General features: G+C 44.4%; 40 protein-coding genes and 1 rRNA gene (1 of these 41 running past the window's edge). 38 read left to right on the top strand and 3 right to left on the bottom strand.

Annotated features, from left to right (window positions below; genetic code table 11):
* From uvrB to galU, 6 genes are all read left to right on the top strand, one after another.
* Positions 1-155, top strand: the 3' end of a protein-coding gene (uvrB, locus tag KB559_RS14195) for an excinuclease ABC subunit UvrB (RefSeq protein ID WP_211022588.1). Its footprint begins 1,840 nt before the window's first position; only the last 155 of its 1,995 coding nucleotides appear in the window; its start codon lies beyond the left edge, outside the window; its stop codon occupies positions 153-155.
* 20 nt (positions 156-175) lie between these two features.
* A complete protein-coding gene (gene uvrA / locus KB559_RS14190; protein WP_211022587.1) occupies positions 176-3,034 on the top strand; it encodes an excinuclease ABC subunit UvrA in 2,859 nt (952 codons plus the stop codon).
* A 483-nt stretch (positions 3,035-3,517) separates the two neighbouring features.
* The gene (locus tag KB559_RS14185) at positions 3,518-3,724 is read left to right on the top strand and encodes a DUF2759 family protein (protein ID WP_211022586.1); all 207 of its coding nucleotides are present in this window, start codon (positions 3,518-3,520) and stop codon (positions 3,722-3,724) included.
* A 238-nt stretch (positions 3,725-3,962) separates the two neighbouring features.
* Complete coding sequence (locus KB559_RS14180) at positions 3,963-6,515, top strand: U32 family peptidase (RefSeq protein ID WP_211022585.1); 2,553 nt, start codon at positions 3,963-3,965, stop codon at positions 6,513-6,515.
* A 318-nt stretch (positions 6,516-6,833) separates the two neighbouring features.
* Positions 6,834-7,031, top strand: coding sequence for a hypothetical protein (locus KB559_RS14175; protein ID WP_244861697.1), 198 nt, complete (start codon positions 6,834-6,836; stop codon positions 7,029-7,031).
* A gap of 170 nt (positions 7,032-7,201) precedes the next feature.
* The gene (gene galU / locus KB559_RS14170; protein ID WP_211022583.1) at positions 7,202-8,086 is read left to right on the top strand and encodes a UTP--glucose-1-phosphate uridylyltransferase GalU; all 885 of its coding nucleotides are present in this window, start codon (positions 7,202-7,204) and stop codon (positions 8,084-8,086) included.
* A 31-nt stretch (positions 8,087-8,117) separates the two neighbouring features.
* Here galU and KB559_RS14165 read toward each other — a convergent pair whose 3' ends face one another.
* A complete protein-coding gene (locus tag KB559_RS14165; RefSeq protein WP_211022582.1) occupies positions 8,118-10,574 on the bottom strand; it encodes an O-antigen ligase family protein in 2,457 nt (818 codons plus the stop codon).
* 211 nt (positions 10,575-10,785) lie between these two features.
* Between KB559_RS14165 and KB559_RS14160 the strand changes: the two genes are divergently transcribed.
* The 25 genes from KB559_RS14160 (at position 10,786) to KB559_RS14040 (ending at position 39,225) form a co-directional block, all read left to right on the top strand.
* Positions 10,786-11,970, top strand: a complete 1,185-nt coding sequence (locus KB559_RS14160; RefSeq protein ID WP_247681832.1) for a glycosyltransferase family 4 protein — start codon at positions 10,786-10,788, stop codon at positions 11,968-11,970.
* Entirely contained in the window at positions 11,967-13,043 is a 1,077-nt protein-coding gene (locus KB559_RS14155) for a mannose-1-phosphate guanylyltransferase (protein WP_211022581.1), read from the top strand. Before KB559_RS14160 ends, KB559_RS14155 begins: the two co-directional genes overlap by 4 nt.
* 36 nt (positions 13,044-13,079) lie before the next feature.
* Positions 13,080-14,045, top strand: a complete 966-nt coding sequence (gmd, locus tag KB559_RS14150; RefSeq protein WP_211022580.1) for a GDP-mannose 4,6-dehydratase — start codon at positions 13,080-13,082, stop codon at positions 14,043-14,045.
* 13 nt (positions 14,046-14,058) lie between these two features.
* Positions 14,059-15,018, top strand: a complete 960-nt coding sequence (locus KB559_RS14145; protein WP_211022579.1) for a GDP-mannose 4,6-dehydratase — start codon at positions 14,059-14,061, stop codon at positions 15,016-15,018.
* Positions 15,019-15,035: 17 nt separating this feature from the next.
* Positions 15,036-15,785, top strand: a complete 750-nt coding sequence (locus tag KB559_RS14140; RefSeq protein WP_211022578.1) for an ABC transporter permease — start codon at positions 15,036-15,038, stop codon at positions 15,783-15,785.
* Positions 15,786-15,799: 14 nt separating this feature from the next.
* Positions 15,800-16,534 (top strand): hypothetical protein, encoded by a 735-nt coding sequence (locus tag KB559_RS14135; RefSeq protein WP_211022577.1) that lies wholly within the window; start codon positions 15,800-15,802, stop codon positions 16,532-16,534.
* On the top strand, positions 16,521-18,149 hold the full coding sequence (locus tag KB559_RS14130) for an ABC transporter ATP-binding protein (RefSeq protein ID WP_211022576.1): 1,629 nt from the start codon (positions 16,521-16,523) through the stop codon (positions 18,147-18,149). Before KB559_RS14135 ends, KB559_RS14130 begins: the two co-directional genes overlap by 14 nt.
* Positions 18,136-19,965, top strand: a complete 1,830-nt coding sequence (locus tag KB559_RS14125) for a methyltransferase domain-containing protein (RefSeq protein ID WP_211022575.1) — start codon at positions 18,136-18,138, stop codon at positions 19,963-19,965. The genes KB559_RS14130 and KB559_RS14125 overlap by 14 nt, the downstream gene beginning before the upstream one ends.
* Positions 19,966-21,009: a glycosyltransferase family 4 protein gene (locus KB559_RS14120; RefSeq protein ID WP_211022574.1), complete on the top strand. Its 1,044-nt coding sequence runs from the start codon at positions 19,966-19,968 to the stop codon at positions 21,007-21,009.
* An 11-nt stretch (positions 21,010-21,020) separates the two neighbouring features.
* Positions 21,021-22,379 carry a glycosyltransferase family 4 protein gene (locus KB559_RS14115; protein ID WP_211022573.1) on the top strand — a complete coding sequence of 453 codons (1,359 nt, stop codon included), beginning with the start codon at positions 21,021-21,023 and terminating at the stop codon, positions 22,377-22,379.
* A gap of 10 nt (positions 22,380-22,389) precedes the next feature.
* Entirely contained in the window at positions 22,390-25,122 is a 2,733-nt protein-coding gene (locus tag KB559_RS14110; protein WP_211022572.1) for a YfhO family protein, read from the top strand.
* 2 nt (positions 25,123-25,124) lie between these two features.
* A complete protein-coding gene (locus KB559_RS25595; protein WP_211022571.1) occupies positions 25,125-25,526 on the top strand; it encodes a GtrA family protein in 402 nt (133 codons plus the stop codon).
* Entirely contained in the window at positions 25,441-27,069 is a 1,629-nt protein-coding gene (gene rfbH, locus KB559_RS14100) for a lipopolysaccharide biosynthesis protein RfbH (RefSeq protein ID WP_247681831.1), read from the top strand. Before KB559_RS25595 ends, rfbH begins: the two co-directional genes overlap by 86 nt.
* A gap of 16 nt (positions 27,070-27,085) precedes the next feature.
* A complete protein-coding gene (gene rfbF, locus KB559_RS14095) occupies positions 27,086-27,889 on the top strand; it encodes a glucose-1-phosphate cytidylyltransferase (protein WP_211022570.1) in 804 nt (267 codons plus the stop codon).
* Complete coding sequence (rfbG, locus tag KB559_RS14090) at positions 27,879-28,952, top strand: CDP-glucose 4,6-dehydratase (protein ID WP_211022569.1); 1,074 nt, start codon at positions 27,879-27,881, stop codon at positions 28,950-28,952. Before rfbF ends, rfbG begins: the two co-directional genes overlap by 11 nt.
* A gap of 17 nt (positions 28,953-28,969) precedes the next feature.
* Positions 28,970-29,854, top strand: coding sequence for an NAD-dependent epimerase/dehydratase family protein (locus tag KB559_RS14085; RefSeq protein WP_211022568.1), 885 nt, complete (start codon positions 28,970-28,972; stop codon positions 29,852-29,854).
* 36 nt (positions 29,855-29,890) lie between these two features.
* Positions 29,891-30,835 carry a glycosyltransferase family 2 protein gene (locus KB559_RS14080; RefSeq protein ID WP_211022567.1) on the top strand — a complete coding sequence of 315 codons (945 nt, stop codon included), beginning with the start codon at positions 29,891-29,893 and terminating at the stop codon, positions 30,833-30,835.
* A gap of 527 nt (positions 30,836-31,362) precedes the next feature.
* Positions 31,363-32,106, top strand: a complete 744-nt coding sequence (locus KB559_RS14075) for a sugar phosphate nucleotidyltransferase (protein WP_211022566.1) — start codon at positions 31,363-31,365, stop codon at positions 32,104-32,106.
* A 17-nt stretch (positions 32,107-32,123) separates the two neighbouring features.
* Complete coding sequence (gene rfbC, locus KB559_RS14070) at positions 32,124-32,690, top strand: dTDP-4-dehydrorhamnose 3,5-epimerase (RefSeq protein WP_211022565.1); 567 nt, start codon at positions 32,124-32,126, stop codon at positions 32,688-32,690.
* On the top strand, positions 32,687-33,709 hold the full coding sequence (gene rfbB / locus KB559_RS14065; protein ID WP_211022564.1) for a dTDP-glucose 4,6-dehydratase: 1,023 nt from the start codon (positions 32,687-32,689) through the stop codon (positions 33,707-33,709). The genes rfbC and rfbB overlap by 4 nt, the downstream gene beginning before the upstream one ends.
* Positions 33,706-34,578 carry a dTDP-4-dehydrorhamnose reductase gene (gene rfbD, locus KB559_RS14060; protein ID WP_211022563.1) on the top strand — a complete coding sequence of 291 codons (873 nt, stop codon included), beginning with the start codon at positions 33,706-33,708 and terminating at the stop codon, positions 34,576-34,578. Before rfbB ends, rfbD begins: the two co-directional genes overlap by 4 nt.
* Before the next feature lie 103 nt (positions 34,579-34,681).
* A complete protein-coding gene (locus KB559_RS14055) occupies positions 34,682-35,641 on the top strand; it encodes a glycosyltransferase family 2 protein (RefSeq protein ID WP_348772923.1) in 960 nt (319 codons plus the stop codon).
* 176 nt (positions 35,642-35,817) lie between these two features.
* Positions 35,818-36,741: a glycosyltransferase family 2 protein gene (locus tag KB559_RS14050; protein WP_211022562.1), complete on the top strand. Its 924-nt coding sequence runs from the start codon at positions 35,818-35,820 to the stop codon at positions 36,739-36,741.
* A gap of 69 nt (positions 36,742-36,810) precedes the next feature.
* Positions 36,811-38,304, top strand: a complete 1,494-nt coding sequence (locus KB559_RS14045) for a sugar transferase (protein ID WP_211022561.1) — start codon at positions 36,811-36,813, stop codon at positions 38,302-38,304.
* Between the two features lie 42 nt (positions 38,305-38,346).
* On the top strand, positions 38,347-39,225 hold the full coding sequence (locus KB559_RS14040) for a phosphatidylinositol-specific phospholipase C/glycerophosphodiester phosphodiesterase family protein (RefSeq protein ID WP_211022560.1): 879 nt from the start codon (positions 38,347-38,349) through the stop codon (positions 39,223-39,225).
* 72 nt (positions 39,226-39,297) lie between these two features.
* Here the strand turns inward: KB559_RS14040 and KB559_RS14035 are convergent, their stop codons facing one another.
* Positions 39,298-44,793 (bottom strand): endo-1,4-beta-xylanase, encoded by a 5,496-nt coding sequence (locus KB559_RS14035; RefSeq protein WP_211022559.1) that lies wholly within the window; start codon positions 44,791-44,793, stop codon positions 39,298-39,300.
* A gap of 76 nt (positions 44,794-44,869) precedes the next feature.
* Positions 44,870-45,397 carry a carbohydrate binding domain-containing protein gene (locus KB559_RS14030; RefSeq protein ID WP_211022558.1) on the bottom strand — a complete coding sequence of 176 codons (528 nt, stop codon included), beginning with the start codon at positions 45,395-45,397 and terminating at the stop codon, positions 44,870-44,872.
* A gap of 475 nt (positions 45,398-45,872) precedes the next feature.
* Between KB559_RS14030 and pcrB the strand changes: the two genes are divergently transcribed.
* The 7 genes from pcrB to KB559_RS13995 all read left to right on the top strand — a co-directional run.
* Positions 45,873-46,604 (top strand): heptaprenylglyceryl phosphate synthase, encoded by a 732-nt coding sequence (pcrB, locus tag KB559_RS14025; RefSeq protein ID WP_211022557.1) that lies wholly within the window; start codon positions 45,873-45,875, stop codon positions 46,602-46,604.
* Positions 46,605-47,095: 491 nt separating this feature from the next.
* Positions 47,096-49,480: a DNA helicase PcrA gene (gene pcrA / locus KB559_RS14020; RefSeq protein WP_211022556.1), complete on the top strand. Its 2,385-nt coding sequence runs from the start codon at positions 47,096-47,098 to the stop codon at positions 49,478-49,480.
* A 271-nt stretch (positions 49,481-49,751) separates the two neighbouring features.
* Positions 49,752-51,767 (top strand): NAD-dependent DNA ligase LigA, encoded by a 2,016-nt coding sequence (gene ligA, locus KB559_RS14015; RefSeq protein WP_211022555.1) that lies wholly within the window; start codon positions 49,752-49,754, stop codon positions 51,765-51,767.
* Positions 51,768-52,009: 242 nt separating this feature from the next.
* The gene (locus tag KB559_RS14010) at positions 52,010-53,389 is read left to right on the top strand and encodes a radical SAM/SPASM domain-containing protein (protein WP_211022754.1); all 1,380 of its coding nucleotides are present in this window, start codon (positions 52,010-52,012) and stop codon (positions 53,387-53,389) included.
* Between the two features lie 325 nt (positions 53,390-53,714).
* Entirely contained in the window at positions 53,715-55,169 is a 1,455-nt protein-coding gene (locus KB559_RS14005) for an ABC transporter substrate-binding protein (RefSeq protein WP_211022554.1), read from the top strand.
* Positions 55,170-55,215: 46 nt separating this feature from the next.
* On the top strand, positions 55,216-56,700 hold the full coding sequence (locus KB559_RS14000; RefSeq protein ID WP_247681829.1) for an ABC transporter substrate-binding protein: 1,485 nt from the start codon (positions 55,216-55,218) through the stop codon (positions 56,698-56,700).
* A 360-nt stretch (positions 56,701-57,060) separates the two neighbouring features.
* A 16S ribosomal RNA gene (locus tag KB559_RS13995) occupies positions 57,061-57,671 on the top strand; the annotation flags it as partial.

Raw genomic sequence — 57,671 nt, 5'->3', positions numbered from 1 at the left:
ATCTGTCGGATGCCGCCAAGGGCAAGATGTCCAAGCGCGACCGCGAAGCGATGATCGGACGATTGGAAAAAGAAATGAAAGAAGCCGCCAAAAACCTGCAGTTTGAAAGAGCCGCGGAGCTGCGCGATGCCATTATGGAACTGCGGGCGGAATAAGAGTTGGGAGATGAAAGCAATTGGCTAATGAGAATATCGTCATTAAAGGCGCCAGAGCGCACAATTTAAAAAATGTGAACATTACGATTCCTCGCGACAAATTCGTCGTCCTGACCGGGCTCAGCGGGTCAGGCAAATCGTCGCTCGCATTCGATACCATTTACGCGGAAGGACAACGCCGGTATGTGGAATCTTTATCAGCATACGCCCGTCAGTTTTTAGGACAGATGGAGAAGCCGGATGTGGATTCCATCGAGGGGCTTTCGCCAGCGATCTCGATTGACCAGAAGACGACAAGCCGTAACCCGCGTTCCACGGTAGGAACGGTAACGGAGATATATGATTATCTGCGTCTGTTGTTTTCAAGAGTGGGTCATCCTCATTGTCCGGAACACGGGATCGAGATTACATCCCAGACAGTAGAGCAGATGGTAGACCGGATCATGCAGTATCCAGAGAAGACGAGACTCCAGATATTGGCGCCGGTGGTGTCCGGGAAAAAGGGAGAGCACAAGAGCCTGTTCACCGAAATCGCCAAGCAGGGATTTGTCCGCGTACGCGTAAACGGAGAACAGCGCGATCTGTCGGAGAATATCGAACTTGAAAAAAACAAAAAGCATTCGATCGAGGTCGTCGTCGACCGGATCATCATTAAAGAGGATGTACGAAGCCGGTTGGCTGATTCCATAGAAACATCGCTCAAAATGTCGGGAGGCCAGTTGCTGGTCGACATTATGGGACAGGAGGAGCTGCGATTCAGCTCCAATTTTGCCTGCCCGATCTGCGGCTTCAGCATTGAGGAATTATCGCCGCGGATGTTCTCGTTTAACAGTCCGTTCGGGGCTTGCCCGGATTGCGACGGTCTCGGTGTGAAGATGATCATCGATCCGGATCTGCTTGTTCCCGATACCTCCAAAAGCATTGAGCAAGGCGCCTTTGAAGCATGGGCAGGCAGTACCTCCAACTACTATCCGCAATTTTTGCGGTCGGTTTGCGAGCATTTTAATATTCCGCAGGATGTTCCCGTATCTGAACTAACCAAGGATCAGATGGACAAGCTGCTCTATGGTACAGGCACGACTAAGGTTCGCTTCCGCTATCAAAACGATTTCGGGATGAGCAAAGATGCTTACGTAACCTTCGAAGGTATTGTGCACAATCTGGAGCGGCGTTATCGGGATACCAGCTCGGAAGGAATTCGCGAATTCATTGAAGAATTCATGGGTTCCAAGCCATGCGGCACCTGCAAAGGACACCGCCTGAAGAAGGAGACTCTTGCGGTAACGATTAACGGCGAGAATATGGCATTTGTTACTTCGCTGTCGATCGGGGAAGCCATGAAGTTCTTTAATGGGCTCGTTCTTAGTGAGAAGGAAACGGCGATCGCTCATATGATCCTGAAGGAAATCAATAGCCGTCTAGGCTTCCTTGTCAATGTCGGGCTCGATTATTTGACCTTGAGCCGTGCAGCCGGAACGCTGTCCGGTGGGGAGGCCCAGCGTATTCGTCTGGCAACCCAAATCGGATCCAGTCTGATGGGCGTGCTGTATATTCTTGACGAGCCGAGCATCGGCTTGCATCAGCGGGATAATGATCGTTTGATCTCTACCCTTGGGCAGATGCGGGATCTCGGCAACACCCTGATCGTGGTAGAGCACGATGAAGACACGATGTTGGCAGCAGACTATATTATTGATATCGGACCGGGTGCCGGAATCCATGGCGGACAGGTAGTCTCACAGGGAACGCCTCAGGAGGTTATGGATGATCCGAACTCGTTGACCGGGAAGTATCTGAGCGGCAAGAAATTTATTGAGGTGCCCGAGAAGCGCCGGAAGACAGATGGCCGGTGGCTGGAGATCAAAGGCGCGAAAGAGAACAATCTGAAAAATATAAACGTGAAATTTCCGCTTGGCGTATTTGCAGCGGTAACGGGCGTCTCCGGTTCTGGGAAATCGACCCTGGTCAATGAGATTCTGTATAAGACCTTGGCGCGCGACCTGAATCGGGCACGTGTTCGTCCGGGTCAATATAAGGAGATCAAAGGCTTGGAGCATGTCGATAAAGTAGTAGACATCGACCAATCTCCTATCGGCCGTACGCCGCGCTCGAATCCGGCTACCTATACCGGCGTGTTTGACGATATCCGCGATTTGTTCTCGCAGACGAACGAGGCGAAGATTCGTGGCTATAAGAAAGGCCGCTTCAGCTTCAACATTAAGGGCGGACGTTGCGAGGCCTGCCGGGGCGACGGGATCATCAAGATCGAGATGCACTTCTTGCCCGATGTCTACGTGCCTTGTGAAGTCTGCAAAGGTAAACGGTATAACCGAGAGACTTTGGAAGTGAAATACAAGAACAAGAGTATTGCGGACGTCTTGGAGATGACTGTAGAGGATGCGACGCAATTCTTCGAGAACATTCCGAAAATTCACCGCAAGCTGCAAACGCTGCTCGATGTAGGCTTGGGCTATATCGATTTGGGGCAGCCGGCAACTACGTTATCCGGGGGAGAAGCACAGCGCGTGAAGCTCGCTTCCGAGCTGTACCGGCGGAGTACAGGCAAGACGATCTATATCCTGGATGAACCGACGACTGGTCTCCATGTGGATGACATCGACCGTCTGCTGTCGGTGCTGCATCGCCTGGTTGATTCCGGGGAGACGGTGCTCGTCATCGAGCACAATCTGGATGTCATCAAGACGGCCGATTATTTGATCGACCTCGGTCCGGAAGGCGGCAGCGGCGGGGGAACGATTATCGCTACAGGGACGCCGGAAGAGATTGCAAAGGTGGAACAATCCTACACTGGCCGTTACCTCGCTCCGGTTTTGGAGCGGGATACGAAACGAACGGAAGAATTAAAGGCACGCGCTTAAGTTTAGGAAGACTGGGTGGCCCGCGACAATGCTTGATTATCGAAGCATTGACTGCGGGTCATTTTTATTTTGACGGGAATGGATTTGGGTATATTCGTTAAGGATAAGATTAAAGCGGGAGATTGAGGGAGAACAGGTACAGGTTAGAATATAGGTAAGGAACGTTTGCAATAAAACAGGATTGTCGTATGGCGCTAGATATGGGGGATTAGACCTTGGTGAGGTATAGGATGTCCTATTGTCCACTTTTAGGTGGACATTTTAGGGATTTGTGCGCGCTAGGGAGACGGAATATGAATGTTCATGAAGTACCCGAATAGGGAAGAGAGTCTGATTTTCTAAAGTTGTTAATGATATGACTTTTTTATCAATTAAGATGATAAATGCAACATTTTTTTGACTTTTCTCTTGCATCCGTCTTGAGGAGAAGATAACATATAAGAAGGTGGAAATTTCCGTGAATTTTACTGAGGAGGGCTTGCCATGTTACTCGCAGAAGCGGGAGCCGTAACGACGACATTTAACGGTTTTGATATTTTTATGATTTTGTTCACCATTGTTATCCTGATTGGGGTATTAAGACTGCTGAAAGAGTCCAAGAAGAATTTGTTTGCGATCGGATTTGGCATCCTCAGCTTGCTGATTTTTTTGGCGTCCGATGCAATCATGATCAAATCCTGGTTCAGTTAGTCTAAGCCTAGGGTGCGAGCAGAAACAAGGGGTACAGGAAAGACACTTTGTTCCGGTTGGAGGGATGGGGTGTCTTTTTGCGTGTGCCAAAGGTTCCCGTTGCCGGGTGGGTAGAGACTTCAGGCGATGTCTGCTAAAATAAATAAGTTATCGGAGTTTTAAATTTTATGCATGTCGTATAGATAAACAAATTCGATGGAACGCAGTAATAAATGGCGGGACATCCGGGAGGATATAAATGAGCAACACAACATTAACAAGACAAGACGTGGAGCTGTTGGCTCCGGCGGGCGATTGGGATTGCATGCGGGCCGCGGTGGCTAACGGAGCCGATGCGATATTTTTTGGCGTGGAGAAGTTCAATGCCCGGGCACGGGCGAACAATTTTCGTATGGACGAGCTTTCCGAAATCATGGCGTTTTTACACAGTTATGGGGTTAAGGGATTCCTGACCTTCAATATTCTGGTGTTTGAAAATGAATTGGCGGATGCGCAGGAGTTGATCGAGGCCTGTATCGAAGCTGGAGTCGACGCGGTAATTGTTCAGGATTTGGGCTTGGTAAGGATGATCCGAGAGCTGTCGCCGGACTTCCCGATTCATGGCTCAACGCAAATGACGATTACTTCGCCGGAAGCGGTGGAATTCACGAAGCCTTGGAATATGGAACGTGTGGTCCTTGGGCGTGAAAACAATCTGAAGCAGATCAAGATGATCGGGGATCAGGCGAAGCTGCCGATGGAGGTTTTTGTGCATGGGGCGCTTTGCGTATCCTATTCCGGACAGTGCCTGACTTCGGAAATGTGGGGCGGACGGTCGGCCAACCGCGGCGAATGCGCTCAAGCCTGCCGTTTGCCTTACGACTTGATGGTCGACGGGGAGCAAAAACCGATGGGCGATGTCACTTATCTGTTGTCGCCTAAAGATTTGGCGGCGATCGACATTATGCCTGAATTGATCGAAGCAGGGGTGACTTCGTTTAAAATTGAGGGTCGATTGAAGAGCCCTGAATATGTAGCCAATGTGGTGAGCAAATACCGGAAGGCGATTGACCGGTATTTTGAGGGGGATGCTACGCGTCCATCCAAAGAGGAAATCCGTGAGCTGCAGCAAAGTTTTTCGCGCGGGTTCACGCACGGCTTCCTGGAAGGGACAAACAATAAGCAATTGGTTGACGGCACGTTTCCTAAGAGCCGCGGGGTATACCTCGGCCGGGTGGAGCAGGTGCTCCGCGACGGCGTCGTTTGTAAGCTGGAAGCGCCGCTGAAGCGCGGCGACGGGATTGTGTTTGACGCCGGCGATCCGACGAAGAAGGAAGAGGGCGGGCGAGTCTATGATTTGCGCCGCAAGGGCGTGAAGCTGGAGGGAGAGGCTGGCGAGACATGGATCGTCGACATCGTTCCCGGGCGCAATGACGTGGATTTGCGCCGGGTGCATGTGGGCGACCGGATCTGGAAGACGAGCGATCCGGCACTGGACAAACGGCTCCGCCAAACGTTCGAGACCGACAAGCCGTACCGGGTATTCCCGGTACATGTGCGGGCGGTCGGCCACGCCGGCGGGCCGCTGACTACCTTCTGGACCGATGTCCAGAAGGGGACGACCGTGCGTGTCGACTCGGAGCTGGAGCTCGAGATCGCGCAAAAACGGCCGATGGACGGGGCGCTGCTCGAAGAGCAGTTCGGCCGTCTCGGCGGCACGGTGTTCCAGCTCGAGCGGCTGGACACGGAGCTGCATGGCGACGTGATCCTCCCCATGCGAGAGCTGAACGGCATTCGCCGGCGCGCAGTGGAACTGCTAGCCGGCGAGCGGCCGAAGCCGCCCGTGTACACGCGGGCGGCGGCAGCTGCGGCAGTGCCCGGCGCCATGGGCGCGGGCGAAGCCGTGGGGGTGGGCGCCCCCGCCGTTGGCGGGGCGCCGGTGCCCCGCGGTGAGGCGAAGCTCACCGCGTTGTGCCGCAGCCTGCCGCAGGTGGAGGCTGCGCTGGAAGCTGGCGTCGAAATGATCTACGCCGACTTCGAGTTTATCAAGCAGTTCCCGGCAGCGGTGGAAGCCGTCCGGGCAGCCGGCAAGCAGATTGCGCTAGCGACGCCGCGCATCCATATGCCGGGCGAGAACGGCTACCATAACAACATCCTGCGCCTCCAGCCCGACGCGGTGCTGGTGCGCAACACCGGTGCGCTGTATTTCTACCTGCGCCACCGCATGGAAAACCCGTCCGCCTCGCATCCGCGGCTGATTGGCGATTTCTCGCTGAACATCGCCAACCACAAAACGGTGGAGCTGTTTCTCGAGGCGGGCTGTGACCTCGTCACGCCGTCCTACGACCTGAACATCCAGCAGATGGTCGATCTGCTGCGTCAAAGCCGGACGGCCAACCTGGAAATCGTCATCCATCAGCATCTGCCGATGTTCCATACCGAGCACTGCGTGTACTGCACCTTCCTGAGCGAAGGTACGGACTACACCAACTGCGGACGTCCTTGCGAGGAGCACCGCGCTTCGCTTCAGGACCGGATCGGCATGAGCCACCCAGTCCGTGTCGACGAAGGCTGCCGGAATACGGTCTACAACGCCATCGAGCAGTCCGGCGCGGAATACCTGAGCAACTTCATGGAGCTTGGCGTAGCGAATTACCGAGTAGAGTTCCTGGAGGAGACTCCCGAACAGGTTCACGAGGTCATTGATCTGTACAACCGGGCCCTTCGCGGCGAAATCAGCGGCACTCAAGTCTGGAAAACGCTGAAAGCGACAAACCAGCTCGGAGTAACACGCGGACAACTCGTCAAATAGCTTAATAATGCAAATTGTGAATAAGAGAAAAACGGCCTTATGTGCTAACGTCACAGGGGCCGTTTTTCTGTTTTTTAGATGTATACACCTCATGATCACTGTACGAGGACACATGTGTTTTATATGGAGACATGCCTTGAATCCAAGCTATATAAGGGTTTCTAATTGTCAAAACTCTGTGAACGAACGCAAAAATCCCGTGATAAACGATATTTATCAGTAAGCAAAAAATAGATGATGTGGTATAATGAAAGCGTAAACAATTTGAATGGATAATGTAATAAAGTCTAAAGTCCATTTATCAGGAGGGTGAAAGTGATGTTTGAAGGATTCCTCGAAATGCAATCGGTGGTAACTAAAGTTCATGGACGGCTGGAAATCGGCGGCGATCAAGAGTACCGGAGAATTGAATACGGAACCGAGCGCCATCTCCATACTCCGGAGCCAGGAAGCCGCAACCGCTGCGAGGAAGCACCCCAGCCTATCCTAACACGCTTGAAATTTTGGACGCACTAACTTATTGATGATGCAGAAGCCTCTTACGGAAATGGGTTCCGTGAGGGGCTTTTTTTATTGGAGAAACTCAATTGGATAGAGTGTAAAGTTCTCTCTAACCTGTCTTTTTTTGACGCTAGTTATGTTATAATTGCACCATCTTGATGTTAAGGGAAAGGAAGATTTAAGCGATGAAGATCCGGAAAGCGATTATTCCCGCAGCAGGGCTTGGTACCCGTTTCCTGCCCGCCACGAAGGCGATGCCGAAGGAAATGCTCCCGATCGTGGATAAGCCGACGATCCAATATATCGTGGAGGAAGCCGTGGCTTCCGGGATCGAAGACATCATTATTGTGACCGGGAAAGGAAAGCGCGCGATCGAGGACCATTTTGACAACTCGTTTGAACTGGAGCAAAATTTGTCCGATAAAGGCAAATGGGATCTGCTGAACGAGGTTCGCAAGTCCTCGGAAATGGCCGATATTCACTACATCCGGCAAAAAGAACCAAAGGGCCTGGGACACGCGATCTGGTGCGCCCGCAAGTTCATCGGCAACGAGCCGTTCGCCGTCCTGCTGGGTGATGACATCGTGGAATCGGAAGTCCCTTGCCTGAAGCAGATGATCGACGTATACAACTTCCAAAAGGCTTCTGTCGTCGGGGTACAGCCGGTTCCGTGGGAAGAAGTTTCCCGTTATGGCATCGTAGACGGAAACGAAATCGGGGACCGCGTCTATCAGGCCAAGCAATTGGTAGAGAAGCCTCCAGCCGATAAAGCACCATCCAATCTAGCAATCATGGGCCGTTACATTTTAACGCCGGCTATTTTCGACATTCTGGACGGACAGCATGAGGGGGTTGGCGGAGAAATTCAACTAACGGACGCCATTTCCCGTTTAAGAGAGACGGAGCGCATTGTAGCGTATCACTTTGACGGCTTGCGGCATGACGTCGGCGAGAAACTGGGCTTCATTCAAACGTCGATTCATTATGCACTGCAGAATAAGGAGCTACGCGAAGGATTGCTGGAGTATATGAAATCGAAGATTGAGAATCAAAAAATCGGCCTCTCCTAAGGAGAAGCCGATTTTTTGATTTAGGTGCTTTTTAAAAGTTAAGCTCAGCAAGCTGTGTAATAGAATCCTTTTCTTGAGGATCCAGTTGGATCAATTGATCGTATACCGCCTGATCTGTGCTTCCGGTCTTCTGTAGAGCTGCCAGGTACCAGCGGGCTATTTCCCGGTTGGTCGGATCATTCAAATCCTGGCTGATGCCTTGCTTGAAAATCTCGGCTGCCTCGGCAGGCTTGTTCATCATGTACTGCATTTTTCCGGCGTTAAGCGCCATAGCTGGAGTTACAGCAAACGGATTCCCTTGGAACTGCCCCTTAGGCAGGTTCTTCAAGTGCTCTACGCCGCGGACCACATGATTATAGGCTTGGAGGCCCGTAGCGAAGTATTTATCTTTTTGATCGACAGCTTGGCTGCCAAGCGCCTGATAACCCAATTCAAAGGATTGGACGATGAGTCTCTCATACCAATCCTGATCATACGTATACCGGTCGGCATTGTCCTTCAGGACATTGTAGGCTTTATCCGCCTCTCCTTTTAGCTGGTACAAGGCAATGAGTTGGTTATACATGTTTTTGTTATAAGCATCCTGTTTGAGCGCGTCCGTAAGCAGCTTCAAGTCTTGATTATAGAATGCTTCTTCTTGGCTTTGTTCATAGGCCGCCTTCAGAAGAACATTGTAATTCAGCACGGCATCGGGCTGGTTACTGCGTTTTTTTAGCGCATCCACAAATGGAGCCTGAATTTCTTCAAAATTGGGGCTGTTTGCCATTAAGCTTCTGCCTTTTTCAATGGCATTATTGGCTTGAATATACCGGATAGATGTAAAGATCAGCACCAGAGCTCCGACAACCAGTACAGCGCTGTATAGAGTACGGAATCCGGACGACATCCACGCAAATCGTTTTACTGGCTTAGTATCCATCGCAGCAGCCATCCCGCCCAATCCCAGAAAGACTAGCATGCCGATAAATACGTAACTCATATTAAAGTCCATTAAACTGTGAATCAGTATGGAAAGCACAATAATAAAGTAAATGAAATAATCGTTGCGCTTGGTCTCGTCGGAATGAATATATCCGCGAATATATTTGTAGAAAATGAAAGCAAGGAATGCGACTAGCACTATAAAGCCTAATACTCCGACTTCAACCAGATACTGCATGATGAAGCTGTGAGCCTGACGGCTGGTGTACGGGTTGTTTTGATACTTTTCATAAAAGGAAGCCCAAGCTCCGCCACCTGCACCAATGACAGGGTAATCTTTGACAACCTTAACGGCATCTTTGTAGAACGTTAAACGTTCGAGTAAACTGTGCTGCTGTAAATTGATATTTTCCAAGCGGTTGCCTATATTTCCTGGAAGAACATTCTTGAGACTAGTCCCGAGAAGTAGGAAGGCCAAAACCACAACGGCTACGACCGAAACGAGCGGCAGCCACAGGCTTGCCAATTTTTTAGCGGCCCAGCGATCAGTACGTTGCTCCAGCCATGGAGCCAAGTATCTTTGAATGATCCAGGCTAACAAGGCCACGACGAGGGAGGCGCCGAGTACATACCCCCAGCCTTTGGCGGGGTTGTTGATTTGCCCCATGTGGAACTGCTGCCCCAGGTCGGTAACAGGTTTAGCAATCACCAAAGTTGCTACGGCAGCAATGAGACAATACAATATCCAAAGTATCTGCTTGGCTGGTTTTAAAAATAAAAGAAGAATGATAAAAACAACCGGCAGGAACATCAATCCACCGCGAGACAGCGTCAGCAGAATCGATACAACTATTGGAACGAGCATAAACCCATGGATTGCGTGACTGTACCATCTTTTTGAACGTGTGATTGCAAATACGGCTACAAAAAAGAAAGCCATCAGGAACGCCGCATACGTATTCGGATATTGGAACACCGAGGCCAGACGCGGACCGATAGCATCTACCCAAACGGCTTGATTATATTGGCCATTAATGACCGTTCCCGTAAACCAGCCGACCATCGCGGAGACGGTCTTGCCTTGGCCGAGCCAATTCAACAACCCGAATAATACAATTATGTAGGCAACTGTAATTATTGTAGTTTCTAGGATGCTATTAGCCCTTTTGTTTTGCAGCAAATAGAGGCCGATGATGAATAACATCGCGTAGAGACATTGAATCAATATCGCATTCATGGCGTAATAATGACTCGCTGCTGAGATCAGCGCCAAAACATAAGTGACTGGAATCAAAACAACCCATACGGCGGTCCAGTCTCTTTGATCCTCTAATTTAACCTTTTTAAAAAACGCCGCCACCCAGGCAATCGACAAAAGACTTCCGATTAATACCGCCCAAAATATCGGTTTCTCAAAGTTCAAGACAAGTCCATTAAACAACCCGGCCTGGAACGGAGCCCATACCAGGAACAAAATCAACCCAACCATCAACACCCACAACGCCGCAGGCAAATTTTCCCCATTTCTCGACGTTGCGGCTTTTTTCCCGTATACTGGATTCGACACGTATTTATCTCCTTTGCTAATAGATACGTTAGTATTTTAGCATAAGGAAAAGGTTCGGGGCTAGATTTCCATCATTCCGTTTAACGTCCAAGATTTGGTGGTGTGCGAAATTAAGAACTTGATTTATAGAATTACATATAAGCTGGCAGTTAAAATAAAGCCTCTTATTACCAGCATAGTTCCTCCCACTGTCAGGCAAAAAGTTAAGAGGATGTTGCTCAAGAAAGCTTTTCCTATCGAAAGGGCTACTTCAACTCAATCTTATGTTACTGGTACAAGGGGCGTTAATCTCTTAGGTTATTCAAGAGCTGAAATGGGAATTGGCGAATCTTGCAGAATTGCAGCCAATAACCTGGAAGCTGCTCATATTCCGTTCGGAATCCTTAATTTCACGGGAACCAATAGCGCTAGAATGGAAGACTTGTCATGGGTTCACAAAGAAATTACTGGACCAAACTATAATATAAACTTGCTTCATGTAAATGCCGAGCAAATGACAGAAATTTATGCGCAATATGGGAACACACTATTCCAAAATAGATATACAATAGGTTATTGGCACTGGGAACTACCTGACTTTCCGGATGAATGGTTGGAGGGATTTAGTTTGGTGGACGAAGTGTGGGTTCCGTCGACATTTGTCGCAGATTCCATCGCTTTAAAGAGTCCGGTTCCGGTGGTGAAAATTCCGCACTCTATCGATGTGAAAATAAAGGATCCACGGAATAGAACCTATTTTCACCTGCCTGAGGATGCATTTCTATTTCTTTCTATGTACGATGTAAAGAGTTATCAGGAGCGAAAGAATCCGAAAGCTGTGGTAGAGGCATTTAAAGCGGCCTTTAGACCGGATGATGCAAGTGTCGGACTTGTCTTGAAGGTGAATAGTTATAGAAGCGGGACGGCTGAACTTAGAGCACTTGACTCCCTTATAGAGGATTATCAAAATATCTATTTAATTACGGACACGATAAGCCGTAATGATATAAATGCATTGCTGAATGTAACAGATTGCTTTGTGTCGTTGCACCGGAGTGAAGGGTTCGGCTTGGGATTGGCGGAAGCGATGTTTCTCGGAAAGCCGGTCATTGGCACAAACTGGTCGTCAAATACTGATTTTATGAATACAAGCAATTCCTGTCCGGTTGATTATAGGCTTATCCAGGTGGGGGATGACTTCGGTCCGTACAAAGCATATCAGCATTGGGCAGATCCAGATATTGAGCAAGCTGCGTTATATATGAAAAGATTAACTGCGGACAAGGAATTCTATCACCGAATTGCCCTTGCCGGTCAAAGAAACATCAAAGAGAACTTTTCGCCGGAATCTGTCGGAAAGCTGATTCAACAACGATTGCAATATATTGAATTATGGAAATTTGGAGGAAGACAATGACTATAACTTGTGTGATCATGGCAGGAGGAAAAGGAGAACGGTTCTGGCCTAAGAGTAGAACAAACCTCCCTAAGCAATTCCTGAACATCTCAGGAAACAAGTCAATGATTCAACAATCCATAGCCCGTTTGGAGAAGCTAATAGATATTAGCCAGATATTTATTGTAACTAATGGGCTATACGCTGAATTAATTAAGGCCCAAATTCCGCATTTACCACATGAGAATATTATTATCGAACCTGTTGGGAGAAACACGGCACCTTGTATCGGTTTAGCTTCCATATTAATTGAAGAACGATTCCCCGACAGTACCATGATTGTATTACCCTCGGACCATATCATTGAAAATGAAGAGGGCTTTATAAAGATTTTGGAAACGGCAGTGGAAGTAGCGCAAGATAATCAAAGCCTAGTTACACTGGGAATTCAACCTGGATACCCGGAAACGGGATACGGATATATCGAAAGTACAGACCAAAAGCAAGTAGTTAATGAGCTAGAGGTCCTTAAGGTAAATAAATTCGTTGAGAAGCCGGATCAAGCTGCCGCGGAGTCCTATTTACAGGCCGGTAACTACTACTGGAATAGCGGGATTTTCGTTTGGAGAACGGAAGTGATCCGTAAATATATCCAGCAGTTAATGCCGGAAATGCATGATATACTGGAAACGATGCGCGCTGCCTTCGGTAACGCAAATTTTGCTGAAGTTATTAAGGATGAATTCATTAAGATGCCTGACCAATCGATTGACTATGGAATTATGGAGAAAGTCGACAATATTTATGTCATCCCTTGTATTTTTGGTTGGGACGATGTCGGCAGTTGGACTGCTTTGGAACGAATTAATGATCTAGATGAGAATGGAAATGTGATCAAAGGGAATATTTTGAACTTGGATACCAAAAGATGCATTATAGAAAGTAATGGAAAACTAATAGCTACTTTAGGCATCGAGGATCTGATTATTGTCGATACCGAAGATGTTACCTTGATATGCAGCAAGGATAAAGCTCAAGAAGTGAAGATGCTGCTCAAGGAATTGAGAATGCAGAAACTGGAGCAGTACCTATAATAAATCTAAGTAGAAGAGAATTGGAGAGATTTGAACATGGCAAAAAGCGCACTGGTAACCGGGATTACAGGACAAGACGGTTCTTACTTGGCAGAACTTTTGTTGGAAAAAGGCTATAAGGTTTATGGTCTTCGTCGTAGAACCAGCACACCGATGATGGAAAATATTGAACACATCAAGAATGAGATTGAATTTATTGAAGGTGACTTGTTAGATCAAGGGTCGCTTATTAATGCGGTTCGAAAATCGAATCCGGATGAAGTTTATAATCTGGCTGCACAATCTTTTGTGGCCACATCCTGGGAACAACCTGTTTTGACTGGTCAGGCGACTGCAATCGGAGTCACAAATATGCTGGAGGCTGTTCGCTTAACGAAACCTGAGGCCAGATTCTATCAAGCTTCCAGTAGTGAAATGTTCGGTAAAGTTGTCGAAACACCGCAGAAGGAAACGACCCCTTTTTATCCGCGTAGCCCTTATGGTGTCGCCAAGGTTTACGGCCACTGGATTACCGTGAACTATCGGGAAAGTTATGACATGTACGCGTGTTCCGGAATCTTGTTTAACCATGAATCGCCGCGTCGCGGAGTCGAATTTGTTACCCGTAAAGTAACGGATGCGGTAGCGAGAATCAAAATGGGACTTCAAAGCGAACTACGCATGGGTAATTTGGATGCCAAAAGAGATTGGGGTTTTGCTGGCGATTATGTTAAAGCCATGTGGCTAATGTTGCAGCAAGACACACCGGATGATTATGTCATTTCAACAGGAGAAACACATACTGTTCATGAGCTAGTTGAAATTGCTTTTGGACATGCAGGGCTGAATTGGAGAGATTATGTTGTTATCGATCCTAAATTTGTTCGCCCGGCTGAGGTTGATTTATTACTTGGGGATAGCTCGAAAGCACAGGAGAAGCTTGGGTGGAAATTGGAAGTTGGTTTTGAAGAATTGGTGAAAATGATGGTGGATAGTGATTTAAAGAAGCTAAACCAAAAGTAAAGGGAAATATACCGTGAAAACTGCTCTGATTACTGGTGTGAATGGATTTGCTGGACGACATTTGGCTCAATTGTTAAAGAGTCAGCGTATTAAAGTTTACGGGACAACAAGAATGACCCCTATAAGCTTTTCCGAGAATTCCATTGATGAATTAATTGTCTCCGATATGGGTAGCAAAGAAGAATGTGTTCAAGTATTAACGACGGCAAAGCCGGACGTTATATTTCACTTGGCTGCTCAGAGCAATGTTAAGGAAGCTTGGGGACAGCCGAGTGACACTTTTTTCTCGAATACGGTTAAAACGATGTACTTATTTGAAGCTGCTAAACAAGTATCCCGTGATATCCGCATTTTAAGCATAGGTTCATCCGAGGAGTATGGTTATTCGAAGCAGATGGAGTTTCCCATAACAGAGGATAGTATGCTTAATCCTACTAATCCGTATGGCGTATCCAAGATGAGTGCGGGGTTAATGGCCAAGCAATTTTTTGAAGGTTTTGGCATGGATATCATTCATGTTAGACCCTTTAATCATATTGGACCAGGCCAGAAAAAGGGATTTGTTGTACCGGATTTCGCTCATCAAATTGTGAATATTGAAAAAGGCAGGCAGAAGCCGGTTATTTCAGTCGGGAATCTTTCCTCTTTAAGAGATTTCACGGATGTAAGAGATATAGTCAATGGATATAGATTAATTGCTGAGAAGGGAATAAAGGGCCAGATTTACAACCTTTGTTCGGGAAAACCGACCGCTATCGAAGACTTGCTATATGCAATGATATCTTTATCTCCTTCGGATATAACAATAGAGGTGGATCCGGATAAACTAAGGCCGGTTGATATTCCAATCTATTATGGAAGCAATGATAAAGTTATAAATCAGACTTCTTGGGAGAGAAAGATAGATCTGAATCGCAGCCTTGAAGATGTTTTAGAGGAAATCAGAAAAGAAGAGTGGTTAGAAAAATTATGAGAAGTGGTACCCTTTATATGATTTGGGATATGGTTAAAAGGGATTTTCGCAATAAATACGCAGGCTCAGTATTCGGATTGTTATGGAATCTTCTGATGCCAATCGCATATATTATTATTTACACTACGGTATTCTCACAACTCATGGCAGCCAAGTTACCGGGAATGACTACTGGTAAATTTGATTATAGCGTTTATTTAAGTTCGGGTATCTTAGCTTGGACCATTTTTAATACAACAATCACCAGGTTTCAAAATGTTTTTATTGAGAATTCGAATATCGTAAAGAAAATATATTTTCCTAAATCCATACTTGTCTTTTCCTTGACGGTTTCTTCGATTATTGAATTGGTCATTAATTACTCTTTGTTATTTTTAGTGTTATTGGGAATTGGTTATGACCTGCATTTTAGTTACATTGCTGTGTTTATAATTATAATTCTGCAACAAATTTTCTGTACAGGCATAGGACTGATCCTTTCTGTCCTTAATGTTCACTTTCGTGACTTAAACCAAATTACATCAATAATTATTCAAGTTTGGTTTTGGCTTACGCCTATCGTATATGTCTTGGATATTTTACCGGATGGATTGAAGAAGACCATGTCATTCAATCCTCTTTATTATTTTATCGAATCTTATCAAACTCTGATTTTGCAGGGGGATATTGTTAATTTTACCAACATATTCTTGATTTCAATCTTTACCTTCCTATTTGGATGGATAGTTTATAAGCGTATGATAAATGAAATATCCGACTTGATTTAAATCTGGAGGGGAACATGGACAAACTTAACTTTAATGAAGAGCAATTGAAAAAGCGGATTCACGATAGAATTTTGTTTAAACTAAATAATTCTTTACCGCTCCAAGCAACTTCTAACCAAAACGATGCTGCGTTGAAACCATTAATTGATAATCATAATATTTTAGAGGTTGAATTCTTTTCTCATCGAAAATTTGCAGGGAAATTTATTGTTTCCACAAAGAAGCTTTTGAGGAAATTGCTTCGCCCGATTTTTATGAAGCAGATTCAATTTAATCAGAAGGTAATCGACCAGTTATATGTTGTTGACCGGCAATTGGTGGATAATGACGCCTCAAGTAAGGAGCTTTTTAAAAGTATATCTGTTGAAATAACCAATGATATTATCGATGAGTGCAAAATAGCACTCCAGGAAGTGGTCAGTTCCAATGTGGAGAGTATCCGGAATTATTATGAAGATGAGCTTCAGACTAGAATCAATGAACAGATAGTGGAGCAGATAAGTATCCGCGAAAGTCAAATGAATGAAAAAATAAATGCAATAAAAATTCAATTATCTAAGGATATAAAAAGTAACCTTTTTAGGGATCTTGCGATATTTGAAGGAAACCATAATAATGAGTTGAATCGATACCATCTGCTTCTGATGGCTTTAAGAGAAAATCCGGAGAATTTGGATCTTGAGGCTGAAGTGTTATCAGCTTTTGAAAGTATGAACAAAAGTGGGTTGAAAACGAATGAGTCTATATAATGCGAGGATAACTCCAGTCGTTGAAGAAACAGAAGTTAATACAACTTCAGGTAGAATGAGCTCAATTTCCTTATTAATTACAAACACGGGTGAGGAAGTGTGGTACGCGTATAATAAAGATCACCCGGTTTTAATAGGCTATCATTATAAAAATGATAAGGGTACTGTTACAGAAGGCATGCGTACTAAATTGCCATATAATATAGCCCCTGGTGAGAGCGTATTAGTAAAATGCAACTATATTGTTTATTCAAAACTCGATTCCATAGACATGGAGTGGGATTTAGTGCGCGAAGGGGATTCCTGGTTCAAATCATATGGATCGGATTCTCTCATTATCGGAGTGAATTTATCTAAGGATTCATCAAATGATGAAGAAAGTGGTATAGATCAGAACTTGGCTATTGTTTGTAAGGGATTGAGTAAAAAGTTTAAATTGTATTCTCAAAATAGCGCTAAATTGATTGAATTATTTACTGCGGGATTAGTTAAAAAACATCAAGAATTTTGGGCTTTGAAAAATCTTTCGTTCGAGGTAAAAAAAGGGGAAACTTACGGGATTATTGGTTTTAATGGTTCCGGAAAAAGTACTTTACTTAGCATCCTTGCTCAAACAAAGCAACATACCCAGGGCGTATTTAAAGTTAACGGCAGAATTGCGGCATTGCTTGAACTAGGAGCGGGATTTCATCCGGAATTAACAGGCAGACAGAATGTTATCTACAATAGTTATTTATATAGCATTCCAAGTCATGAGATAGAAAAAAAGATGGGGGCTATCCAAGAATTTGCCGATATTGGGGAGTTCTTTGATAAACCGGTGAAAAGCTATTCGAGTGGGATGTATGTTAGGTTAGCTTTTTCATTGGCCATTCATGTTGACCCGGATGTCCTTATAATCGATGAGGCTTTGGCAGTCGGGGATGAAGTGTTTCAAAGAAAATGCTATTCGAAATTTGAAGAATTTAAGGCTTTGGGAAAAACAATTATTTTAGTAACACATGATCTGAATGCCGTTAGAGCTTTATGTGACCGGGTGGGCATCATTTATGACGGAAGCTTAATATTCGAGGGTAGTTCAAATGAAGTCGTGAACTATTATCAAAAGATGTCATTGACCGCAAATCTGCAGGTGGCTGAAAAAAGTGAAGAGGACCAGCAAAAGTTGAGATACGGGAATGGTAAAGCGAAGATTGCAGAATATGAGGTATTGGATCAAGCCGGGAAGGAAACAACGGTCTACCGAACAGGAGACAAAATCACCATTCGGCTCAAGGTAAAGGCGAATGACACAATTATAACTCCGGTATTCGGAGTGATTTTTAAAACTATAAATGGAATCGAAGTATTCGGAACAAACTCGAGGCTTCTCAATAGTACTATCGATAAATTGAACAATGGAGACAATGTATGCTACGAGTTGACACTTCCTCTTTATCTAAATGAAGGAAGCTATTTTTTAAGTTTTGGCATTACCGATCAAAGTGGAGGGGACGTAATTACTATCGATCGGATGATAGATACTACGTTTATTAGAGTTATCTCAGAGATACCGTGTTTAGGTCTGGCCAATCTTAACTTAGGAGCTGAATCGAAACATTATGTCACTAAATAATAGTAGACCGTTAATTTATTTTTTTTGTTTTAGTTACAAGGACGAGAAAGATATTGAAGCCATCAAAAAAGAAGCGAAGACTTATTTTAACGAATTCTCAAAAAGCTTTCGTGATTTCGAATACAGGTTTGTTTCATTGGAAAGTGATCTTCAAGATAACGTTGAAATATATGATGAAAATGAAAATGTCTATTACTGGTCTTATAACTTTTCTGAACTGATCTCCAGACATAATCCAGGACTTATCCATATTTTTCATGATGATCTAGATGCGTATCAATTGTTTGAAAGAAATTATGATTCAGATAATAGGGTTACTTTATTTAATGTAACCGGAATGGAGCCCTTGAAGAGAACAGATGAGCAATTTCTTGAACATCTCTCGCACGCCATAGATGTAGGTAATTTGCAAATTATCTGTCAATCGGAGGCTGTTAGGGATAATTTATCTACGTACGGCCTGCGTTCTACTTTTATGAACAATTTTAGCAACATTCAATGGGGAGAAACAAAGAAAAAGAGAAATGACAATTTCACTATAGGATTTGCTTCTTCGCCAATGACTTCTGATACTTGGGTCCAGAGAGGCATGGACTTGATTTTAGAGTTAGCCTCTATTTGCAGGGGCTATACTTTTAAAATTTCCTGGAGATCGAATGATACGGACAAGCTACATCAGGAAATCAAGAAGAGGGAACTTACTAATCTTCATGTGTATGAAGGTTACTTAAATATGGTAGAATTCTATAGCGATATCGACACTATTATTTTGCCATACGTGACTTATGAGAATAATCATTCAAGTCCGTTGTCGCTTATTGAAAGCCTAATACTTGGCATTCCTGCTATTGTTACGAACGTGGTGGGATTAGCTCGATTGGTCGAAACTTACGGCATGGGAGTTGCAGGAGAACCTAATGTCGTTAGTTTAAAAGATTGTATCGAGAAATTAGCCGGAAATTATGATGAGTATTTAAACAATGCTTCTAAATATGGAAGGGAATTGTTTTACTTAAATAGTGAAAATAAGTTGAGGTACTTTAAACTATATAAGAATTTGACTGCTCAAGAAGCTGCGCCAAAACTTGGTGAGTGGAGAAGGATGCTGGAGGAAAAAGGTAAGTATTTAGTCTGTGGAAAAGTTGGGATGAAAGAATATTATAATGATAAATTTATTGCTGAAAATTATGATGAAGATCGGTTTATCGACTATCCCATGAGGACGTATAACAGACTGGAGAAAAGCGCAATTCATTTTTTCATTAAAAACTTTACTCCTGGTTCTAATTTGTCAATTCTTGATATTGCATCAGGTGAGGGGCGAATATTGGAGGAATTGGTTGATTACGGTAAATGCACTGCTGTTGAAAACTCTTCTTTTATGATATCTGTTTCTGCTAAAAAACTTTCAGGTAAAGGAAAGCTAATATATGTAAAGGAAGATATTTTCGATTTTGAAACCACAGAAAAGTTTGATGTCATTACTATATTTAGGTTCATTAGACACTATAACTATAGCGATCGGAAAAAAATATATAAAAAACTATTTGAATCATTGAGTGTTAATGGAATTATTATTTGCGACTTTCCGAATAAGTTAGTTGAGGGCCAATTAAGAAATCGTTATCAATGGCATGTTTTCAATGTATATGACGCATTCTGGCATATGAATGAAATTTTAGATGAATTATCTGACAATGGGTTTAAATTAATTCATAACATTCCTGTAGGGGAACTGCTTTTACCTAGTGATAGAGTCGGCGACTTGATGGAACCACTAGCCAACATCGTTTGTTTCGGGAAGGAAAATAGATAAATGAAGAAAAAAATTGCTATTTGCCATTCTCATGTTCCATTTGTTGAAGGGGGTGCAGAACTCTTAGTTAACTCTTTAAAAAGAGAGTTGGGCAACAGGAACTATTCCGTTGATATTATTCAACTCCCTTTCAAATGGTACCCGAACGAGCAGCTTATTCAAAGCATGATGAACTGGAAATTCATAGATTTATCCGAAAGTAATGGAGAGAAAATAGACCTGGTTATAGGTACGAAATTCCCTTCCTATGGCATAGAACATAAGAATAAAGTTACCTGGTTAGTACATCAATTTAGACAAGTTTATGATTTGCTGGGAACACAATACAGCAATTATGATTATTCTCCTGAGAGTTTGTCGATAAAAGAACTAATAAGTCGATATGATTATAATAGTCTCTCTGATTCAAAAAAAATATATACAATTGCTCAGAATACAACAGATCGGTTAGCCAAATATAACAAAATTGATTCTGAAGTGCTCTATCATCCTCCTAAACATGTTGGTTTATATTATTCTAATAATTTTGATAACTATATACTTTCTGTCGGCAGATTGGACAAACTTAAGAGAGTAGATATATTGATAGAGTCGTTAAAAAGTTCAGACCCTAATGTTAAATGCATAATTGCAGGACAAGGCCCTGAAAGAGAAAATCTTCAACGGCTAGCGGCTAAACTTGGTTTGTCGGATAGGGTGAAATTCCTTGGATTTGTTGAGGACAAGCAATTGCTTGATCTGTACGCGAACTGTTTAGCGGTTTACTTTGCTCCTTATGATGAAGATTATGGATATATCACATTAGAGGCATTCTTATCTTCAAAACCGGTTATTACTTTGGATGATACCGGCGGAGTACTGGAATTTGTTAAAGACGATATTAATGGTTACGTTTCTTCAAACCCCTCACAGATTTCCATGAAAATTGATTATTTGTTTCATAATAAAGAAGTTGCAAAGGAATTCGGAAATACAGGATATGAATCTGTAAAACATATATCTTGGGATCATGTTATAGACCGTTTGACGGAGACAATAAGATAGGGGTTTAAATATTGAAAAAGATTGCGTATTTTTCACCGTTAAATCCGATTCGATCAGGGATTTCTGACTACAGTGAAGATCTATTGCCGGAGTTGTCCAAGGTTTATGACGTAGAAGTATACGTCGAAAATGGATTTGAAGTTGAAAACACCAACATAAAAGAGAATTTCGTAATAAGAGAGTATGCTGAATTTTCTAAGAGATATGATAATAAACAATACAATGCGATTCTTTATCATATGGGGAATAACTACTCGGCGCACAAAGAAATTTATGAATTTATCTTGAAATATCCTGGAATCGTGGTTTTGCATGACTATTCATTGCATCATTTTTTTGCAGCTAAGACATTGGAACAGGGCAACTTAGATGGATATCGTGAAGAGATGTTGTATTGTCATGGTAAAGAGGGGCTTGATGAAGCAAATAGATTTTTGAATGGTGAGATATCTCCGATATGGGAGAGCAATTCGCTTAAGTATCCACTTAACTTACGAATATTGGATCATTCTGCAGGCATTATTGTGCATTCCCAGTTTGCTAAGGATCTTCTTCAACAACAGGCAGGATATGTACCGATTGAGGTTGTTCCTATCCCAGCCCCATACATTAGCAGCACTGACAATTTGGATTTCGAAAAAGAAACGGCCAGGAGTGAGCTTGATATTGGCCAAAGAGATTTTGTAATCAGCGCTTTGGGTTATGCGAATCCTACAAAAAGGATAGATAAAGTAATTGAGGCGATTTCAATCATAAAATCAAGACAATTAATTGATAACCTTAAGTTTTACATTGTTGGCGAAGTTGCACCTTCTTATCCCCTAAAAGAGATAGTAAAAAGATATAAGTTGGAAAAAGAAGTGGTTTTTACAGGATATGTAGATCTTGAAGAGTTTGACAAGTATATCGCTGCTTCTGATATGTGCATTAATTTAAGATATCCGACTCAGGGTGAAAATTCTGCAAGTTTACTAAAAATTATGGGGCATGGAAAGCCCGTAATAGCAACTAATATAGGATCCTTTTCTGAATTCCCTGGTGGAGTTGTATATAAGATTGGATTCAATGAAGGTGAGATTGATGAAATAATCGAAGGGATTTTAAATGCTTATAAAAGTGATTTGATAAGGTTTGGGAAAAACATATTAAAATATACCTCTCAAAATAATAGCATGTATGTAAGTGTGGAGAAATATTGTTATTTTGTAAAAAACATATCCTCAGGGGAATCAACTAATTTAAACTTGGGTTTTGTGAAATTCATAAATAATTACAAAAGTAAGCTTTTGAAAGTGTTAACTGAAAAAAATACAGGAAATTTATTGGATCATAATATAAGCCGGATCGTTAAAAGTCTCAATAAAAAGTGAGGTTTATAGATTGAGTAGCGAAAATAAGAAAAGAGACAAATTAATAATAACTTTCTTTTTCATTGTTCCTTTTATATTTTACTTTATTTTTTTTATTTCTAAAGGTTTTTGGGCACCGGGAGATGGAAAGGTATTTTATGTGCCTCCACGCTCTTTTATAGCAGAGAATCTAAAAAATCTCCATCTTCCCTTATGGAATAGCTATATAAATTTAGGGTATCCATCTCACGCTGATATTCAAAATTCAATATTTTATCTCCCAAATTTAATTTTTTACACTTTCTTGCCTTTTGAATTCGCATATAATTATATGTTTTTATTCCATCTATCCTTAGCAGGCGTCTTTACTTATTTATATTTAAATCAGATAAAGCTTAACTGGAAAGCATCCTTTCTAGGTGGACTTGTGTTTATGTTCTCTGGTACGCTCAATGCAAAACTTGGACATGTAACGGTATTAAATTCAATAGTATGGCTTCCAATTATCCTATATTTTTACGAAAAGCTATTAACAACTCGAAAAAAGAAATACATTTTTTTTATGAGTGCGGCCTTTTCAATGCAAGTATTTGCAGGCTTTATTCAAATATCATTTTACACTGCTATTATATTGCTGGTTTATTTCATATTTTCAATAAAAAAATATGATTCATTTCGTAGATGGGTTTATGAGAAAATAAACTTTTCAATTATTACATTAGGGTTAACGGCTGTTCAGACTGTTCCATTGATAATTTTAACGAAATCTGCCGGGCGTACAGAAATTACTTATGAGTATTTTTCAAGCTTTTCACTTGATTTCATTTCTTTAATTACTCTTATATTTCCTAATATTCTCGGTGTTCATATTCCTAACAGTCCGTATAAGTTATATGATACATTTTATTTTGGCCCAGGAAATTTAACGGAGTTTGCTTTATATATCGGAATTCTTCCACTGATATTTGCTATTGTTTCTGTTTTTAAGGAAAGAAAAGATTTTCACGTTAAAATATGGTCAACCATCGCCTTTATTTCTTTAATACTTGCTCTTGGAGCTTCAATACCAATAATAAATAAAATTATGTATTTAGTACCTGGTTATAATTACTTTAGGGTGTCAGCAAGGTTTTTATTTGGATTTAGTTTTGGGATGACATTTTTGTTTGCAAAGCAAATTGATAAATTAATAAAAAATAGAAAAGAAGCAATGAATATTTATACCTTGTTAATTAGAATCACTGGTATATTAATAGGTTGTTCTATTATTTGCATCATGGTAATTCAAAAAATATTCCAAGTGATATTGTCAGCAACACCTGCATTGTCTTCAACAGAGTTGTTTAAAAGTAGAACATTTGGGGAATTTGCAGATATATTTTCACTGAGAAATCCTGCTATTTTAATCCCTTTAGGGATTATGGTAATGTATTTAATCTTTTTGATAATAGTTCAAAGGTATAGGAACATTGGAAATCGTCTTGTTTTCTTTTCATTAGCATTTTTAATTGTAATAGATTTACACACTTTTGATTTTTATCATGAAAAAGTTGTTTTCAATTACTCATCTGAGTCAGAAATAAGTGCTTTGTTAAAAAGTCATATACAAAATGGAGAACGTCTTTGGCCAGTTATAAACAATGAAAATGATTTTGAACAGATCGATTTTTCCCCAAACAAAAATATAATGGATAATATTCATACGATTAATGGTTATGCTACTTTTCTTACAAAAGAATATAGATCACTTACTCAATTTGATGAAAGAGGAGTTAATGATAATTCGGATAATTTATTAATAAATAGTAGTTTACTATCAAGTTTGAATGCTAAGTATATCATTGTTTCAAATGTCTATAATTCATTAATTAATACAATAAACAAGACTGATATTTTAGAAGTTAAAGCAGTGTATACTGATAATAATATTACTGTACCTCCCTCATCTCAAGCAGGATCAATGTCAGTTATACAGAATCCGGTAACAATTGAGCCGGATATGATTTATAAAATATCAGTGGATTTAGAAGAAGCATCTAAGACTCCAGTGTTTATTGATTTATGGGGGGAAGGATACGATAACAATGAACAACAAATGACAGTTCCGTTAGGCGTAGACAAGAAATATACGAAATTTATCTATTCAGGTTTAGCAGTTCCGCAAAATGTCTTTTTTAGAGTGTTTTCTGATAACCAAACAAAGATTGATATAGATCAAGTAAAACTTGAGAAAATTGGGAACAGAGAATATCCAAAAGTCACCTTTAAAAAACTTCTAACGGAAGAAGGATATACATTATATGAGAATATGAACGTATTACCAAAGATGTATTCTATCTTGAATGTTAATGAATCTAATGGGGAGTATTCTAGAATTTTTGATATGGATCTCTCAAAATCCGGTTTGGTTGAAGGTATAAGGAGTAGTACATTTTCGTTAGCAATTATAGAAAATATTAAATACACGGATGGGTTTGCTAGTGCGACAGTCAGTTCTGATGAAAAAAGTTTTATAGTTTTTTCAGAAAGCTTTTTCCCAGGATGGAATGCTTATGTAGATGGTGAGAAAAGAGAAGTTCTAAAAGTGAATGGACTTATCCAAGGTTTACAGATTCCTGCAGGAAAACATGAAGTTGAATTTAAATATGAGCCGAACAGTTTAAACTTAGGATTACTAATTCTTCTATTAACTATTTTATATTCTATATTATTCGTCAACTTTAAGTCATTTCAAAACTTACTCAAGCGTTTCTCAAGGAGGTAGGAATGCGATCTCAACCCTTTAAATTTGTTTTAGTAGGAATTTTGAACACATGTATTAGCTTTATTGCCTATATATTTTTCATTAGTTTTGTAAGTGATAATTACTTATTTGCACTAATGTTTTCCCATTTGTTTGGTATTATTAATAGCTATTTTTGGAATAGAAGATGGACTTTTAATTCCGTTAATACTAATCATAGAAGCATTTTAAAGTTTGTTTTAGTATATTTCATTACATTTCTTGTGAATTTGTTGTTGTTACATTTATTGATTGATAATGGGGGAATCAATAAATTATTATCACAAGCACTTGCACTTCTTGTTACCACAGCAATCAGCTTTGTTGGACATAAGTACTGGAGTTTTAAAAAAATTAATGGGGTGGAAAATAGTGAAACAAGGTAGCATTGTTAAATATAAAAATAAAGAGGGATATGCTCTGATATCTGAACAAGAGAATAAAGATTATAAAGCTTATAAAGTTTATCGAGGCAGTCCTGAACTTTACGATGAAAAATTATATTATGAATACTATTCCGAAGATTTAGATTTTAATTTTTTTGTGGATATTCGCTCTAAATTTATTCTAGCCTTGGATGAAGTGGATTCAGTATCAAACGTAAGTACAAGCGAGTTGGAAAAAATTACCAGAAAGGAGTTATTATTTGAGGTAGAGAAATATTATAATAAATTTCACTCTAATAGAAATGTTAATTTTGATAGAAGTAATTCATCAATAGTATATGGCGGAAGAGTATACGATGAAAATGAAATGAGAAATCTTGTTGATTCTTCATTGGATTTTTGGCTAACAGCAGGTAGATATCATAAGCAATTTGAAAAGGACTTTGCCGAGTATTTGGGAGTACGATATGTTCTGCTTACGAATTCTGGATCTTCTGCCAATTTGCTGGCCTTTTCAGCTTTGACTTCTCCTAAATTGAAAGAGAAGCGTATTATGCCGGGAGATGAAGTTATTACTGTTGCAGCAGGTTTTCCTACAACAGTAGGTCCAATTGTTCAAAATCAAGCTGTCCCGGTTTTTATTGATGTCGAATTAGGAACATATAATATTATTGCGGAACGTATTGAAGAAGCCATTACTCCAAAGACCAAAGCTATTATGATTGCTCATACCATGGGAAATCCATTTGAACTCGACAAGGTGATGGAAATCGCAAATAAACATGATCTCTGGGTAGTTGAAGATAATTGTGATGCTCTAGGATCTACCTTTAATCGGAAGTTAACAGGTACCCACGGTCATATTGGGACGTCTAGTTTTTATCCTCCTCATCATATGACTATGGGAGAAGGCGGAGCAGTTTATACTAATAATGCATTATTAAAGAGTATCATAGAATCCTTTAGGGATTGGGGAAGAGATTGCTGGTGTCCTTCAGGCTGTGATAATACATGTGGCAAACGATTTGGTTGGGAATTAGGTTCTCTCCCCTATGGTTATGATCATAAGTACACCTATTCTCATATTGGTTATAATTTAAGAGTTACGGATATGCAGGCTGCCGTAGGGGTGGCTCAATTAAAGAAGGTTCCTGGTTTTGTTCAGGCTAGAAAGGACAATTTTAATCGCTTGTACCAAGGGTTGAAGGATTTGGAAGATTACTTTATCTTACCCAAGGCAACAGTTAATTCAGATCCAAGTTGGTTTGGCTTTATATTGACAATTCGTGATGGAGCGAGATTCACCAAAAATGAAATTGTCAATTATCTTGAAGGAAATCGAATTCAAACACGTATGCTCTTTGCTGGGAATTTAATTCGTCAGCCAGCTTACCAAGGAGTTAATTATAGAGTACATGGAGATTTGACAAATACGGATAAAATACTCCAAGATACGTTTTTAGTAGGTGTCTATCCCGGCCTTACAGATGCAATGATTGATTATGTAATTGATAAGATAAGAGAATTTGTTTTTTCAAAATGAACTAGGGGGGCTTAGTGTGAAGGTAGTTATACTTGCGGGTGGGTACGGAACTAGAATAAGCGAAGAATCTCACCTTAAACCGAAGCCTATGATCGAGATAGGTGAGCGGCCAATCTTGTGGCATATTATGAAGCATTATTCTTATCATGGATTTAATGACTTTGTCATTTGCTTAGGCTATAAAGGTTTCTACATTAAAGAGTATTTTGCTCATTATTTTTTACATGAATCGGATGTCACATTCGACTTTCAAAATGATAACCAGCTTATCACTCATAATCATACTGCTGAACCTTGGCGAGTTACTTTAGTTAATACCGGTTTAGATACAATGACTGGCGGTAGGGTGAAGAGAATTCAGAAGTATACAGGGAATGAACCTTTTATGCTCACTTACGGTGACGGAGTTTCAGATGTAAATATATCAGACTTGGTTGAGAACCACCGACTCTATGGAAGAATTGCCACAGTTACAACGGTACAACCAAGCGGAAGGTTTGGCGCACTAACTATTACTGATAGCAATGAAGTTAAAGGTTTTCAGGAAAAGCCAAAAGGCGATGGTGCATGGATAAATGGTGGTTTTTTTGTCTTACAACCTGAAGTTTTTAATTATATTGCCGATGATACTACTGTCTTTGAAAAGGAGCCATTGGAAGGGTTGGCTAAGGATGGAGAATTAATGAGTTACAAACATGAAGGATTTTGGCAGCCTATGGATACTATGAGAGATAAAAACCTTCTCGAAGATTTATGGAAAATGGGGAGGGCTCCTTGGAAAACGTGGGATCAGAAGACGGTGATGACAAATGATAAATGAAGAATTTTGGAAAAATAAAAAAATTTTTTTAACCGGACATACAGGATTTAAGGGGTCTTGGTTAGCTATGTGGCTGACAAAACTGGGTGCGAAAGTCACAGGCTACTCCCTTCCGCCTTCTACAAATCCAAACTTATTTGACTTATGTAATATTGAATCGCTTCTAGAGAAAAATATTTTTGCTGATATTCGAGATTTGGAAATACTCGAACAATCGATGAAGGAGGCTAACCCAGAAATAGTGATTCATATGGCTGCGCAACCACTGGTCAGTGAGTCATATATTAATCCTCTTGAAACATATATGGTAAATGTGATGGGGACCGCTAATGTATTGGAATCGGTTCGAAGAATGAATGGTGTTAAGGCTGTTGTAAATGTAACGACGGACAAGTGCTATGAGAATAAGGAATGGTTTTGGGGATATCGTGAAAATGAACCCTTGGGCGGATACGATCCATATTCTAGCAGTAAGGCATGTTCAGAGTTAGTAACTGCTTCATACCGCAATTCTTTTTTTAACTTACAGGATTATGATAAGCATGGAGTAGCAATTGCGACTGCCAGGGCCGGTAATGTTATTGGAGGCGGAGATTGGGCTAATAATAGACTTGTTCCGGATATAATGAAATCCCTAATAGGGAATTCTCCTATCATAGTCAGAAATCCTAACTCAATCAGGCCATGGCAGCATGTTCTTGAACCTTTAAGCGGTTATATAATGCTAGCGGAAAATCTATACTTTGACGGCTGTAAGTATGCAGAAGCTTGGAACTTTGGACCCAACGACGAAGATGCTAAGAGCGTTCAGTGGATTGTAGAAAAATTTTGCTCGAAATGGCCAGGAAATGCAAGTTTTCAAATAAATCAAAGTAATGACTTCCACGAGGCCCATTATTTGAAGCTTGATTGTTCCAAAGCTAAATATGAATTAGGTTGGAATCCAAAATGGTCTTTGGATCACGCCATCGATAAAATTATCGAATGGAACCATGCATATATAAATCAGATTAATATGAGGGATGTTTGTATAAAGCAAATTCTTGAATATGATAATAATTGAATTTGAGGATTGAGCAGATGAAAATTCTTGTAACTGGTGGAACTGGTTTTGTTGGAAGTCACATAGTCAATGGACTACTTGAAGATAAACATGATGTTGTTATATTGAAAAGGACCTATTCAAATACCTATCGAATTGCCAATTATTTAAATAGAATTACTTCTTATGATACTGATAAGGATGTAATAAGTGAGATATTTGCTCGTGAAAGCATAGATATTGTTATTCATGCGGCAACCTCGTATGGTAATAATGAAAGTTTGAGTGATCAAATTGAATGCAACATTCTTTTTCCAGTGAAACTATTAGAGAGTGCTGTTGAACATAAAGTGCAGGCTTTTATAAACACAGATACCTTTTTTAATAAGGACACTAATTTATCTTATAATTATCTCAATGCATACTCAAAAACAAAAAGGATTTTTGAGGAGTTAGCTAAGTCGCTTTATGATAATAGCCAGACAAAATTTATTAATGCTCGTCTAGAGCATGTATTTGGACCTAACGATAGCCCGAATAAGTTTACTTACAATATTATTTTTCAATTGTTGAGAAATGTAACGTCTATAGAATTAACTCTTGGAGAGCAAAAGAGAGATTTTATATCAGTTGATGATGTGTCTTCTGCTTATCGCATGATTGTTAATAATTTGGATTCTTTCCATGAGGGATATAGCGAGGTAGGAGTTGGTAGGGGAACTAGTATATCTATTAGGCAATTTATTGAATCTGCCCATTCACTAACGAATTCTACTACTAAACTACTGTTTGGAGCATTGCCTTATAGAGACTCGGAAATTATGGACTCATGTGCTGATATTTCCAAAATGAAAGAGTTAGGCTGGAAATGGGAAGATAACGTAGAAGATGGTATAACTAAAATTATTAAGAATCTAAATTAGCTGAAAATTTCTTCTGCCAAGAGGTGTGTAAAAGGTATGATTCAAAAGAAGCTTATTTCTTTCGTAGTTCCCGTATTTAATGAAGAAGAAAATATTATCCCTATGTACCATGCTTTAATTGAACTCATGGAATCTCTGAGTAGTAAATACGATTATGAGATTGTGATTACTGACAATCACAGCACCGATAGAACCTTTGAAATTTTAAAAGAAATAGCGTTGGTTGATAACAGGGTAAAGGTATTGAGATTCTCACGAAACTTTGGTTATCAACGGTCAATATATACGGGGTATATCAATTCAAATGGTGATATGGCGATTCAAATTGACTGTGACTTGCAGGATCCGATCGATTTAGTTCCTGAATTTTTAAAAGAGTGGGAAAGTGGATATAAAGTTGTATATGGTGTACGGGTCTCCAGAAAAGAAGGCTGGTGGATCAATAGTGTTAGAAAAATCTTCTATCGAATGATTGATTCACTCAGTGAGGACCACCTTCCGCGAGACGCTGGAGATTTCAGACTAATTGACAGACAAATTATCGAACAATTAAAACAAATGAATGATGCTGCACCGTATCTTCGGGGGAGTATCGCTAGTATGGGATTTAATCAAAAAGGGATTCCTTATAATCGTCATGAGAGGACTAGGGGAGAAAGTAAGTTCTCCTATAAGGATCTTTTTCGACTTGCATTTGACGGAATCCTAAACCATTCAACTGCTCCTTTGAGACTTGCATCATACACGGGTCTAACCATTAGTGTCATTACATTTGTGGGCTTATTTGTATATTTGATTGGGAAACTATTATTTGGTGCTAACTGGCCGGCTGGGTTTGCTACGACAACAATTTTAATCCTATTATCTTTAAGTTTAAATGCCTTGTTTTTAGGGATTATTGGAGAATACTTAGGCCGAATATACCATCAGGTTAAGAAAAAGCCAATAACAATAATTGAATCAGAATTGAATAATACATGAAGATATAAGGATAGGCGTGCGCTTGATTTTAGCGCACGTCTTTCCAGTAGAATTTAATCTCTGAACTTAAAAATCCAATAGTTACTATTGTTAAGGGTTGTTCCTGATGCAACAGCTTATGTATTAATAACAGACTAAAATATGATTCCTCTTATAATAAACATGCTGCTAATTAATGAATCTGACAAATAACTCTTCTTGGAGTTGACAAATATTATAGTATTAAAGCCGTAACTATACTAAACCAATACGTTTCTTATTTTTAATAGATTTATAATGTTCGGTCTACTAGACGATAATCTGGACTTACTCTGCTAACAGTAATACCAATACATCTCTTATGGGGCTTGTTCCCTTTATTATAAAAGGAATGCCGGAAGAAGATAATTCCCTTGAAATCTTGATTGATTTGCATTAAGTTAGTGGTTTAACAAAAGCTGCAAGTAAGCCGAAATATTTTTTTACAGCAAGCCACTTCAAGAAAGAGAAAAGGTTGGACATTATATGATTAATGAAAGGATATGTTCATGAAAGCCATCATCCTAGCCGGCGGGACAGGTTCCCGCCTCTATCCCTTAACAAAAGTAACCAATAAGCATCTACTTCCCGTTGGTAGATATCCAATGATTTTTCACTCTGTATATAAGTTAAAACAGGCCGGTCTGACAGATATCCTTATTGTTACCGGTAAAGAACACATGGGAGATGTGGTGAACTTACTCGGTAGCGGCAACCAAATGGGTGTATCCTTTACTTATAAAGTCCAAGATGAGGCTGGGGGGATTGCACAAGCTCTTGGCTTAGCTCATCAGTTTGTGGGAAATGATCAGATGGTAGTCGTTCTTGGCGACAATGTATTTGTTGATGATATTTCTTCTTACGTCGTTAATTTTAGTGAACAGAAGATCGGCGCAAAGATTTTGATTCAACAAGTGCCGGATCCAACCCGTTTTGGGGTTCCCGAAATTCAGGGGGAACGCATAATATCTATTGAGGAAAAACCAGCACGACCGAAGTCAGACTATGCTGTTACCGGAATCTATATGTTTGATCATAAGGTATTTGAGATCATTAAAACTTTAAAGCCTTCTTCCCGAGGCGAATTGGAAATCACGGATGTCAATAATGCATATATTGAAAGAGGAGAACTTACTTTCGATGTATTGCAGGGCTGGTGGACGGATGCAGGAACGCATGCTTCATTAGCGCGAGCCAACGAATTAGCTAAAGATATCGTATTTGGCGAAGAGTTTGGTAAGCTCAAGCTTTGAATGGGAGGAAGTGCGACATGAAACAAATTCCTTTGAATTTGGAAGGTGCGGCATTGCTTGAACAGGTGGTACATGGAGATCACCGGGGCTTTTTTATGGAAAGTTATAATCAAGAAATCATGCATTCTCTGGGTCTGAAATTTGACTTTATTCAGGACAATCAATCACTTTCAGCAGATCCGGGAGTACTCCGTGGTTTGCACTACCAGTTGAATCCGAAGGCACAAACGAAGTTGGTTCGTGTCCTTTCCGGTGCTATTTATGATGTCATTTTGGACATCCGGCGCAAATCCCCTACCTTTGGGCAATGGGTTGGGGTTATCCTCAGTGAGTATAATATGCGCCAGCTTTTGGTACCCAAAGGCTTTGCCCATGGATTTTGCACGCTCGTACCGAACACCCAAGTTTTATATAAGGTAGATGAATACTATTCCCCTGAACATGACCGTGGCATACTATGGAATGATCCTGCACTTGGAATCGACTGGCCGGTGGGTGAACCACAGTTGTCGGACAAGGATCGGTATCATCCATTATTTGCGGATGCGGAAATGAATTTTGACTGGGAGGATACGCGTTCATGAAACTGCTCGTTACCGGCGGAGCCGGATTTATTGGTAGCAACTTTGTATTATATATGCTTAAGCAGCATCCTGAATATCAGATCATCAATGTGGATGCGTTGACTTATGCCGGGAATCTGGAAAACCTGAAATCGATCGAAAACAACCCTAACCATACGTTCGTGAAAGCAGACATTACCGATGCAAAGGCTATGGATGAACTGGTGGGCCAAGGCGTCGATATTATCGTCAATTTTGCAGCCGAATCGCATGTGGACCGGAGCATTCTGGAGCCGGATGTGTTTGTGAAGACGAATGTACTTGGAACACAGGTTTTATTGGATGTTGCCCGAAAGCATAATATTAAGAAATTTGTCCAGGTATCCACGGATGAAGTCTATGGTACGCTCGGAGATACAGGGCTTTTTAGCGAAACTACGCCGCTTGCTCCTAATAGTCCATATTCTGCGAGCAAAGCTGGGGGAGATCTACTCGTTAGGGCGTACCATGAGACATTCGGTTTGCCGGTTAATATAACTCGCTGCTCGAATAACTATGGCCCTTACCAATTCCCTGAGAAATTAATTCCATTAATGATTTCCAAGGCATTGGCCGACGAATCTCTCCCGATTTACGGAGACGGATTGAATATTCGGGATTGGCTTTACGTCGAGGATCATTGCAGCGCCATTGATCTTGTCCTCCACCAAGGAAGAAATGGGGAAGTATATAATATTGGTGGCAACAATGAACGGACCAATCTTCAAATCGTAAAGACGATTTTGCAGGAACTGGGCAAGCCGGAAACATTAATTACTTATGTCAAGGACCGGCCAGGGCATGACCGCCGTTACGGAATAGATCCGACGAAGACGATGATGGAGCTTGGCTGGCAGCCTAAGCATTCCTTTGAGACCGGTATTAAAGAGACGATTCGTTGGTATTTGGATAATCAAGATTGGTGGACCCGGATTCTTTCCGGAGCCTACCAAGAATATTACGCCAAGCAGTATGGAGACCGGATGAGGGATCAAGCATGAAAGTATTGGTGACTGGAGCGGCCGGGCAGCTAGGAGCGGATGTTGTTTCCACTCTTCAAATGGCAGGTCATCTTGTTTTTCCGTGTGATCGGGATACGTTGGATATTACCGATTCTGAGGCCTGTCTTGAAAAGATCCAAGAATATACACCTGAGGCGGTAATCCATTGTGCAGCATATACGGTCGTTGACCAGGCAGAGCAAGAAGTTGATACTGCCTATGCCGTCAATGCTGTGGGAACCCGAAATATGGTATTAGCCAGTGAACGTGTAGGAGCAAAGTTCTGCTATATTAGTACGGACTATGTATTTGACGGAATGTCAGACGTTCCATATCACGAATACGATAATACTAACCCTCAAAGTATTTACGGTAAATCGAAGCGGGCTGGTGAGATGCTGGTTCAAAATCTGTCTTCAGCCTTTTTTATCGTGAGAACCTCTTGGGTGTATGGACTTCACGGTAAAAACTTCGTTAAAACTATGCTGCGGTTAGGAGAGCAACAGCCTTCACTTAAAGTGGTAAACGATCAAAAGGGATCCCCAACGTACACGGTCGATTTGGCGGAATTTCTGCTAGAGTTAATTCAAACCGAGAAATATGGCGTCTACCATGCCTCCAATACGGAAACGTGTACCTGGTTTGAATTTGCACAGGCTATTTTCTCGGAAGCGCGAATCATTTTGGGAAGGGACTTTCCGGTACAGGTTAATCCATGCACCACTGAAGAGTTTCCACTTCCTGCTCCCCGCCCTCGCAATTCCGTCTTAGAGCACATTTCTATTCGTACAAATGGGTTTAACGATTTACGGCCTTGGCGAGATGGCTTGAGGGACTTTATCAAGGAACTCTCGATAAGCAAGATATAGGATTGGTTTACCGCGCCCTATTTGTTACAATAAATGAAGAATCAAGAACACTATAACTACATAGTGTTCTTTTCTTTTATATTTTAGAAGACGAGGATCTCTAATGATGCAACCAACGGTTACCGTACAAATCGTTACCTATAATAGTGCCGAGGATATTGAACAGTGTCTTGAGGCAGTAAATAGACAGACTTATCCGATCGAAAATATTATTGTGGTGGATAATGCATCTTCCGACGATACGTTGGAAAGGGTGCGTTCTTTTGGTGAGAGGAATCAAGTATCGATTCTCTGCGTTGAAAACCAAGCCAATACTGGATTTGCTCCGGCACATAATCAGGCGATGGGACTTTCCGTTTCAGATTATGTTCTGGTATTAAACCCGGATGTTATTTTAGAGCCGGACTATATCGTTTTTTTGGTCAAAATTATGGAATTGAGACCTGAGATCGGGAGCGCAACTGGCAGACTTGTTCTGCAAAGCGATCCTGGAGTTATCGATAGTACCGGACTGATTATGAATAAAATCTGGAGAGCCTTTGATCGTGGAGCCGGTGAAACAGCTGAGCAGTGGATGAATTCAGCAGAAGTATTCGGGGTTTCGGGTGCTGCTGCAATGTATTCCAGAAAAATGATTGAGGATATCTCGATTCACGGTGAGTTTTATGATGAGGATTTCTTCGCATATAAAGAAGATGTAGATGTGGCTTGGAGAGCAGGTCTTCTTGGCTGGAAGGGATATTATTGTGCCGAAGCAGTCGGTGTACATAAACGTGGATGGAAAAAAGGAAGTCGTGGCGCCCAACCTCTATTCATTCGCAGACATTCCTTCATCAACCGCTATAAGATGATCTACAAGAATTTGTCCGGAACAAACTGGCTCCGCAACTTGCCGTATCTTATGGCTTATGAGATTGCGGTTCATGGATATATACTTTTAAGGGAACCGAAGGTGCTAGGAGCCTGGTTCGACTTCTGGGGGCAGTTGCCGCGCTTGCGAGAGAAGCGGGGGGAGATTCAAAAGAAAAAGTCTAGTAACAAGAAGAGCAGCCGACCGCTCTAAAAGCAGTGATTGTGCAGGGGATCGGCTGCAACCGATCCCTTATTTATTGTTATCATAACACACCCCAATATATACCTCAATCCGCCTCCCCATCCATTCCCATCCACCTTATCCCCTAGTATCTCTCATTATGTTATAATGTCGATAGATTACTAATTTTGTCAGGAGCGTTGCCGGTGGATTTGAGCATAGTTATTGTAAATTACAACACGCGCCAGTTAACGTTGGACTGCCTGCAGTCCGTATTTGCCTCGGAGACCGGGTACAAGTTCGAAGTGATTGTCATAGACAATCATTCGCATGATGATTCCGTTGAAAGGATCCGGAGTGAGTATCCACAGGTGACGATGATTGTGAATGAGGAGAACACCGGATTTTCTTATGCCAACAATCAGGCGATGAAGGTTTCCTCGGGACGCTATATTCTGCTATTAAATTCCGACACCATCATTCAAAAAGACACGTTGGAGATTATGCTGTCATTTATGGATGGTCATCCTGAGGTTGGAGCCTCCGGCTGTAAGGTGATCCTGCCTGACGGTTCGTTGGACAAGGCTTGCAAGCGCGGTTTTCCTACGCCTTCCGCTTCCTTCTATTATGCTTTCGGTTTCTCCAAATGGTTTCCTAACCAGCCCAAGTTCAATCAATATCAGTTAAGTTACCTGGACCCGGACGAGGAGTATCCGATAGACTGTCTGGTGGGAGCTTTTATGCTGGTTCGCCGCGAGACGATCGATCAGGTAGGGATGCTGGACGAGGATTTCTTCATGTATGCCGAGGATACCGATTGGTGTTACCGGATCAAGGAAGCCGGCTGGGTCAACTATTATTATCCGCGCACGACGATTGTCCACTATAAAGGGGGAAGCGCACCGCGGCGGCCTCTGAAGATCATTTATGAATTTCACCGTTCGATGGTACTGTTCTACAACAAGCATTATCGCAAACAGTATAACCTGCTTGTTAGTGCGGCTATCTATGCGGGAATCGGTGTGCAATTTGCTATGGCGGTGGCCAAGTCCGGTTTATCCTTTTTTATGAAAAAGAAAGATATGCCGGCAACTACATCCTCGGGTGATACGGGGACCTTCTCAGGTTAAGTATTCTTTTTGGGATTTTTTGCAAGTGTATAGCTTTTAGGGAGTGTGAACATGAGCTCGTCTGTCTCTATGAAAAATAAAAATTTGACCAACACCAATCTTGTGATTGCGGAAAATATATCAACCTACAAGAAAAGAACGCTCCGGCTGGAGTTTTTCTTGAACACGGTATTAATCGGGGTTGAATATTTGCTGTATATCGCCAGCTTCTTGTATCTGTTCTTTATCCGGGTGCTTCCGGATTACAAAATTCACAGCGTAGAAGACTTGCTGAACCGTTGGGAAACGCTCCCGGTGGCCAAGGACTACTTGCTGTTATTAGGCGTTATTTTCACCATTTATGCGATTTATACTACCCATCACGGGCTCTATAAATGGGATCGCGACATCAAATTGATCGAAGAAACGATGAAGGCCGGAAGAGCTACGTTTTTCTCTTTCTTAATTGCTTTAGGATTCATCTTCTTCTTGAAAACAGGGATAGTGTACTCCCGTTTAGTTATTTTTGCCTTCGCTGTGCTCATCGTGGTTAGTGCATTTTTATCGCGGCTTCTACGGCTCGGGGTCATGCTTCTGCTGAAGCGGGCTAATATTTACAGCAAAAATGTGTTGATCATTGGCGCGGGACGCGTCGGCGAGGAAATCCGGGACAATTTGTTCAGTGGGAAGACGAACGGGTTCCGGTTTGTCGGATTTTTGGATGATTACAAAAAAGGTGAAGAGCATGTACTAGGCTCTATTGATCAGGTGGAGAGATTGCTTCAGCAATATGAAATCCACGAGATTTATATTACGATTCCGTCGGAACGCAAAGTGATCAATGACTTGATCACCAAAATTCGCAAATATGATGTACGCATCAAAATTATACCGGAAATGTTCGAACTGGTTACCTCAGGCGTAGTCTTTGACCAAGCTTACGATTATCCATGCATTGAATTAGTGAAGACGCCTTTGCGAGGCTTGAATCTGATCTTGAAAAGAGCTTCCGATCTGGTTCTGTCCATCCTGGGATTGATCGTGATCTCTCCATTATTGGCGGCGGTTGCGATCTGCATTAAGTTTGACTCCAAGGGGCCAGTGATCATTAAGCAAAGGCGAATCGGTAAAAATGGCGCCCCGTTCAATATGTTCAAATTCAGATCCATGGTCGATAACGCGGAACAGCTTCAGATGGAGCTCGCGACCCAGAACGAAGCGGACGGTCCGGTCTTCAAAATCAAAAATGACCCCCGGATCACAAAAGTCGGCCGATTTATCCGTAAATATTCGATCGATGAACTGCCTCAGCTGATGAATGTCGTGCTTGGACAGATGAGTCTGGTCGGCCCTCGTCCTCCGCTTCCTAAGGAAGTGGAGCTTTATACGGACTACGAGTGGCGGCGGTTGGATATCCGCCCGGGTATTACCGGACTCTGGCAAATTAACGGAAGAAGCGACCTCCCGTTCGATGAGTGGGTGAAGCTGGATCTATATTATATCGAGCATTGGAGCCTTGGGCTGGAAATGAAAATTATTTTTAAGACAATTCCTATCGTGGTTAAAGGGACGGGTGCATACTAATAAGTCTGGTCTTCGATCCAGTTACAGACAGGATGTTTTTCTATGAAAAAAAGAACTCTCTACTATATCGCACTAATTCTAGGTTTATCCATCATATTGATCGTTACCCTTTTCCGGCCTCAAGCCTCGCGGTACGAGGGCTTCAGGGCCCACCGCATGGTGGCGCACGCCATGGGCGGGATTGAAGGGCTGACGTATAGCAACAGCTTCGAGGCTTTTGAAGCCAATTATGCCAAAGGGACCCGCGTGTTCGAGGCGGATCTGCTGCTCAGCAAGGACGACGAGCTCATCGCCCGGCACGAGTGGGGAGAGAGCTTTACAAAGATGATGGGACAAGAGAAAGTAATGGATCCCGGCACCCATGCCGCGGTATGGACTTTCGAGGAATTTAAAAACGCCAAGATCATGGGCAAGTATGAGCCGCTCAGCTGGGACGATATCCTTGATCTGATGGAGCAGCACCCCGATATGTATCTCGTAACCGATACGAAGCAAATCGAGCCGGAGGAGATCGACCGGATTTTCACCAAAATCGTCGAGAGCGCCAAACAGAAGGACCCTGCATTATTGGAGCGGATCGTGCCGCAAATTTATTATCAGTCGATGTGGGATGCGATCGAGGATATTTATCCTTTTGAATCGGTGATTTTCACGCTTTATCAGACCCATGATTCGGATGACGAGGTTGTGCGTTTTGCCAAGGAAAAGGGGCTCGCGGCCATTACCATGTCCGAGACCCGGGCGAATGAAAACCTGGTATCTGCTCTGAACAAGATCGGCGTTCCCTCATATGTTCATACCATTAACGATCCCAAAACGATCCTGAAGTTCAAGCGGATGGGCGTCTACGGATTCTATACTGACTTTTTGGAAGAGGATGATGCCGGACGAGTGGGCTGGCTGGAATACCTGGGCTTATAAAATATAAAAGCTGCCCCCGTCTTGAACTGACGGGGGCAGCTTTTTTGAAGAATCAACTGCTTTTAAACCAATTTACAGCTCCCAGATCCGGTACAGAATCATCGCCGCTTCTGCGCGGGTCAATGTATCCGCTGGTGCAATTTTGCCGTCCTTGCCGTTGACAATTCCGCTTCCTATGAGAGAAGCAGCGCTGTCCTTGGCATAAGCGGCAAGGCTTGCGGCATCCGAAAAAGGATCCAGGTTTCCTTGCCCGCCAGTTTGCTTACCGGCCGCTTTCAGGGCTTTTGCCGTAAGGACCATCATATCTTGACGGGAAATACTGTTGCCTGGTTTGAAGGTGTTGTCATCAAATCCGGAAGCAATTCCAAGCTCCTTCGCGATAGCCAAGGCTTCCGCATAATAAGCGGTTGGCTGAACATCACTGAAGGCTGCTGCATTTCCGCCAGAGCCTTTCAATTCCAGCGCTCTGACAAGCAAGGTGATGAAGTCTGCTCTCGTGATGGAAGCCTTAGGGGCGAAGTTCTCATCAGAGATTCCCTTAATAATATCGCGGGCCGCCATCGCTTCAACGGCTTGTTTCGCCCACGCCGTGTTTTGTAGATCGGCAAAAGATTTGGTTACATAAGCTACAGCATAAGTGCTGAAGTGGGTGGTTGTGAATGTAACCGAGCCTGTCTTCGAATCGTATCTTCCGCTTGGCACGGCCGTTGCCTGCCCTTGGCTGCCAATGTACAAGATCACGATTTGATCCGGGTTTGCAAGTTCCTGTGCGGCAGGGGTGTACGGCAAGGATACCGTTACAGGCGCCGCAGCATTGTTCCAGGCAAGGACACGGTCGCCAGCCTTCACGCTAAGATCGACGATCGGACGGCTGCCCACTTTTCCACGTGCATCGGCATTCAGGTCATTCGCAGAACCTTTGTTGATCTGAATGGAGACTTGCCCGGCTTCCTCCGTCATATTGGACAGCATATTCGATGGTACATGAAGGGTTGCGTACTCCGTCTTGAGCACAAATTCAACATTGTTATTGCTTTGCAGACTTGAAGCCGGCAGGTGAACAACATAAGATTGCACATTTGCTTGATTCGGTACTTCAATAACAATCTGCTTTTTGCCATTTGCGCCCGGCAAAGCCTGCCCGATTGCCTGATTCAGGCTTTCACTGGATACAGTTGCCGAAGCGTTTCCGTTCTCAACCTTTACAGTAGGCTTGATGGTTACAACCCCATTGTTATTGTTGACCGTGCCGGGTTGTGTGCCAGGCTGCGTACCGGAGCCGCTGTTTCCGGAATTGGAGTTTCCGGAACCCGAACCGCCAGAGCCACCAGAGCCACCGGATCCGCCGCCGTTATTGCCTCCTCCATTGTTGCCGCCGGGCGATTTGCCGAGGAGGGTGAGTTCCCCGAATACAGACGGGTCCTGATACCCTTGACCCGAAGGGTCATTCCATGCATTTACACTAATACGTGCGCCGTTCTTTGCGTCGTTGATCTGGGCATCAAAGCCGATTTTAGCATTGTTGGCCGGTGTAATCGTTTTGAACGGGATTTTCATTTCAACCGTGTAATTCGTGCCGGAAACAGAGGTTTTGGATTCAAAACCTGCAGCGATTTTCGCCGGATTGAATGAAGTCTCGTTGTCGAAGTTCACTCTGTATTGTCCGTCATCGTCTTGATAGCTGGTTGATTTTGCATTGTTTTCATCGACGAATACTTCGACCGAATCCTGCTCCCAGACATTAACGCTGGATTTGTCCAGTTTATCGTCGTTGACTTGAATCAATACATACAGATTTTTGTCATCCCATAGCGTTTTAGCTGTTCCTGAAGCACCTGACCAAGCCATCTGTTTCGTTCCCAGCTTCATTTCCGGAGCATTGCTCCATACGCTGTCAACAGACCCGTCAATAGACGGTGTTCCATAATATGCCTTGGATTGCTTGACATCAATGGTTTCAGGCGGATTTTCAGCCATGTACTTCCCGGGGTCAATTACCCCGTAGTAAGCTTTTTTCGCTTGCAGATCCTTATCGAACAGCACCGGATTCTGCTCGGCTCTCCAACTGGTTCCGTCACTCAGCCCCCAGAAGGTTACACGCGGAATATGATCGCTGTTCTTCTTATAAAGATCCATCAGTTGGGCAAAAAGATAACCTTGCTGCGTCGCTTCCTTGTCAGTGAGTACAGAATTGGAGCCAGCCATAATGTCCAGTTCGGTAATGCTGACTTCAACGCCCAGGGATATGAAACGCTCGAGCGAACTCTTGACATTGTCTATTCTGGTGCCCAGATTGTAGTGGGCCTGCATGCCGATTCCGTCAACCAGCTTCTTGCCTGGATGATCCTTGGCATAGTTTTCATTGAGTTCTTTAACCATGCTGTAGATAGCGGTGGATTTATTCTGGTTATCATCGTTGTAATCATTGTAGTAGAGCTTGATATCCCAGTCCGGGTGTTTATCGAGGACTTCTCTGGCGGCGAGGAATGCCTGATCGAGATAGTCATCCCCGATTGCTTTGTACCAGCCGGATTGGCGCAATGCCTTTCTCCATTCCTGCGGATTCGCCGGGTTATCGTTCATCGCTTCGTTGACGACATCCCAGGAGATTACCTGGTCACCAAAGTGCTCCATGACGGTTTGAATATGGGTCCTTAGATTGTCCAGAGCTTCTTCACGGCTCAACGGTTGACCATCGGCCCCGGTATGAAGCCATTCAGGGGACTGCGCATGCCAGACAAGGACATGTCCGTGCAGTTTAAGGTCTGCGTCTTGTACTTTTTTGACAAGGGCATCTTCTGTGGCAAAGTCAAACACTCTATTGCTGTTATAGGCATAGTCCGGCTTCATATCGTTCTCAAACGTGACGACATTGTGGTGCTTCGTCAGAAGCTTAGGCCGATTTCCTTCAAAAGTTGCCGGGTTAACAATATTGCCAATCAGAAAATCGTTGGCGTACACGTCCTTAATGTTAAGAAGATCCTCTTGAATCGGAGTCTGGCTGCCAACAAGTGTAACTTCCCCGAATACCGATGTGTCCTGGTACCCTTGGCCTGAAGGGTCATTCCATGCATTGGCACTGATACGAGCGCCATTCTTGGCATCATTAATTTGGGCATCAAAGCCGATTTTGGCATTGTTGGCCGGCGTAATCGTTTTGAACGGGATTTTCATTTCAACCGTGTAATTCGTGCCGGACACAGAGGTTTTGGATTCAAAACCTTCAGCGATTTTCGCCGGATTGAATGAAGTCTCGTTGTCGAAGTTCACTCTGTACTGTCCGTCGTCGTCTTGATAACTGGTCGTTTTAGCATTGTTTTCATCGACGAATACTTCGACCGAATCCTGCTCCCAGACATTAACGCTGGATTTGTCCAGTTTGTCGTCTATGACTTGAATCAATACATACAGATTTTTGTCATCCCATAGCGTTTTGGCTGTTCCTGAAGCACCTGACCAGGCCATCTGTTTCGTATCCAGCTTCATTTCGGGAGCACTGCTCCATACGCTGTCAACAGACCCGTCAATAGACGGTGTTCCATAATACGCCTTGGATTGTTTGGCATCAATACCTTGAGGCGGATTTTCCTCCATGTACTTCTCGGGGTCAATTACCCCGTAGTAAGCCTTTTTCGCTTGCAGATCCTTATCGAACAGGGTTGGATTCTGCTCGGCTCTCCAGCTCGAGCTGTCATTTAATCCCCAGAAGGTTACACGCGGAATATGGTCGCTGTTTTTCTTATAGAGATCCATCAATTGGGCATAAAGATATGCCTGCTGCTGCGCCTCTTTGTCAGTGATCGTAGAGTTGGAGCCCGCCATAATGTCCAGTTCGGTAATGCTGACTTCAACGCCCAGGGAAATGAAGCGCTCGAGCGAACTCTTAACATTGTCTATTCTGGTGCCCAGATTGTAGTGGGCCTGCATGCCGATCCCGTCAACCAGCTTTTTGCCTGGATGAGTCTTGGCATAGTTCTCATTTAGTTCTTTAACCATGCTGTAGATGGCGGTGGATTTATTCTGGTTATCATCATTGTAATCATTGTAGTAGAGCTTGATATCCCAGCCATTTTCATCAATGACTTCTCTGGCCGCAAGGAAGGACTGCTCAATAAAGTCATCGCCGATGGCTTTCAACCAGCCCGAATTGCGCAATGCCTTTTTCCAGTCTTGCGGATTCGCCGGGTTATCGTTCATCGCTTCATTGACAACGTCCCAGGAAATCACTTTGTCACCGAAGTGCTCTACTACGGTTTTAATATGTGTTCTCAAATTTTCCAGAGCTTCTTCACGGCTCAATGGCTGACCATCGGCTGCGGTATGAAGCCATTCAGGTGACTGCGCATGCCATACGAGTACGTGTCCGTGCAAGTCAAGGCCTGCATCTTGTACTCTCTGGACAAGGGCATCTTCTGCGGTAAAGTCAAACACTCTATTGCTGTTATAGGCATAGTCCGGCTTCATATCGTTCTCAAACGTGACGACATTGTGGTGCTTCTTCAGAAGCTTGAGCCGATTCTCGTCAAAACTTCCCGGGTTAACAATATTACCAATCAGGAAATCGTCAGTGTAAACATCCTTTATGTTAGGAAGTCCTTCTTGAATCGGAGGCGCCGCAGCTACCGGCCCCAAATAGGACAATTTAAAATCATCCAGAAAGAAGGTACGGTTGCCTCCATCATTATTTGCGGTCTCAACATAAGCATTGAGTACGGTTGGGGTAGTAGTAAGAGTATATTTGCCCTTCAGTTCTACCCATTGTTGATCGGTTACGGTTACGTTCGGGGACACGTTTGCAAAGCCGCTGTCTGCGTATTGGACACTAATGCGCAGAGTGGTAGGGGCCTCGCCTGATTTCATTTTTACCCATGCCGACAGCTCATACTGGTGGTTCTTGGCCATTTTACCGCCGGCGTCGACCAATGCAGCATCATATTGGGTTGTAGTAGTAACAAGGAGACTCTGGCTGCCGTCAGAAGTATGGTTGTCCTCTTTGGAAAGTACTACAGTTTCCCGGCCATTCCGTGCTTTGAAACCATCCAGGCCATCTTCAAAGTCGGCGGATATGCCTGTTTTGTCTACAACTTCCGGAGGGTTAGTCCCGCCCGGCGTGACATCCGTGATGATCACTTCGTCGATGTAAATATCCGAGGTCAACATATTGCCTTCGGCCGGTTCAACGTAAATAATGACTTCCTTGGTGTTAGATGGAATCTCGTAGCCTTTAGTTTCAAATGTGGTCCATTCAAGAGCGTTTACTACCTTATTTCCAACGATCCAGGGATACTTGTTTTCGAGCAAGTCGGAATCTATTTTAGAGGCGATATGGAAATTGCCTGAATCCGAACCGAGTCTGACTTTGAGAGAAATGTCGTATTTTCGATCGGATTTGACAATGTTCGTCAGGGCGAGAGCAGGAACTGCTTTCTCATTGGCCCGGTTAAAAAACTTTAATGATTTAGTGCCAGCGGAGGCGATACCGTCAATAACGGAAACTTCACCGCTGGTGCCCCAAGAGAGCCTAGCCCATCCCCCGGCAGCACTATCTTCAAAACTTTGTTGAAGCACTACAGCAGATGAGGGAGGGGATTCTACTGTGGTGATTAAAATATCCCCGATATAGAAGGGAACTTTTGCACCTTCATCATTGGATTTTATCCGGAAGAGCTGTACCCTCTACGTTCGTAACTGGGAGTTTAGCAGAGAGTGAGACGCCTTGTCCTGCTTTAAACGCTGTGGAGCTAATTCCATTGTACGATTCATCATCACTGCCTTTATTGCTTACAACTTCAAGAACGACTTGCGCACCTTGAGGCAGATTATAATCATCCTCAACATAAACGGAAGCTGTTACGGTATATTCCTGTCCAGCCGCCAAGCCGATGTCACCGAATGCGAAGTCAACGCCGTCCCAATTATTGGACCGGTTGCTTACTGATAATGCTGCTCCATCCTCATTGCCGGTGAATTTCTTGCCAGTTACCGCCTCCAGGTTGGCACTACCCGATTGGGTTGCCTTACCCGGGCCATTTTCAAAGTTTTCGTGGTATACGATTACCGAATTAGGTGCTGCTGAATCCGCTGCCTGCGCGGTCCGGACAATGAGACCCGCCGGCATTAGCAAGGCCGCTGTAAGTAAGATTGAAGCAATTTGTTTGAACGATCTCCTCATTTAAAGCATTCCTCCTGCACCAAATTTGTCGAAAATGGTAAAGCGCTTACAAAAATGTCAATTTCACCTCCTCCCTTCCGGAGCATACCATTTCGAATTTGAACCGTCTTACTCAAAATTAAAGGACAATCCGAGTTTTTCCCAGATAAATGCAAAGAAGGAAGAATGCAAATGCTCTTTTCTACTGAGGGATAATAAATCCAGGAAGCTTCATAATGAACGTTCATTCTTTGTGGATCAGCTCAGGGGACCGGGTTCTTTTTGTTCGCATTTCATACGAACATTGACAGTATTCTAACAGTCACTTAGACTAGAAGTGGCTATGAAAAATAGCCGGTTTGCATGAATCAGCTGATACGAAATAAAGGTTGACCTAATACAGCGGACAAAGTACGAGCGGGGCGGGAGAGAGGCCCCGTTTTTCGTGACCGAAACGGGTATATGAATAGTTTGGACAAGCTTGGAGGAGTCGGTGTTGAAGCAAAGTTTGCAGTCTTGGCGGCATGTATTCAAGTTGGACCCCGATCGTCCATTGGAAGACGAGGTGCTGGAAGCCATTTGTATGTCCGGGAGCGATGCCGTTATGGTGGGAGGCTCCAGCGGAGTGACGTATGAGAATACGGTGGATCTCTTGTCGCGCATCCGCCGGTTTGAAATTCCATGCGTACTGGAGGTTTCCGATTTGGAAGCCGTTGTTCCGGGATTTGATTTATATATGATTCCGATGGTGCTGAACACCTCGCGGAGTGATTGGCTGGTCGGTCAGCATGCCCGGGCGGTCGAGCAGTACGGGTATATGATTCCTTGGGAGTTGTTGGTTCCGGAAGGCTACCTCATTCTGAACCCCGATTCCACAGTTGCCCGAGTTACGGAGGCCACCACTGGCCTGGATGCAGCGGCTGCCGCCGCGTACGCCCAGGTTGCAGATAAATTGCTGCAGATGCCGATCATCTATGTAGAGTATAGCGGGACATTCGGCGACATGGAGCTTGTAGCGGATGTGCGCAGATGTCTTGAGGGTGCTCGTCTTTTTTATGGCGGGGGGATTCACGATGCCGAAACAGCACGCCGAGCGGCGGCCGTCAGCGACACAATCGTTGTCGGTAACGCAATTTACAGCGACCTGCAAGGCGCGCTGAGCACAGTCCAGGCGGTGAAAGGGAATAGTATTACTGGCGGTAGTTTCTACGGCAGTGGTAGCAGGTAAGAGTAACCAAGTAACCCAAGTAACCCAAGCCCTACCGAAAACAAATTAACTGCATTTTCTCCAGCTATTTTGGCAAAATTGCATCCTACGACTAAATTAGCTGTAAAACCTCCATCTATTTAAGACGAATTAGGCAACTTTGGCGTGTAGAAGGCGAATTAGCTGTAGGTTTTACAGTTAGTTAATGAGATTGCACGAAGACGGCGAAATTAGCTGTATATTTTCCAGTTAATGTCCAACACTCGACTTAGCACTATATTTACTATCACATTATTAATCTACAAGCATCAATCTACCTTGTCCTAGAGCCTATCAACTAGTTTAACCAGCGAATCATCATCGCCATCGTCCATCGTCATTATCATTAATCTTCTTCACAATTCATCCTATATTATTCGATAAAACGTGGAGTCACTTTCACTTAAACTTTTACTTATACATTCATTTTCACTTCACATTAAGTATTGAGCATTTGGAAAGGAGCATTTTCTATGCAACCTGTTAATATACAAGAGGCGGTGGCCCGCCTAAACCCGGAGCAGCGCAAAGCCGTCGAGACGACGGAAGGCCCGCTGCTGATTATGGCCGGCGCGGGCAGCGGCAAGACGCGCGTGCTCACGCACCGCATCGCCTACCTGATCGCTACGCGCAAGGCTCCGCCTTGGGCGATTCTCGCGATCACGTTTACGAACAAAGCCGCCCGCGAAATGCAGGACCGGGTCTCCCGGCTGGTTGGCGGGTCGGAAGGCCGCGACATTTGGGTATCCACCTTCCACTCCATGTGCGTACGGATTCTCCGTAGAGATATCGAGCGTATCGGGTTTACGTCGAACTTTTCCATTCTGGATTCTACCGATCAGCTCTCCGTGATCCGCAATTGCATGAAAGAGATGAACATCGACACTAAAAAGTTTGAGCCGAAGGCGGTTCAGTCGATGATCAGCACGGCGAAGAACGAATTGATCACCCCGAAACAGTATGAGCAAAAGATAGGGGACTATTTTGAAGGCATCGTCGCTAAAGTATATACCATGTACCAGAAGAAGCTCCGCAACAACAATTCGCTTGATTTCGACGATTTGATCATGAAGACGATCGAGCTGTTTAAAGAGACGCCGGAAGTGCTGGATTTTTATCAGAAAAAATTTGCATACATCCACGTCGATGAGTATCAGGATACGAACCGGGCCCAATATATGCTGTGCCGCATGCTGGCTGACAAGCATCACCGGATTTGCGTCGTGGGCGATAGCGACCAGTCGATCTACCGTTGGCGGGGGGCGGACATCAGCAACATCCTGAATTTCGAACAGGATTATCCTGAAGCGAGCACGATTATGCTCGAGCAGAACTACCGTTCGACTTCGACGATCCTGAACGCGGCGAACGGCGTAATCGGCCGGAATACCGGACGCAAGCCGAAGAAACTGTGGACCGACAAAGGCGACGGGGACAAAATCAAAGTATACCGCGCAGATTCGGAGCATGATGAGGGGTATTTCGTAACCTCGGAGATCGCCAAAAATGTAAAAGACGGCAAGCAACACCGCGATCATGCTATTTTGTATCGGACCAATGCCCAGTCCCGGGTAATCGAGGAAATTCTCATCAAATCGGATATCCCGTATCAGATCGTCGGAGGCATCAAGTTCTACGATCGTAAAGAAATCAAGGACCTGCTCGGTTACTTGCGACTTCTGTCCAATCCGGACGACGATATCAGCTTGACCCGGATCATCAATGTGCCAAAAAGAGGGATCGGCGATACGACGGTAGGCAAGCTGGCGGATGCGGCGGCGCAGCGGGGCACTTCCATTTTCCGCGTGCTGGAGACGGTGGACGACCTCGGCTTCGCGGGGCGTACCCGCAATGCGTTGGTTGAGTTCTATGATATGATCGCTGCGTTGCACAAGATGGTCGAGTACCTGTCCGTGACAGAACTGACCGAGAAATTGCTGGAAATGTCTCAATACCGGATGGAACTGCAAAGTGAAAATACGCTGGAGTCACGTTCCCGGCTCGAAAATATTGATGAATTCCTGTCAGTAACGATGGAATTTGAGAATAATAATGAAGATAAGACGCTCGTATCCTTCCTGACCGATTTGGCGTTGATCGCCGATATCGACAGCATGAACGACAATAGCGATGCGGAAAAACAAAACGACGATGCCGTTGTGCTGATGACGATGCATAGCGCGAAGGGACTGGAGTTCCCGGTTGTCTTCATTATCGGGATGGAGGAAGGCGTGTTCCCGCATAGCCGGGCCTTCCTTGATAATGAAGAGCTGGAGGAGGAACGCCGCCTTGCTTATGTAGGCATCACACGGGCCGAGGAGAAGCTGTTCCTCTCCTGCGCGCAGATGCGCACGCTGTTCGGCCGCACAACAGCGAACCCGCCGTCGCGCTTCCTGGAGGAGATTCCCGAGGAACTCAAGGAAGATACAGCCATCGAGCGCGACCGCTACCGCCGGGGGACGGGTATCGGCGGCGCATACAGCGGCCGCGGCTTTGGCGCCAGCGGCGGCAGCAACTTCGGCCACCGCGGCGGCGGGGCCGAATCACCGGCCTCGCGGCCTGCCGCAGGCGGCCGAAGCGGCAATGGCAGCAGCGGCGGCGTTACCGTGACGGTACCGGGCATGCCCGGTACCTCCGGCGGCCCGTCCGCCGCTAGAAAATCAACGCCGGGCGCCGGCGGCTCCGGCGAAGGCTTCAGCGCCGGCGACAAAGTGTCGCACGGCAAATGGGGCATCGGCACCGTCGTGGCGATTAAAGGCTCCGGCAATGACATGGAGCTGCAAATCGCCTTTCCGGCGCCGGTCGGCGTGAAGCGTCTGCTGGCAGGGTTCGCTCCTATCACGAAAGTGACGGAGTAGTAGAAGCTCAGCAGGCATTCAGCCATACAGCCAGTGTTCCAAGCACTGGCTGTTGCAACTTCCAGGTCGTTTTGTACGCCTGAGGAGGACAAAATGGAAAAATGTCCGCCTAAAAGTGGACAAATGGATATATTGTACCCGCCAAGGTTTTTTATCAGCCAGCCTGCAAGAGCAGCCAGAGCCAGAGAAAATGATAGTTAAATTGAGACGGAAGCGGCCCCGGAAGCCCCGGGTCCCTTCGTTTCCATACATATAAGGAGGGTTGTCCCGCATGGATGCTATGCAAAGAATGGAACAGCTTGTCGAGCAATTGAATCAGTACAGCTATCACTACTATACTTTGGACCAGCCGCTCGTCAGCGACAAGGAGTATGACGTGCTGTACGACGAGTTGGTCGCTTTAGAGAAGGAATCCGGAGTGCAGCTCCCCGATTCCCCTACGCTTCGGGTCGGCGGCGAATTGCTGCAGGGCTTTAAGCCGCATAAGCACCTGGCTCCATTATGGAGCCTCGACAAAGCGCAAAATGAAGAGCAGCTGATCAACTGGAATAATCGGGTTCAAAAATTGGTCGCCGACTACAACAGCAAACATCCCGACAACCCGCTGCCTCAGCCCACATATGTAGTGGAGCTTAAGTTTGACGGCCTTACACTCAACCTGACTTATACCGACGGCAAGCTGGTGCAAGCCTCCACGCGGGGGAACGGAGCCGTCGGAGAAGGCATTTTGGCCCAGGTTAAAACTATTCGTTCCGTCCCGCTTACGATTCCGTACAAAGATGGTACGATCGAAGTGCAGGGCGAAGGCATTATGAATTTGTCCGTCCTCGCCAAATATAACGAGACTGCGGCGGAGCCGCTCAAGAATGCGCGCAATGCCGCGGCAGGAGCTCTTCGTAACTTGAATCCGCGCACGACGGCGGAGCGGAAGCTGAGTGCTTTTTTCTATAATGTAGGGTACTCTAACGGCATTCAGTTTAGCGATCACCGGGAGATGATGGAATTCCTCAAGGAGAACCGTTTCAAGGTGAACCCTTACGTGACTTATCACCAGAGCTTTGAGGAAGTGATGGGGGTGCTTCACTCGATCGTGGAACAGCGCTCTTCGCTGGACTATCTGATCGACGGGGCCGTCATTAAGATCACTGACATGCGCACCCGAGAGGCGCTTGGCTATACCGACAAGTTCCCGCGCTGGGCGGTCGCGTTCAAGTTTGAAGCCGAGGAGACGACCACGATTCTTGAATCGGTGACCTGGAACGTGGGACGCACCGGCAAAATCACGCCGCTCGCGAAGGTGGAAGCCGTGGAACTCGCTGGAGTGACCGTGCAGAACTGCACGCTCAACAATGTGGGCGATATCGAGCGCAAGAATTTGAAGTTCGCGCTTGGCACGCGTGTGTTCATCCGCCGCTCCAACGACGTTATTCCGGAAATCCTCGGCAAAGTGACCGAGGAACAGGACGGCGGGGAGATCGTTTACCCGGAAAACTGCCCGGCTTGCGGTTTTCCTTTAGAGCAGCGCGGCGCGCATCTGTTCTGCAACAACCGGCTGGACTGTAAACCGCAGATCGTCAGCCGGATCACACATTTTGCGTCCCGCGACGCGATGGACATCGAAACGTTCAGCGAGAAAACCGCCGAACAGCTGCATGATGAACTGAACGTTCGCGAGCCTGCAGAACTGTATACTCTGTCGTTCGAGGACTTGATCAAGCTGGACCGGTTCGGAGAGAAAAAGGCGAACAATCTGCTCCAGGCGATTGAGCAGAGCAAGGGACGCGACCTCGCTTCCTTCTTGTTTGCGCTCGGTATACCGAACACCGGCAAGTCGACAACGAAAGTGTTGGCCGATCATTTCCGCGATTTGTCCGCGATCATGTCCGCCACTGTCGAGGAGCTGACCTCCTTGCCGGATATCGGCGGCATTGTTGCCGAGAGCATCGTTTCGTTCTTTGCCGACCCGTTTATGCAAGCCGGCATTCAAAAGATGCTGTCCCAAGGCGTTGAAGCCAAAGCGCCGGAGGTAACGGCTCCGGTGACGGATTCCTTCTTCTCCGGCAAAACCGTCGTATTGACCGGCACCTTGCACTTGCTCGGCCGCGACGAGGCGACGGAGCGGCTGGAAGCGCTCGGCGCGAAGGTTACCGGCAGTGTCTCGAAGAAGACGGATCTGGTGATCGCCGGCGAGAAAGCCGGAAGCAAATTGGCCAAGGCACAGGAACTCGGCATTCCGGTGATTGAGGATGAGAACGAATTTATCAGGCTGCTGAACGGCGGCGAATAACATATTGTGCGGTAACAAACCGGAAAGAGAGAAACTCCGGGCTTGCAGGCTCCCTTGCGGAACCTTAAGCCCGGAGTTTTTTTGTGCAAAGTGACTGAGGTCATTGAAGCGACCCGGTGTTCCTTTCATGATGGAAAGTGCCAAACGAAAGGTCCTTTCCCTTTGCACTTAGGGATTTGGAACCTGGAGACTTAGAAACTTAGAAATGAAGAAGTGAAGGATGGGAATATGGAATGGACACGATGAATCGGGATGTAATCCGGGATCACTGGAAGCCATCGCGCTTTAATGCGCAGAGTGATAATGAAGAAGGCGCCCTGGTCCTTTACAACAGCTATACGGGGGCCATCGCATCCTTTACGGGAGAAGAAAGAAATCGGGTGTTGGAGTGTCTGCATCCAAGAGGAGCCGAGGAAGTTGTTGATGAGGGCGATGCAGAGCTTCGTTCGGGACTGATTGAGCATGGTTTCCTCGTCAGAGAAGATACGGATGAACTCCGCCGGGCCCTGTTCCTTCACCAATCCATGCACGCTCAGGATACGATGCATTTGGTTCTCTTGGTAACTGAAGCGTGTAATTTCCGCTGCAACTATTGTTATGAGCACTTTCCGCGGGCCTCCATGCGTCAGGACGTCATTGATGGCCTGGAAGCTTATATGGAAGATCGCGCAAAGACGCTGAATCGCCTGACGATTAGCTGGCACGGCGGCGAGCCGCTGCTCGTTCCGCATATCATCGAGCGGTTGTCCCGCTCTATTATGGCTTCTTGTGAACGGAGCGGGGCGGTGTACAGCGCCGAAATGTCAACCAACGGCTATTATTTAACCCGGGAACGATTCGAGCAGATGCTGGATCTGCAAGTCGAGCGGTTTATGGTAACGCTGGACGGCGAAGGGCAGGTGCATGACACCCGCCGGGGTCTCCATGGGGGTGGCGGAACCTATCAAACCATCGTCGACAATCTATTGTCCTTAAAAAAAGTGAATCGTCCCTTTGAAATCAATTTGCGCGTCAACTTCGACAACAGCAACCTGGACTCCGTTTCCCGGTTCATTCCCGTACTGCGGGATATGTTCGGAGACGATCCCCGGTTTAAAGTGTATTTTCGCCCCGTCGGCTGCATGGGAGGGGAGAATGATCTGAACCTCCCGGTGTGCGATGAGCGGACCAAGGATATTAAAATTTGGGAGTTCAATGAGCAGGCGATAGCGGCTGGGCTTACCGTCAGCTCTTTTATTTCGGATACGTTATTGCCAACAGGTGCCGTGTGTTATGCGGCGAAGCCGAATTCCCTGGTTGTCGGTTCCGACGGTTTGCTGTACAAATGTTCCGTGGCTTTGGAGCAGGACAATAACAGGCTGGGCTTGATTCATCAAGACGGCACACTGGATATGGATTACGACAAGCTGGCGCTTTGGACGACTTCAGGCGAGGAGAGCGACGAGAACTGTCAGGCTTGTTTTTTCCGGCCTGCTTGTCAGGGGAATCACTGTCCTTTATTCCGCATGCGCACCGGACAGCGTCCGTGCTCTTATGAGAAACGCCAGATTAAACGGGCGCTCCGGACGATCTGGCTTCAGAACGAAGCGGACGAAGCGAAGGAAGCGGTGCATTCTAAATGAATCACAACGAATCGTGCTCATTTTTTTTCAAGGAGGTGAATCTTTGTGAAGGTAATTCGTTCCGCAGCTCAAGCTGCACTAATTAAAACGGGCCGTGTCTCCAAGTCGGTGCCGGGTAATTTGAGCTAACAAATCTGCTTCAGTGAAGATCCCCTGGCCATTGGCGGCGGGGGATTTTTTCATCTCTGTAACTACTTTGATCGCAATTCTCCAAAATATGTAACAAATCGTGGAAAACTATAACAATTTATATGTAACTTTAGTTGAGCGGTGTACGTTATATGACTAGAGTGTCCAAATTTATACAATAACATAGGGGGTAACAATGGGATTCAAATGGGTACATAAGTCCTTGTTCCTGACAATCAGTCTACTGCTCGTTGCGGGGTGCAGCGCCGGGCCGGCGGCCAAGGAAAAGGAAACGCAGCAAAGCCTCAAAGTCATGTTCGGAGATGAGGGATATTTCTATCAAACCTACGGCGATCTCTTCGCTATGAAATACCCGAATATCGATATTGAAGTCGTAAGCACAAACAGTTTGTATAACGGCGAGCAAACCGATATGGATAAAGCTTTTAGCGATTTTGTAGAGAAGGAACAGCCGGACGTTATCATGATGGATAACAATAACTTTGAGAAATTTACGTCCGAAGGCAAGTTGATGGAACTCGATACGTTAATAGATAAGGATAAATACAGCACCGATACGATTTTCCCCGGTCTGCTTGAAATGTTGAAGGAAAAGGGTGGCGGAAAGTTGTACGGACTGGCTCCGTCCTTTTACGGAAGCGTGATTTATTATAATGCCGACTTGTTCGCTAAATACGGAGTTGAAGTACCGCACGATGGAATGACCTGGCAGGAAATTCTGGAAACGGCTCGTCGTTTTCCGGCCGATGGGGATGAGAAGACCCGAATTTATGGATACGGTGAACAATACGGCGGCACGACTCTTGAGAACCTGGCTTCCAGAATTGCTTCGACCCAAGGGTTGAAGGCCATTAACCCGGATACGATGAAAATCACGCTGGATACGGATTCCTGGAAACAGACTTATAAGCTTGCGCAGGATGCATTAGCTTCAAATGCTATCTACAATCCGAAGGATGGCGGCTTCCAAGGCGGGACCATGGAAGAGTATTATCAAAGCCAGCCGTTTTTGATGGGTCGCATGGCCATGACGGTGGACGGCGTCTACTTCTTACAGAATCTAAAGCAAGCCAAGAGTTCGATCAAAGACTATAAACCGTTTCAGATTGGCATAGCCGCAGGGCCGGCGGACCCGGCAAATCCGGATACGTCCCGAGATATTTACCTGGGCAGAATCTTCGGAATCCGGGCGAATTCGCCGAATGTGGACGCAGCTTGGGAGTTTATGAAATTTGTAAACGGCGATGAATACGCAAAGATCAAATCCAGAACCATGAACGATGGAGTTCTGTCCAGAATGGGCATGTCCAAGGAATTTGATGGTGTAAGTCTGGATGCGTTCTATAAATTGAAGCCGAGCCCCGAGGACACTTATCGGAATATGGAGAAAATTCCGAATGATTTTTATACCCAATATTATCCGATCGTCTCTAAAGAAATAGGCCTCGTCGAAAGCAAGAGTAAATCCGTTGACGAAGCGCTGAAGGCGATCCAGCAGGAAGGGCAAGTCATACTTGATAAAGCGGTAAAGGAACAGGCTAGCAAGAAAGATTCGGATTCCGCAGAAGGCGCGGGAGACGGAGCTGCCGAAGGGCCGAGCATAACAGTTGAGACTAAATCCGCAAATTAGAGTTTATTAGGAAATGATATTTTATGATGGGGGGATCTTTGATTTTATGTTGAAAAGTAAAATGGTTCGTAAACTTACGCTGACGGCAATGGCCAGTCTGATGGTGATTGCCGCCGGTTGCTCGGCCGGTCCCGCGAAAGAAAGTGAAACCCAGCGGAGCCTGAAAGTTATGTTTTACGACGAAAGCTATTTTTTTCAGCAGTATGGTGATTTGTTTGCGATGAAATACCCCAACACCGAAATTGAAGTAATCAGTACTCAATCGATTTACTCCGGCAATAACGGGGAGGTTATGGATTATAACAAGGCTGTCCGGGATTTCATCGACAAAGAACAGCCGGATGTCGTTATGGTGGGCACGGATAACTATGATAAATTGGCCAACGACGGCAAACTGATGGAATTGGATACATTAATTGAACGGGATAAATATGATACCGAGACGATTTACCCGGCCCTTCTTGAGATCCTGAAGGAAAAAGGGGGCGGCAAGCTTTACGGTTTAAGTCCGACTTTTGGCGGGAGCGCTGTATTCTATAATGCGGATCTGTTCAAAAAGCATGGCGTAGAACTTCCGCACGACGGGATGAGCTGGCAGGATATTCTCGATTTGGCCCGGAGATTCCCGACGGATGGAGATGACAAAACGAGGATTTATGGTTACGGCACGAATTACGGAATGTCGCTAAGTATGCTGGCTCAGAGTATCTCCTCGGCGGAAGGATTAACTGCGGTTAATCCCGGTACCAAAAAGGTCACGCTCAATACGGATTCATGGAAAAAAGTATATAAGCTCGCCCTTGATGCTATAGATTCGAAGACGGTTTACAATCCAAAGGATGGCGGGTTTATGGGGGGCTCGATGGAGGAGTATTATCAGAGCCAATTGTTCCTTATGGGCCGGATGGCCATCACGACGGGTGACCCGTACATCCTGCAAAATTTAAAAGAAGTTAAAAACTCTCTTAAAGATTACAAGCCGTTTGAACTCGGAATGGTGTCGGGACCGGTGGATCCGGCCGATCCGGAAACTACGAGAAGCGTATATTTGTATGATGTCTTCGGAATTAGGGCGGGTTCCCCGAATGCAGACGCTGCATGGGATTTCATCAAGTTTATTAATGGGGAGGATTTTGCAAAGATCAAATCCAGAACCATGAACAACGGGTTGCTGTCACGGATGGGATACAATAAAGAGTTTGACGGGCACAGCCTGGATGTTTTCTACAAGCTGAAACCTAAAGTGTCAGCGGATATGTACTCGCGTACGGATGAAATTCCAGTTGAGTTCTACTCCCAATTCCAGCAGATACAAGATCGTGAGTTAGCCTTGGTTCAAGAAAAGAAGAAATCCTTGGATGAAGCGCTGCAAACGATGGAGCAGGAAAGCCAGGTAGCACTCGACAAGGCCATCAAGGATAAAGAGGCTAATGCCGGCAAGGAAGGTAAGACGGAAGAAGGCGGCGGCGATGCTGCCACTTCAGATGCAGGTTCCGTCAGTGTAACGGAAACAGAGACAGATACTGAATAATAAAGTTAGTTTACAAAAGACTAATCCAAACCTTAGCTGGTGCGGGTTAGTCTTATTTATTTTTCGTCCGGTTCACCGATTATCTTTATGGAAAAATATACTTATTGCATTTCATGTTCAGGCGTGATAAATTATTTCTTGTCGCTTCGGACGGTTGCTTGCTGAATGGCTTGCATCGAGAAAAAAGAAGTTGACACTGATAGAAAGATTCGATATAATAAGTAACTGTTCGACAAATTATGATATTCATTAAAATGTTGAACAAAAGCAAGCAAGTTCTTTGAAAACTGAACAAATGGAACACGTCAAAAATGAACGATTAATATAATCGTCAGTTTCAAAATGAGCAAGTCAAACACTTTATTGGAGAGTTTGATCCTGGCTCAGGACGAACGCTGGCGGCGTGCCTAATACATGCAAGTCGAGCGGACTTGATGAGGAGCTTGCTCCTCTGATGGTTAGCGGCGGACGGGTGAGTAACACGTAGGCAACCTGCCCGTAAGACTGGGATAACTACCGGAAACGGTAGCTAATACCGGATAATTTATTTCACCGCATGGTGGAATAATGAAAGGCGGAGCAATCTGTCACTTACGGATGGGCCTGCGGCGCATTAGCTAGTTGGTGGGGTAACGGCTCACCAAGGCGACGATGCGTAGCCGACCTGAGAGGGTGAACGGCCACACTGGGACTGAGACACGGCCCAGACTCCTACGGGAGGCAGCAGTAGGGAATCTTCCGCAATGGACGAAAGTCTGACGGAGCAACGCCGCGTGAGTGATGAAGGTTTTCGGATCGTAAAGCTCTGTTGCCAGGGAAGAACGTCCGTTAGAGTAACTGCTAGCGGAGTGACGGTACCTGAGAAGAAAGCCCCGGCTAACTACGTGCCAGCAGCCGCGGTAATACGTAGGGGGCAAGCGTTGTCCGGAATTATTGGGCGTAAAGCGCGCGCAGGCGGCTATTTAAGTCTG

It is taken from the genome of Paenibacillus sp. Marseille-P2973, from assembly GCF_018101095.1.
Lineage (GTDB): Bacteria > Bacillota > Bacilli > Paenibacillales > Paenibacillaceae > Fontibacillus > Fontibacillus vini.
The sequence above is the reverse complement of the archived record's forward strand: the minus strand, read 5'-3'. Positions and strand labels throughout refer to the sequence as shown.

Coding starts and splice junctions, on each gene's coding strand:
- KB559_RS14185 (WP_211022586.1), top strand. CDS start 3,518: ATGTTACTCGCAGAAGCGGGAGCCGTAACGACGACATTTAACGGTTTT.
- KB559_RS14180 (WP_211022585.1), top strand. CDS start 3,963: ATGAGCAACACAACATTAACAAGACAAGACGTGGAGCTGTTGGCTCCG.
- KB559_RS14175 (WP_244861697.1), top strand. CDS start 6,834: ATGTTTGAAGGATTCCTCGAAATGCAATCGGTGGTAACTAAAGTTCAT.
- galU (WP_211022583.1), top strand. CDS start 7,202: ATGAAGATCCGGAAAGCGATTATTCCCGCAGCAGGGCTTGGTACCCGT.
- KB559_RS14160 (WP_247681832.1), top strand. CDS start 10,786: ATGTTGCTCAAGAAAGCTTTTCCTATCGAAAGGGCTACTTCAACTCAA.
- KB559_RS14155 (WP_211022581.1), top strand. CDS start 11,967: ATGACTATAACTTGTGTGATCATGGCAGGAGGAAAAGGAGAACGGTTC.
- gmd (WP_211022580.1), top strand. CDS start 13,080: ATGGCAAAAAGCGCACTGGTAACCGGGATTACAGGACAAGACGGTTCT.
- KB559_RS14140 (WP_211022578.1), top strand. CDS start 15,036: ATGATTTGGGATATGGTTAAAAGGGATTTTCGCAATAAATACGCAGGC.
- KB559_RS14135 (WP_211022577.1), top strand. CDS start 15,800: ATGGACAAACTTAACTTTAATGAAGAGCAATTGAAAAAGCGGATTCAC.
- KB559_RS14130 (WP_211022576.1), top strand. CDS start 16,521: ATGAGTCTATATAATGCGAGGATAACTCCAGTCGTTGAAGAAACAGAA.
- KB559_RS14125 (WP_211022575.1), top strand. CDS start 18,136: ATGTCACTAAATAATAGTAGACCGTTAATTTATTTTTTTTGTTTTAGT.
- KB559_RS14120 (WP_211022574.1), top strand. CDS start 19,966: ATGAAGAAAAAAATTGCTATTTGCCATTCTCATGTTCCATTTGTTGAA.
- KB559_RS25595 (WP_211022571.1), top strand. CDS start 25,125: ATGCGATCTCAACCCTTTAAATTTGTTTTAGTAGGAATTTTGAACACA.
- rfbG (WP_211022569.1), top strand. CDS start 27,879: ATGATAAATGAAGAATTTTGGAAAAATAAAAAAATTTTTTTAACCGGA.
- KB559_RS14085 (WP_211022568.1), top strand. CDS start 28,970: ATGAAAATTCTTGTAACTGGTGGAACTGGTTTTGTTGGAAGTCACATA.
- KB559_RS14080 (WP_211022567.1), top strand. CDS start 29,891: ATGATTCAAAAGAAGCTTATTTCTTTCGTAGTTCCCGTATTTAATGAA.
- KB559_RS14075 (WP_211022566.1), top strand. CDS start 31,363: ATGAAAGCCATCATCCTAGCCGGCGGGACAGGTTCCCGCCTCTATCCC.
- rfbC (WP_211022565.1), top strand. CDS start 32,124: ATGAAACAAATTCCTTTGAATTTGGAAGGTGCGGCATTGCTTGAACAG.
- rfbB (WP_211022564.1), top strand. CDS start 32,687: ATGAAACTGCTCGTTACCGGCGGAGCCGGATTTATTGGTAGCAACTTT.
- rfbD (WP_211022563.1), top strand. CDS start 33,706: ATGAAAGTATTGGTGACTGGAGCGGCCGGGCAGCTAGGAGCGGATGTT.
- KB559_RS14055 (WP_348772923.1), top strand. CDS start 34,682: ATGATGCAACCAACGGTTACCGTACAAATCGTTACCTATAATAGTGCC.
- KB559_RS14045 (WP_211022561.1), top strand. CDS start 36,811: ATGAAAAATAAAAATTTGACCAACACCAATCTTGTGATTGCGGAAAAT.
- KB559_RS14040 (WP_211022560.1), top strand. CDS start 38,347: ATGAAAAAAAGAACTCTCTACTATATCGCACTAATTCTAGGTTTATCC.
- KB559_RS14030 (WP_211022558.1), bottom strand. CDS start 45,397: ATGAGGAGATCGTTCAAACAAATTGCTTCAATCTTACTTACAGCGGCC.
- pcrA (WP_211022556.1), top strand. CDS start 47,096: ATGCAACCTGTTAATATACAAGAGGCGGTGGCCCGCCTAAACCCGGAG.
- ligA (WP_211022555.1), top strand. CDS start 49,752: ATGGATGCTATGCAAAGAATGGAACAGCTTGTCGAGCAATTGAATCAG.
- KB559_RS14010 (WP_211022754.1), top strand. CDS start 52,010: ATGAATCGGGATGTAATCCGGGATCACTGGAAGCCATCGCGCTTTAAT.
- KB559_RS14005 (WP_211022554.1), top strand. CDS start 53,715: ATGGGATTCAAATGGGTACATAAGTCCTTGTTCCTGACAATCAGTCTA.
- KB559_RS14000 (WP_247681829.1), top strand. CDS start 55,216: ATGTTGAAAAGTAAAATGGTTCGTAAACTTACGCTGACGGCAATGGCC.